Raw genomic sequence first — 44,001 nt, 5'->3', positions numbered from 1 at the left:
GAGATAAATCGCCGTCAAACAAGGAAAATAGCGCAGATAATATCGAGATATTAGTCAGCTATTTGACACCGTTTGGCCAGATTTAGCCATTTTTAACCCATTTAGATGGCTATCGGTTGAATTGAGGACACGCCCTAGTATGCTGACCTCATAAAATGACGACTAACACTGGCTGTACTTTACACTGACGCCATGAGTGGCCGTCGGTATACGATTGTCAGCATACACTGCCAGCCCCCCACGTGAGGTTTCTTTATACTTATCGAGCATGTCAGCGCCAGTCACTTTCATGGTTTCAATCACCTTATCTAGTGAGACGAAATGTTGGCCATTACCGCGGCAGGCCAGACGCGCCGCATTGATCGCTTTGACTGCGCCCATGGCGTTGCGCTCGATACAAGGCACCTGTACCAGCCCGCCGATAGGATCGCAGGTTAAGCCTAAGTTGTGCTCGATGCCGATTTCGGCCGCATTTAAGCATTTGGCTGGCGAGCCACCCATAATCTCGGCTAGAGCAGAGCCTGCCATCGCACAAGCGGAGCCAACCTCGCCTTGACAGCCAACTTCAGCGCCAGAAATGGAGGCGTTTTGTTTGATTAAGCTGCCGATAGCGGTGGCGTTTAATAAAAACTTACGCACGCCGTCTTGGCTATAGTTGGGCAAAAAATCACGGTAATAATGTAGCACCGCTGGAATAATGCCCGCTGCACCGTTGGTCGGCGCAGTGACCACTTTGCCACCATTGGCGTTTTCTTCATTGACTGCCAGAGCGTACAGATCGACCCAGTCCATGGCAGCGAGTTTGTCGGTTTTGGCGATCGGCTGGTCTTTTTCAGCGTCTAGCTGTTGGTGCAAGTCTTTAGCGCGGCGTTTGACATCTAGGCCACCCGGCAAGATGCCACCATTGTCACAGCCTTGTGTGACGCAGTCTTGCATCACCGCCCAAATCTGATCCAAATATTCAAAGACCGCTGTTTTATCACGAAAGTGGCATTCGTTGGCCAGCACCAGCTCGCTGATACTAAGCTCATGCTGACGACATTGCTCTAGTAGCTCTGCGGCACTATTGAAGGGGTACGGCACACTAGCTATCGTAGGGCTGGCATGGTCTTCGTCTGGGTTGGTGGCGTCCTCTTCATTGATGACAAAACCGCCGCCAACTGAGTAGTAAGTCTGCTGATAGCTGCTATCATCTGCTAGCGTCGCGCGCAGGGTCAAGGCGTTTGGGTGATAAGGCAACACCGTCTCATCATACCAGTGAATATCGTGCTCTGTATCAAAGTCAATCGTATGCATGCCTGAGAGGGCCAACTGTTTGGCTGAAAAAATAGGCGCTAGATAATCACTGGTCAAACGCGTATCAATCGTACTGGGTGTATGTCCGAGTAAGCCAAGTAGTATGGCCGTGTCGGTGGCATGGCCTTTGCCAGTGGCTGCCAACGAGCCATAAAGCTCAATCTCGATACGCTGGATGGTCGTTAACTCAGCCTGCTTTATCAGTGAGGTCAAAAAAAGATTGGCCGCGACCATCGGGCCGACGGTATGCGAGCTTGATGGCCCGATACCAATTTTAAATAAATCAAAAACACTAATCATAATAAATTACCAAAAAGTCATCAGTGACTGGGCAGACAAGATAGCCTGCTTTACGCACTTTGAGTCAATATATAATAGCCAGCCACTACCGATAATCACCCATATACGATGCATATGGCGCAGTGGTGGTGGATGTATGGAAATCGAAGAACAAAAATAGCCGCTGAATAATAACTTTTATTTAATAAGAAACTCCGTTATTATGCTTCCAGCCAACGGTTGTGTAACATCCTGTAAGTCAGTAATTGATAGGCAGATGGACAGTAAGACAGCGCCAACTTAGATCTTTAGTATAGTGAGTTCTGTATAAAAACGATACAGTAGGACTGGGATGAGTTTTATGTAGCATCGAACAGCGCAGGCGCAGCACGCCCGTAAAATTTATACCAGTTCCACGTTGGCATATAATGTATCTGTTTTATTTCGAATTAACTATTGAACATATCGGCAACATATCGACCCTGCCACATCCGGTAAAACACAGCCATCATAACAAATAATACTTTTGGTTTGCTAGCAAGAAATATAAAAGAATAAGTCTAAATTGCAAAAAAGCAAAAGAGTCGATTTGTGTTATAAATCATGATGTTATAAATCACAATATTGCTGCATAGTATCATTCTATTAAAGTGTTTTTATTTTTAGGCTAAGTAAGTAGCTATTGACTAAAATTGAGACACGCCCTTGTTTTTCCTCACCACTCCAGCTCACATAGGACGCGCGCATGTCATCGCCAACAGAACATCCTTCATCTTCCCAAAAAAGCGCTCAAGATAAGCCGGCACAAAACGCTTTAGAGGCAGCGGGTATCGACCCAGCAGCCATGGGTCAGCCGTTTCATTCAGATTTTGACAATGGCCGCTGGTTTCCGACATGGCGACCTTATAAAGGCGACTTAGACCGCGATCCTGTCGGTATCAATGAATATCTACCGCCTTCAAAAAGCGTCTTGTTAGGGGTGCAGCATACCTTTGCCATGTTTGGGGCGACGGTGTTGGCACCGCTTTTGATGGGGTTTGACCCCAATCTGGCTATCTTGATGTCGGGTATCTGTACTGTGATGTTTTTTATGATCACAGGCGGGCGTATGCCAAGTTATCTGGGCTCAAGCTTTGCGTTCATCGGACCTGTCATTGCAGTGACCGCTTATGCAGGGGCAGGGTTCAATGATAATTTGAGTGTCGCTTTAGGCGGTATCATGGCATGTGGTATCGTCTATGCGCTGATTGGGCTACTGGTGATGAAGACGGGCACTGGCTGGATTGAACGCTTGATGCCGCCCATTGTCACAGGGGCTATTGTGATGATTATCGGTCTAAACCTAGCGCCAGTGACCATCCAAGGGGTGTCGGCCAATCAGTTTGATGCTTGGATGGCGACGCTGACGGTATTACTCATCAGTGGGGTGGCGGTATTTACCCGTGGTATGCTGCGCCGTTTGCTGTTGCTGGTGGGCTTGATCTTGTCTTATGTGGCCTATTTTGTGATGACCAATGTTTTGGGCTTCGGCACGGCGATTGATTTTAGTGGTGTCGCCGCCGCATCGTGGTTTGGGTTACCAACAATTCATACCCCAAGCTTTGAGATGAGCGCCATTATTCTTATCGCGCCGGTGGCATTTATCCTAGTCGCCGAAAATTTAGGACACTTTAAGGCCGTTGAGGGTATGACAAAAGCGCGCGTGACGCCTTATATGGGCCGCGCGTTTTTTGCAGATGGGCTGGCCACGACGTTCTCGGCAGGGTTTGGTGGCACTGGTGTCACTACCTATGCCGAAAACATCGGTGTCATGGCCGTAACCAAGGTCTATAGCACGACGATATTTGTCGTGGCAGGGTTGGTGGCTATTTTGCTGGGCTTATCGCCAAAGTTTGGTGCCATTATTCAGACGATACCAGCGGCCTTACTAGGCGGTGCTTCTATCGTAGTATTTGGTCTGATTGCGATTGCAGGGGCAAAGATTTGGATCGATAATCACATCGATTTTAGCAAAAACAGCAATCTGATTATCGCGGCTATTACCGTTATCATGGGGACAGGTAACTTTAGCTTGCACTTAGGCGGGTTTGATTTGGGCGGCATCGGCACGGCAACTTTGGCTGCTATCGTGTTAAATGCGTTGTTTAATAAAGGCTCTGACAAAACCGCTGACACTAGTGCAGCGGCCAAATAGGCCGTATCCGGCCACAAAAGCGCCCATACTATTATAGTATGGGCGTTTTTTTGTAGTGCGTTTAAAGGAGCGATAGAAGGTGATAAGTAGCAGACAGGGATTATTTATAGTCACGTTTATAAAACCGTGAAAAAAAACGATAACGGCGTAGGGCGCGTGGCTTTGGTTTGAGTGAACCCAAATAAATAGCAAACATGGTGAGTAGCGCACCAGCCCACTGCAAAGTATTGATGGGTTTGTCCAGCCAGCTATAATCAATCACCAAAGCAGCGATGGGCTCAGAGAGCAATAGTAACCCCGTCAAGGCCAATGACAGCTTGGGAATAGAGTAAGCAATGAGTCCCCATGCCAAGCACTGCATCACCGTACCATAGACCAATATCCAGCCGATCTCCGCCCAAGTATTGGGCAAGATACTCCCTTGATCAAACACCCACATTGGCACAACCATCGCCAGCACCCCGCCGATACTGATCAGCTGCATGAGCATAAATATCGGCGTTGGCTCAGTATCGTGCGTCTTACGGATAAAGGTCATCGATGCCGCTAGCATAGCGCCCGAGACGATACCAGTGACAAACCCCCACGTCGCTGCACTGTTATGGGCAAACTCAGGGCTACCAATCATCGCCACACCGAGCATCGCCAAAAACAAACTAATCAGCTGTACGATAGATTGACGCTCATTGAAATACAAAAACCCAATCGCTGCCAAGAAAAAAATCTGTAAGCTATTGAGTAGGGTAGAGATACCAGGGCCGACCGCATAAATACTCTCATGCCAAAGCGCCAAATCCAATCCCAAAAACGCCCCTGATAACAACGCATAAAAAATTGCGCGTCCTGAGCGCGGCAAGCGTTGCCCCATGATTTTGGCCAATACGGCAAAAACAATACCAGAGATGGCTAAGCGCCAAAACGACATCGCCCAACCACCGATATCGACATGAGCGACGATCAGGCTACCTAAACCAAAAATAATACAGCCTATGACTAAACCGATAGGGGCAGAGCGGGATGCGGCGATGGCCATAGTGTCTCCTTATATGAATGGGATGATGATAAAAAGCATTTTACAGCGATTAGGCTATTGTCGAGGTTTTGCTTCCAAAATGAAATGGCTCAGCGACAATTATTCTATGAGATAGCAGACAAAGCTATCTAAACGAGGACCCCTGTGTATATAATTATGCCAATGAATGACATTTGCTTAGGTTTATTATGTTTCGATGTTCTTTATCAAAACCGCGCCCTGCAGTATCTAACCTTTGGACAATGATGTTGCGGTGTACGGCTGGCGTTGGCATTAGCACTGTCAGTGCGTTACTGGTGATACCGCAAGCACAAGCTGCCAGCTGTAAAATCCCCAAAAGCTACTACAAAAACGTCTCTTGTACCGCCAGCAGTGGCTTGTTTTTGGCTATCAAAGATTTTGGCGCGCCTGTGGCCTTGATTGACAACAAAGGCAAGCGCATCGTCGATCTATCACGCTATCAAAAGGTCGATGCCGATAACCTCTCAGAGGGGTTGCTGCCCGTACTGCGTAATGGTCACGTCGGATATCTCAATATGAAAGGGCGAGAAGTGGTGCCTGCTATGTACGATATGCTAAAAGAGCGTCAAGGCTGGGCGCGGCCGGTATCAGAAGGGCGTATCGTCGTAAAAAAAGACGGTAACTACGGCGTCATCAATACCGCCAACAGAACCGTCGTGCCATTTTCGTCATCGTTTAGTGAGGTAGCTGATTATCGCGGCGGCATCACCCGTGTGCGTAAAAACAGCGACATCAGTTGGCTGGATAAAAGCGGCAATGTGGCAAAAGACCCTGCTGACAATAACCACAAGCCGCCGCAAGCGCGCCAGTCGCCATCCGCGCCGCCCATCAGTCCATTTACTACACTACAGCCGCGTCAGCAAGAGGGTAAATGGGGCTTTGTCGATGACCAAAATGTCACCATGATTACCTACTCATTTGATGAGGTGCGTCCCTTTTCTGAAGGCATGGCGGGCGTACGTATCAATGAAGATTGGGGTTTTGTCAATCTTGGTGGTGAGCTGTTGATTCCGTTTCGGTTTGCAGATAGTGGCGTGTCGGCAAGTGATACTTATCAAGGCAAGCCCTCGTTTGTGTTTGTCGATGGCAAAGCATGGATCGGTAATCTAAAAAATGGCAATAAAATGTGCATTGATAAAACAGGCAGCAGCGTTGGCTGTGATTGAGCCGTTTTTTTTATACCATGACGATACGTCAGTGGGCATAAAAAATTAAGCAAACATAAACAACTTAAGCAGGCATAAAAAAGCGCGCAAGCTTGTCTTTGACAGTCAAACTTACACGCTTGTTCAGACGTACGCGCTTTTTAAATAGCCTTTAAGAGTGATGCGCCAACAGATGACTGCTGATCAGATCCACCATATAAGGCTGATAATACTCAGGAATATCGTGTGCCATTCCCTCGATCAGATAAAACTTGGCATTGGGGATGGTCTTTGCCACCACGCGCCCTTGCGATGCTGGCAGGAGGCCATCGGCGCTACCATGTAACACAATGGTTGGGGCTTTGACTTGTTTGCTATAGCGGCTAATAGAGCCAGATGCCAAAATAGCATTTAGCTGCTGCACGGTCCCGAGCGGATGAAAGCTGCGCTGATAGCGAATCTTGGCAATCTCACGCACCATGCGCACATTGACATGCCCTGGCGTGCCAACCGTCTTCATAAACCAGACGCTGTGACGCACGATATCACGCTCAGAGTGACTCTCAGGGCGGTTGATAAGGGTGTATAGCTGCCGAGGTTTGGGCGGTCTTAAAAATGCACGGTTGGTGGTGGTAAACATCAGCGCCATTCGCTGTACCAAGCTTGGGTAGCGAGCGGCCACGATTTGGGCAATCATCCCGCCCATAGATGCGCCAAGCAGATGGGTTTTACCCAGCTGCAACGCCTTGATCAGACGGGCGGTGTCTTCGGCCATGTCGGTCAAATTATAGGCCACTTGCGCGCTCTTGTTAGAGAGCCCTGTTTGCAGACGCATCATCATCTTTAGCTGACTGATACGCGGTAGGCCGTCAATTTGCACTTTAGACGATAGGCCAATATCACGATTGTCAAAACGAATCACAAAAAAACCGGCATCAATGAGGCGCTTTATAAAGTTTTCTGGCCAAAATATCATTTGTGAGCCAAGCCCCATGACCATGAGCAAGGGTGGATGGTTTGGGTTACCGCCTGCCTCCACACAAAGCTCGATACCGTCACCGATATCGATCATCGCTTGATGCAACTGGTCACTCAGATCAGAGTCATGCCACTGATGCGCGCCAAACTTTTGCCACTCAGGCGTAGGATAGTGGCCCACATTCTCATCTAGGCTTGGATCTGGGCTTGCTTGGGATCTGGCACTATTGATGTTATTTGGTTGTGTCATGAAGTGTCCTAATCAGAGGTCGTCTACTACAGCTCAAGCATCTCAAAATCGAGTTTGCCCACACCGCACTCAGGACATGTCCAGTCATCAGGGATGTCTTCCCATTTGGTACCAGGGGCGATGCCTTCTTCTGGGCAGCCAAGTGCTTCGTCGTATATCCAGCCGCAGACAATACATTCATAACGTTTCATAAAAAGTCCTATCGATTATTTCTAGTGTAACCGTTTTTTAGCGCGCCAGTCATGGCGAGGGCTAATGACTGGGCGTCACGACAGTGTGCAAGTGTCCACATAACGGTCAGCGCTTAGACAGCAAAAACGCACGTAGTTTAGCATATAACCGTTATTTTCATAGTTAAGTTTACACTTGTATATTGAGATTGTGAGATTTTTATCAAGTCAAGCGTCGCGGTTTTATGCATATCAAGGCTGATAATAGCCGATGCTTTAGCGTATTAATTGGGTCAATTATGCTACAATAACGACCGAAAAATTCACACCAGTTATTATCAAAGTCATACACGCTAAGGGTCCTCATGAGCATCAATGCCGCCACTTCTACCACTACCGAAAACCAGCCATCAGCCGTGCTCAATACTGATCATCCTTTTTGGCAGATCATTCGCACCGTACCAGACTTTCCAAAAGTCGGCATTGATTTTTATGACATAACCCCGTTACTGCGCAGTCACGTTGATGCAGTCATCGATGCGCTGCTGGCCGCCTTACCAGAAGGCTGTTTGGATGAGGTTGATTGTTTGGGGGCGGTCGAGGCGCGTGGATTTGTCTTTGCCAGCTTGTTGGCAGGGCGCTTGGGTAAGGGTATGATATTGCTGCGTAAGCCTGGTAAGTTGCCGCCACCTGTGGCCAATAAGGCCTATGCGCTCGAGTATGGTAAAGACACCCTTGAGATGCAAAACAATCTACCGCCTGAGCGGGTATTGCTGGTCGATGATATTTTGGCAACGGGTGGCACCTTGAACACCGCTTACGAGCTTTGTCGCTCGGCAGGTCATACTGTGGTCGGGGCGCTGGTATTACTCGATTTGGCGGCGCTGCATGGAGCGTTTCCAGTACCCGTTTATACGGTACTAAAAGCCTAAAATCAAAAAGCGCGCTGATGCTGATATAATCAGCGCGCTTTTTTTCAACATAGCTATTTAAGATACATGGCATTTAAGATATATAGCATTTAAGATATATAGCATTTAAGATATATAGCATTTAAGATACATGGCATAAAGCCCATGCTAAATTAAGCCGTTTTTTGTTGTTCGTGGTTTTGGCAGCTGTATTCTACGAGGGCGCGTCCGATCGTCTTAGGGCTGGTGATTTTGAAATCTTTTGTGGTCAAAATGGGTTTGTCTGACTGCCAAGACTTTATGACTTTGTCATTGGCCGCGTAATTGACATAAGCACGCCGATAGTAACTGGCGTCTTTACAAGAGATCAGTAGCTGCTGATCACTATGATGGATGGGTTTTTCTTTAAAGAGCGCTGTTTCTGCATTTTCTTCTTTTGCAGCTTCTTTGTCTTTTGCTATATTTTTTTTGGCTTGCGTTGGGTAGGTTCGACGGATTGAGACGGTGATATTTTCGACACGCTTTTCATCTATGATGCTAATATCAGAGCGCTCGATAGAATCTAAGTCCACACTAAAAACCGAGCCAGAATGACTCTCGGACACCTCTGACCAGTTCACTGCTTGTGCGCTGAGTGCCAAAGCACTGCCTGCCAATAACACTGATAGCCGTTTCATACTTAAGCCTTGCTTCTGGTTGTTTGAAGTAGGCCATAATAGCCAAGTTGTTATCGGCAGGCAAATATCTTTTATGACAGGTCACGGCCTGACAAGTTACTCACGGATGGCCGCTAGTGTCTTGGCCAGCTCATCACGAGCAGTGATAAAGCCATCAATGCCCTTTGGTAGCAGGTCTTGTGTCACGGTGTCTTGTTGGTAGGCGGCGCTGAATTCTTCGTGAGTTAGACTGACGCGGGTCATCTCGTCTAGCGCCATAGACATGCTGGGCGATAGCTGACGCTCTACTTGTGTGTCCATGGCGGCAAGCTCGTCGATAAGGTTTGGCGCGATGGTCAATAAATCACAGCCTGCCAACGCCAGTATTTGCTCAGTAGAGCGGAAGCTTGCGCCCATGACTTGAGTGCCATAGCCGTGCTGCTTGTAGTATTGATAAATCAGCTTGACCGATTGTACGCCCATATCATCGGAGGCGGGCACGTTTTGGCGGTTTTGCTGGCGTTTTTGCCAGTCTAAAATACGGCCTACAAAAGGCGAGATCAGCGTCACGCCAGCATCAGCACAGGCAATGGCTTGATGCTGACCGAATAAAAGCGTCAAGTTACAATGGATGCCTTGGGTTTCGAGGTAGCGCGCCGCCTCGATGCCCTGCCAAGTGGCGGCCATTTTGATCAAGACGCGCTTAGGATCGATTCCTGCCTTTTGATACGCCTCCATAAACTCCATGGCCTTATCGATCGTCGCTTTGGTGTCATAAGACAAGCGCGCGTCGACTTCGGTAGACACTCGTCCCTCGATCAGTGCCAAAATATCACAGCCGACTTGGACGGTCAGTGCGTCTATGACCGCATCGACATCGCCATTATGGCGACTCATGGTCTCTGCCAGCATGCCTTGGTTGTCAGGGTGGATGAGGGCTTTGGTGATCAAGCTTGGGTTGGTGGTAGCATCGATGGGTTTTAAGCGCGCAATGGCGGCCAGATCGCCAGTATCAGCGACAATGGTGGTCATGGTACGAAGCTGTTGTAATGCGCTCATTAGAGATCCTTTTTTTTAGTGACGTGATGTTATCAATCACAGGGTGGTTTTGTTTTTGTCGTAAGATGAGGGATTGGCATTAAACTGTAACATAGTTTTGAGCCTCTGTTGCTTCATAGTGTGATGGACGACAAGAGACAAGGGCACAACTGTGCTATAGTCAGGTCAATATTAGCTGAATTGACGACATCAGCCTTCTCACTTGCTGACGCTGTACCACAATTATTTTGAATCGACTATACTATGGACGAGATGATATGGGCGAGCTGATAAGAGTGGCGCGACATTACATGCGATTGCACACGATTACACGTGGGCACTGCGCGCCGTTTTTGTTATAGTAGAGCCGGCCAGCTGTTATGCGACAGTGGTATGAGCAGCTTGAGGTATTATTGATAAGTCAAAAAATGGCATGGCAAAATCGGATAAGAGCAAAAGCAGACGGTGTCTTGATAGACTATTGTTTTATCATGTCGCTATAGCAAGCTATTAACACCGATGATGTCAGACCCAATAGCTAAAAACTGGCCAAAAATTTCAACAGTAAAAAATCTAAAAAGGATGGGCGGTAATGAGTGAGCAGTCACCAGAACAACATATGAATAACTCCAATCAAACCACGACAGACACAAACGATGCCGCAACCGAAAAAGCGTTTTTGGATAATATTCGTCAAAGTATCGATGCAGTAGACTGCAAAATTCAAACGTTGATCAATGATCGTGCCAAATTGGCTCAGCAAGTGGCTGTCGTCAAAAAAGAACACCTCGCGAGTAATGTCGCCGCCACGACCGACAGCAACCCTATTTTTTATCGTCCAGAGCGAGAGGCACAAGTACTAAAAGCCGTCATGGAGCGCAATACTGGCCCTATCGCTGACGAAAAAATGGCCCGTCTGTTTCGTGAGATTATGTCTGTATGCTTGGATTTAGAAGCACCGCAGCGCATTGCGTTTTTAGGGCCTGTCGGTACCTTTACCCATGCAGCTGCGCTCAAACACTTTGGCAAAGCCGCGGATACCGTGCCGATGACCACCATCACCGATGTGTTTCGCGAAGTCGAAGCGGGCACAGCGATGTATGGCGTGGTACCTGTTGAAAACTCTTCAGAAGGGGTGGTCAATCACACGCTAGATGGCTTTTTGTCCTCTTCATTAAAAATCATCGGTGAAGTTGAGCTGCCTATTCACCAAAACTTCTTGGTCGCGGAGCACACCAAGGTCGATAGTCTCAGCCGTATTTATTCGCACCAGCAGTCACTGGCTCAGTGCCGTCATTGGCTTGATGTCAACTTTCCAAACGTCGAGCGTGTGGCGGTATCGAGCAACGGAGAGGCGGCGCGTCGCCTCAAAAACGAGTGGCATTCTGCTGCTATCGCGGGGGACGTTGCTGCAGCAGAGTATGATTTGCACAAGCTGTATACCAACATAGAAGACAATCCTAGCAACACCACACGTTTTCTGATCATCGGTCACGAGGCGATTGCGCCATCAGGTCAAGACAAAACCTCTATCGTGGTATCGGCACACGACAAAGCAGGGGCGCTGATCGAAATCCTAAAGCCACTGTCTTATCATGGTGTATCGATGACCAGTATCGAGACGCGTCCTGAGCGCCCGAATAAATGGGCTTATGTGTTCTTTATCGATATGAATGGTCACATTGATGCGCCAAATGTGAGCGCGGCGATTGCCGATATTCGTCCACTGGTAAAAGATTTGCGTATACTTGGCTCATACCCCAAAGCGGTATTGTAAGCTGATCATCGGCCGCAAATGGATCATACTAAGCAGTAGATGTGTCATCATCTCTAAGGATAAACCATGGCATCACCTCAAGCGACATCATCAAGTTTAGCTCCGCTCACCTCTGCGTATGACAGTATCTTAGCGCTGACGCCTTATCAGACTGGCAAGCCGGTCGAGGAGCTGACGCGCGAGTATGGGGTTTCTGATGTCGTAAAGCTGGCCAGCAATGAAAACCCACTGGGCTGCTCGCCGCATGTGACATTGGCGATTACCGAGCAGCTGGGTCAACTGGCACGCTATCCTGATGGCAATGGCTATTATCTCAAGCAAGCGCTGGCGGATTTCAATCGTGTGGATGTTGAGCAGATTACCCTAGGTAATGGCTCCAATGATCTATTGGATCTCTTGGCGCGTGGCTTTGTCAGTTGCGACGATACCATTGTGTATAGTCAGTATGCCTTTGTGGTGTATTCGATGCTGGCGAAGATACAAGGTGCTACTGGGATAGAGGTGCCCACGCCGCGGTTTGGTCATGACTTAACGGCCATGCGTCAAGCCGTCGCCGACCATCCAAATACCAAGGTTGTGTTTATTGCCAATCCCAATAACCCAACAGGCACTCAGCTTGGACAAAAAGAGCTACGTGAGTTTGTCACTAGCGTGCCAGCTTCGGTACTGGTGGTACTCGATGAGGCGTATATCGAGTATAGCCCTGAGAGTAATAATAGGGCGCTGCTTGATGAGTTTGACAATGTGGTTATCGTTCGTACGTTTTCTAAAGCTTATGGGCTGGCGGGTCTGCGCGTGGGCTACGCGATCAGCTCAGTGCCAGTCGCAGATTTATTAAACCGTATTCGTCAGCCATTTAACGTCAGCCGTGTGGCATTGGCCGCCGCCGCTGCTGCACTTGCCGATCAAGACTTTATCGAAGCCACTCGCTTGAGCAATGCTGAGCAAATGCGCTGGTTAGAAAAACAGTTTGACGCGCTAGGGCTGGGTTTTATTAAGTCGCATGCCAATTTTATCATGGTAAAGTTCGAAGTCGAGATGGAAGACATCAACGCTATATCTATCCATCAAGCATTGCTAGAGCAGGGGGTGATCGTACGTCCTTTGGCCGCATATGGACTCCCGAACTGGCTGCGTATCACGGTAGGTCTGGCTGAAGACAATCTGCGTTTGATAGATACGCTACGCTCGATTTTGACCGAGGACTGAGCGTTGGCAACTGATAAAGAGGGCGGACCAGCCCATCTGAATCCCGATAATGTCATGGCGCTCATGCAGGCGTGCCTTTGCGACTCACGGTAGTTTGTGAAATACAAACTACCGTGAGTCGCCATAAAAAAGATAAAAAATAAGAATCCTATGCAATCCTCTTTTGATAAAACCCCTTTATTGTTCAAACAAGTTTGCGTGATCGGTCTTGGGCTAATTGGCGCAAGTCTCGCCCAAGCCATCAAGGACAATGGGCTAAGCGAGCGCTTGGTTGCGGTCGATAGACATGTGCCAAGCGTGGATGAAGCCATAAAACATGGCTTGCTCGATGCTGGTAGCACGCGCTTGACTGACGTAGTGGCAGGCAGCGACTTACTTATCATCGCCGTACCGGTGCAAGCGGTGCAAGCCGTATTTACCGATATCAAAGCGGCAATGGACAACGGCCAGCTGGCTACAGATTGTATCATTACGGATGTCTGTAGTACCAAGGTCAATATCATTGAGGCAGCAAAATCGGTATTTGCTGCACTGCCAACGGGGTTTGTACCCGCGCATCCGATTGCTGGGGCGGAGAATTCAGGGTATCATGCCAGACGCGCCAATTTGTTTGTCAACCACAGCGTGATAATCTGTGAGCTCGCCACCACCAGCTCTTCTGCAATTGCAAAGCTGCAGCAGTTATGGGAGGCAGTGGGTGCGACTGTCATGCCGATGGCCGCCGATCATCACGATGCGATATTGGCACATACCAGTCATTTGCCGCACCTACTGGCGTTTAATCTGGTCGAGCAATTGGCGAGTCATGATGACAATTTGGATATGTTTCGCTATGCCGCTGGTGGATTCCGCGACTTTACCCGTATCGCTGCCAGCGATCCTAAGATGTGGCATGATATATTTTTTGCCAACGAGCGCGCGATTATCAGCGCCCTTGATGAGTACGGCGTCTATCTACAGACCATGCGTCAGCTTATCATTGATAAAGATTCAACCGCCCTGATGGGGCTTTTGGGCCGCGCGCAAGCCGCACGGCGACATTTTGGCCATATGTTAGCCAGCACCCCTTATACGGATACCTCTGCTATGTCAGCTTCTTATAATATCACCCCTAGCAACACCGTCTCTGGCACTATTACCATTCCTGGAGACAAATCTATCTCGCATCGCAGCATCATGCTTGGCAGTTTGGCCACAGGTGTGACCAACGTCACTGGATTTTTGGAAGGGGAGGATGCGCTGGCTACCTTGCAAGCATTCCGTGACATGGGTGTAAGCATCGAAGGCCCTGATAAAGGCAGATTGACCATTCATGGCGTCGGTATGAATGGTCTAAAACCCAGCAAAACACCACTGTATATGGGCAACTCAGGCACCAGTATGCGCCTGCTAGCCGGTATCTTAGCCGCCCAGTCGTTTGATAGTGTGTTGACAGGCGATACCAGTCTGAATAAGCGTCCGATGGAGCGGGTGGCAGCACCGTTACGTGACATGGGTGCGGTGATCCAAAGCACGGGTCATGATGGTACCGCGCCGCTAAGCATCACTGGCCGTGATACGGTTGGCCAGCCGCTGCAAGGGGTAGAGTATGACATGCCAGTTGCTTCTGCTCAGGTGAAGTCTTGCTTGCTATTGGCGGGACTGTGGGCAAACGGCACCACGACGGTCATCCAACCTGAGGTTAGCCGTGATCATACCGAGCGTATGCTCTCAGCCTTTGGCTATCCTGTGACCGTCGATGGCAATCGTGTCAGTATCGAAGGCGGTGGTACGCTCACAGGTGGCGATATCGCCGTGCCTGCGGATATCTCTTCTGCCGCCTTCTTTATGGTCGCCGCGGCCATCAGTCAAGGTAGCGAATTGACCCTAACGCAAGTGGGTATTAACCCAACTCGTACCGGCATCATTGATATCTTAAAGCTGATGAATGCTGATATCAGCCTAAGTAATGAAACCCATGTGGGCGGCGAGCCAGTGGCTGATATCACGATACGCAGCTCAAACCTGCAAGGTATTGATATCCCAGAGTATCTAGTACCACTGGCAATTGATGAGTTCCCAGTACTGTTTATCGCTGCCAGTTGTGCGCAAGGTCGTACAGTGTTGACTGGTGCCAAAGAATTGCGCGTCAAAGAGTCCGATCGTATTGCTGTGATGGCAGATGGTCTACAAACCCTCGGTATTGATTGTACAGTGACTGAGGATGGTCTGATCATTGAAGGCAAAGGTATTGAAGGCAAGGGTAGTAATGCTGACAGCAATGAAGTAAATAACAGCCAACCTGTTTTTGGCGGCGGACATATTACCTCGCATCATGACCATCGTATCGCCATGAGCTTTGCGGTTGCTAGCTTGCGCGCATCCAAGCCGATCACCATCGAAGGCGTTGAGACGGTCAATACCAGCTTTCCAGGATTTGCCGAGCTTGCCAATCAAGTAGGCATGTCTATTGAGGTTCACGATAGCCGCGCCTAACAGCGTTAGGACTTTTACCAGGTATTAAACGCCATAAGGGTTCAAATACCGTTATCGTCAGCAATGCATTGATACTGTTATGAGTGTCAATGCATTGCTTTTTCACTTTTATTCTATCTGTAGTAACCCTGTGCTTTTGCCGCTCGCCTAAATACGCTCATCATCAGGCGCAGTCTGCAACAGTACGCTTTGCTCTAAATTAAGTTGTACTGACTTATGACCACTCAAAATGTCATCAAAAAACCCGTGACGCCTATCAAAACCACCAGACGTGGTATTGTCACCGCGCTTATGGCCTTTTTTATCTGGGGCGGGTTTCCTTTATATTTTAAACAGTTGGCCGCCTATGACGCCACTGAGATCATCGGACACCGTATCGTCTGGACCTTTGCTTGTCTGCTGCTTGTCTTAGTCGTCACCAAACGCTGGGGCTGGATAGACACTTTAAAGAAAAACCCTAGGTGGATTGTGTTTTCGCTGATATCGGGTCTGATCATTGCCACCAACTGGCTGACCTATGTTTGGGCGGTCAACCATGACCGCATACTTGAGGCCAGTTTGGGCTACTTTATCGGGCCACTGGTAGGGGTGGCGCTCTCGATGATTTTGTTCAAAGAGCGCTTGCGGACACTGCAATGGGTGGCGATTGGTTTTGCGCTATTGTCTGTGATTATTCAGGTGGTGATGATTGGGAGCTTACCTTGGATTTCGCTGATACTGGCGTTTAGCTTTAGCACATATGGTACCATTCAGCGGCAAACACCGCTGAGCGCCATCGATGCGATGTTTGTGGAGACGACGATGCTGGTACCGATGTGCCTGTGGTGGTTTTGGCAGGCCGATGTGGTGAGTAGTCAGATCAGTTTTTGGTTGTCATCAAACATTTGGCTATTGATGCTGGCAGGCCCCATCACTTTGATACCGCTATTGTTATTTAATAAATCAACCAAGCTGGTGGCTTATAGTATTTTAAGTTTTATGAACTATTTGACACCGACCTTTATTTTCTTTTTGGCAGTATTTTACTATAAAGAGCCATTTGACTTACACCGTTTGGCCGTCTTTGGCTTGATTTGGGTTGGTCTATTGTTGTTTAGCATTGACTTGTGGCGTCATCGCCCAAGTAAGATGCTAAAGGCTGCGCGTTTGCGCCAAAAAGCATGATCATCTGTCTGCTTCAAACTCCCTAAAAAACCAGTAAACAAGGATAAAAGCATGTTGCATACTCAGTCTGACGTGGTATTTGTCAAAGGCTTGACGGTAGATGCCGTCATCGGTGTCTATGAATGGGAGCGCGCTATCACTCAGCCGCTGCAGATCGATATCGCACTTGAGACGGATATCAGTGCTGCTGCCGCCTCAGATGATGTACAGGATGCACTAAATTATAAGGCAGTTTGTGATGATGTCAGCGAGTGGTGCCAAGCCATTCAAGCAAAGCTACTTGAGCATCTGGCTGAGCAAATCGTAGATAAACTGCTTGCCAAATACGCTTGTCATAAAATCACGCTGAGCATGGCTAAGCCGACGGCAATCAAACACGCAGACGCCGTTGGGGTACAAATCACCCGATCTGCAAAAGCCAGTCATAGCGAGCAGCCTGCTAGTCAAAGTCATGATGCATAAGACGCCTAAAATGTTTACGACGTATGAGAAGCATAAAGGTCTGGCTGGTGTGAATCTTGCGGGTCTAGAGATACATACGCCTGAACAGCTGCAAACGCACGCGGTGACAGCAGTGGTACTGGCTTTGGGCAGCAACTATCACGCTGACTACTATTTGCCTGATGCGCGTGGAAAACTGGCCACATTTGGCCGTATGCAGCTCTCTACGTCTTTTCAAAACCCTGACTTTACTGCCACTCAAGAGCAGCCAAAGCCTGACTATACCAATCAGTGTGCGTATTTATCTTTGGATACGGCGATGAGTTTGCAGGAGCTACAGCAGGCTTTTAAACTCATTGAAAGTGATTGCCATCGGCAGCGTTTAACAGAGGGGCAAACCTCTATAAAAAAAGTCACCATGGATATTGACATTTTACTTATACAAACTGGTCTTAACAAAAATAGCCTAAGCAATAAATCAATATCTGCAAAAATAGTAGAGTATTCAGAACAATGGATAATAATGGCGGATCGTTATCCATTCAAAGCACACGAGACAGCAGGGGTTGAGGAGCTGATTTCAAAGAGCGGTCTTATCGGTTAAAAGGCTTTAAAACTTTTCCAAACACCAAAAAAAGCTGGGCAAAATACCCAGCTTTTATGGACATTACGCTTACTACTGCGCTGTCAAACCACCATCAATAACAAACTCAGCGCCCGTCGAGTAGCTTGAGTCATCTGATGCTAAAAATAGCACCATGTTGCTTACTTCCTCTGGCTGCGCCACCCGCCGCATCGGAATGGTCTTGGCAAAGGCCTCAACCGCATCTTTGGTATCGCCTTGCATAATCATCGGGGTAGCAATGACGCCGGGATGAATGGAGTTGACGCGAATACCGTGCGGGGCGCACTCTAGCGCTGCCGCCTTTGTCATACCGCGCACCGCAAATTTAGAATCGGTATAGCCGATAGCACCGCCAACCAAGCCATTAATCGATGAGATGTTGATGATCGAGCCTTGTTTGGCGGCTTGCATCACTGGAATGACGGCCTTCATACCTAAAAAGACGGATACTTGGTTAATCTCTAGAATCTTGCGGTAGTCTGCGACCGAGGTGTCTAGGATAGATTTGTGTGTGGTGATGCCAGCATTATTGACCAATACATCGATTTGACCAAATTTTTCTTGGGTTGCGTTCGCGACTTTTGACCAATCCTCTTCATCGGTGACGTCATGCTTGACAAATAAGGCGTTATCACCAAGCTCCTTGGCCAGCGCCTCACCTTTTTCAGCGTTGATATCGGTCAATACGACTTTTGCGCCTTCTGCCAAACACAAGCGAGCATGAGTCTCGCCCATACCCTGAGCTGCGCCTGTAATGATGATAACTTTGTCTTGTAGACGTGCCATGGTATCTCCTAGTGTTATTTTATTTATAAGTATAGTGCATCTGGTTTAAAATAAGTTCGTCCTACGAGCATTCATTTTTCTTGTGTGCTGTGCCAACGCTGCTCGATGCTGCGCAAAATGCATACCAGTAGCACGTGATATCAATTGTGCCAATTTTATGTGCGATTGACTATATTAAAAGAGTATCAGAGGCTACGGTAGGTCATTAGGACTTGTTTTTTTCGTCAGTCAGCTCTTCCATGTCAGAGAGGCCGATCACATCTAAATCTTCTAAACAAAGCTTGTCATACTTCTTTTTGCAAAAATCAGGATCAATCTCGCACATGGCGGTTTGCAGCTGATCTAGGCGATTTTCTGACTGCTGAATATGCTCAAGCATTTTTGCAAACGCTTCGGCCACTGGGTCTTGAGAAGAGGGGTCGATACCATAAGCTTGAAAAGTAGTGCGGCGCTTGGCTTTGGCCGATGTGCTTTGCGCTTGGTCTTTGCCGGTGTCGCCTTCGCCTGCTTGGGCTACTTTCTCTTGTTGTTTGGCGTCTTGGACTTTAGTGGCGATGGGGTTGCCTTTTTCATCGTGATGATCGGATATCATGCGCGCTGCGCTGCCGACCATGGTAGCGCCGGCTGGCACAGGTTTGACCACCACCGCATTTGAGCCGATTTTGGCATTTTTACCGACAGTAAATGGCCCCAAAACTTTTGCGCCAGCGCCTACGGTCACGCCGTCTTCTAACGTTGGATGGCGTTTGCCGTTATTCCATGAGACGCCGCCGAGAGTGACGCCGTGGTATAAGGTGACATCGTTGCCAATCTCTGCAGTTTCACCGATGACCACGCCGACACCGTGGTCGATAAAAAACCGCTTACCGATTTTGGCTGCAGGGTGAATCTCGATACCAGTGACGATACGCGAGCCGTAAGAGATCACACGGGCGGCCAGTTTTTGTTCGTGATTCCAGAGATAATGAGCGCCGCGATGCAAGATAAGCGCATGAATACCAGGATAGGTAAGAATGACCTCCAGACTATTGCGTGCGGCAGGATCACGGTTGAATACCGCATCGACATCTTCTTTTAGGTCTTTTTTGATGCTGGCAAGCGATTTGAACAATTTGGCTGGCAATGACATAAAGTGTCCTATCTGTTGGTCCGTTTATTGGTCGGTAAAGTATGGCGGTGTGGTCAGTGTTGGGTGCTAATCCTGATGCTTATTCTATATACTTATTTCTATGTACTTATTTCTATGTACTTACAATCTGAGCCATCCAATATAACACGCCCTAATAATAGCAGGCTATCGCTGGCCGACCAAACCCAAAAAATCTGTACTGGTGGCTTTTATTATGATGATTGGGGTCTATCTTTTAAAAGCTTGGCGATAAGTGCGCTTAACAGCTGATACTCTTTTTGATCCAGCTGTAAGCGCGAGCCGAGCCGCGATAGCCGCGCTGGTAATGATTTTAGATTTGTGCTGTCTGCCAGCCCCTGCTGCACCATCAGCGCTGTCATGCGCTCGGTCAACTGTTGCTGCTGCTGCTGAGTGATGGCCGGCTCATCCCACTGTTGGCGTAACTTCATATCAATCATCGAGCGTACTGCGGCTTTGTCAGAGTCAGCATCAGCCTTTGGGCTCGTCGCTGTCTGAGTGTGGGTTTGCGCATAAGCAAAGATGAAACTGGCAATCACTTGTACCGCTGAGGCGACATTAAGTACCGGATAGGCAGGGTTGGCATCGATTTGGATATGGTAATCGGCATAGGCCAGCTCTTCATTGGTCAAACCACGGTCTTCGCGGCCAAACAATATCGCGATATTTGGTTTGTGGGTGCCAGCAGTATTATCCTGTGCGGTCTCGGCCGTGGTCTGAGGCTGATAGGTGGATTGACTATCGATAAAATCAAAAATGATTTTGGCCGCTTGTGTGGGCGTGACGACAGGGCGCGGCATATGACGACTGCGACTGCTAGCTGCAAACACCAGCTGACAATCAGCGATCGCCGACTCTAGCGTTGGGGCAATCACAGCCGCTGACAGCAGTTCATGGCCACCTGCAGCGTGGGATACACTGGTCTCATCGATAGGCCGCTTGGGGTCGACGACTGTCAAGCGTGACAATCCCATCGTATGCATGGCCCGTGCCGCTGAGCCGATATTGGCAGGCAAGGTGGTATTGACCATGACGACCTGAATACAAGATAAGTAGTCGTCTACGCTTGTTGCTGGATGGTTGATTGGCATGGATGGCGTCGTTGTCACTGATAAAGGGCTTTGGCTCATTTATTGCTCCATGCGCTGTTTGATGGTTTGCTCAGCGCGTTGCAGCGCCGCTGCGATATCCTCGATCAGCGCCGCCTGCTCACTGATACGCTGCTCACGGCACCGCTCTTGGAGTTGACTACTAAGGCGCATCAGCTGGGTCGTCCCCAGATTAGCGCTGGCGCCTTTTAGAGCATGGGCAATCTCAAAGCCATTGGTATTATCGTTTTGTTGTTGCGCGATGCGTAGGCTGTGGATGCGCTGCTGGCTGTCAGTGAGATACACTTGAATCAAATCGGCAAAGTCCTCTTCGAGTAAATCACGCATGTCTTCAAATTGCTCATCATTGAGGATCTCTACAGTTTGGTCGGCGGTATTATTATGTGGGTTTTCATCCATGGTATTAGGTCCAATATTGTCAGTTAAATCAGTTAAATCAGTTAAATCAGTTAAATCAGTTAAATCAGTTAAATCAGTTAAATCAGTTAAATCAGTTAAATCAGTTAAATCAGTTAAATTACAAGCAATAAAACGGCTATCGTCAAGGGATAGAGTAGGCATCGCTATAGGAGGCCACGGCTAAAAGCCCAGCGTCAGCTATAATGAAAATGTAAGTTGTCCTCATTCACCATGCTTTTTAGTTGTTGCAAATTGTCATCATTTGGATAGATACGCCAATGCTCAGAGAGTCCTACATTGGCGATGCCATACGTTTCATAAATGCTCAGGCCAAGCGGCAGACAGTTATCATGAAAGGAGGCGTCAGTGTTACTCAGCGCATTATTGCTATAAGGGCTGCCATTTTGCAGCGCGTCTTGTTGCATGTCATGCTCTAGCGCCAATAAGTCATTGCCATCCTCATCATATAAGCTCCCACCCATCGCAGGATCGTAGTTGCCATTGAAGGTCGCATCGTCTGGCTCATCTTGCTGAGTCAAGCTAGGCGCGGGGATGATATCAGCTTGGGCGGACTTGAGTAGCGGCTGTAGGCGTGAAAGTAGGCGCGTGTCACTGCCGTGGATTTTGATACTGATTTTTTTGAGCCAACGCAGGCGTGCATCTACCATACTCATGGCATTATCTAGACGGGCAAATAGGCGTCCATCACGCTCCCGGATGCTGCCTTTGATAATGACCACTTCATCCACCTTCAGCTGGTCTTTGACGCGATTGAAACGCTCAGCATAGCAGCTGACCTCTAATCGTGAGGTGCCATCATCTAAAGTAATGACATTTCGATTGCCAAAGTTGGCAATATCGATAATAAGGCCTGCAAAGTAGCAGCTGCCGTTATAGCCTGTGTCTGTGAGCTTATCAAGGCGGGCGCCAGAGGTGTAGCGCTTTAGCTCATCCAAGTACTCATTGATCGGGTGCCCAGTTAGGTATAGCCCTAATGTGTTTTTTTCTGCTTTGAGGCGGTGCTTGTCACCCCAGATCAGCTCTGGCGTCATTTTGAGCGGTGGGGCGGCGACCACACCGTCCATCTCGCCAAACAAGTCCATCATGCCAAGCTCATTGTTTTGGCGGTCTTGCTCAGCGGCCTGTACTGCGCTTGGCAGCTGACTCATGAGTGCGCCGCGAATCTCGTAGGCGGCGTCACTTGGTAAGTCTGGTCGCAGCGTCGCGGCAAAGTCATCAAAACAGCCAGCACTAACCAGTGCCTCAAGCGTACGTTTATTGACTTTTTTGATATCGACACGGCGGCAGAAGTCATATAAGTCTTTAAACGGCCCACCGCGGCGGCGCGCATCGACGATAGACTCCACCGCACCTTCACCCACGCCTTTAATTGCGCCAAGTCCGTAAATAATATTGGTCGGCGTATCAGCGACAAAGTGCCACTCACTGCGGTTTACCGATGGATTGTCTACAGTCAAGCCAAAGTTTTCACGGCAGTCATTGATAAAGAACACCACGTTGTCGGTGTTGTTCATATCGGATGTCAGTACCGCAGCCATAAATTCGGCAGGGTAGTACTGTTTGAGATAAGCGGTCTGATAAGCAAGGACGCCATACGCGGCAGAGTGCGAGCGGTTAAAGCCATAACCGGCAAATTTTTCCATCAAGTCAAAGACGCCGCCTGACGTTGCTTCATCGATGCCTTGTGCGGTGGCACCGGTGACAAAAATATCACGCTGTTTGGCCATCTCTTCAGGTTTTTTCTTACCCATGGCGCGGCGTAGCATATCCGCGCCACCCAAACTGTAGCCGGCCATGACCTGCGAGATTTGCATGACTTGTTCTTGATAGACAATAACGCCGTTGGTGTTTTGCAAAATTGGCTCAAGGTTGGGGTGGTCATAAATGACCTCTTCGCGGCCGTGCTTACGGTCGATATACATCTCTACCATACCGGCATCGAGTGGCCCTGGGCGATAGAGGGCGCACATGGCGATGACGTCTTCGATATTAGTTGGTTGCAGTTTGGCCAAGTATTTTTTCATACCCATACTCTCTAGCTGAAAGACAGCCGTGGTCTTTGCTTCTTGCAAGAGTTTGTAGGTCTTTTTGTCATCTAACGGTAAATCTTCTAGTACCAGCGCGTCTTTGCCTTCGCGTGCGCGGCGTTGGTTGATGTTTTCGACCGCAGCATTAATGACGGTTAAGTTACGCAAGCCCAAAAAGTCAAATTTTACTAGACCGACATCTTCGACATCGTCTTTATCAAACTGGCTGACACGGTGACCCTCATCGTCACAGTAAATGGCGCTAAAATCGGTGATTTTATGCGGGGCTATGAGGACACCACCGGCGTGCTTACCGACGTTACGGCACACGCCCTCTAATTTGACCGCCATCTCCCAAATCTCAATGGCATCTTCATAATCCATATTGTCAGGATTGGAGATTAAGTCTTTGAGCTGTGGTTCTTGCTCGAGTGCTTGAGACAAGGTGATGCCAGGCGTCTTCGGAATCAATTTAGAGATTTTATTGGCCAAAAAGTATGACTTGCTTTGTACCCGCGCCACATCACGCACCACCGCTTTTGCCGCCATGGTACCAAAGGTGATGATTTGTGAGACCGCTTCACGGCCGTAAGTTTGCGCCACATAATCGATGACACGGTCGCGACCTTCGATACAAAAGTCAATATCGAAATCGGGCATAGAGACACGTTCAGGGTTTAAGAAGCGCTCGAATAATAGGTCGTAATGAATGGGGTCGAGATCGGTAATGTTGAGCGCATACGCAACCAAAGAGCCGGCACCAGAGCCGCGACCTGGCCCCACAGGGACGCCATTGGCCTTGGCCCAGCGGATAAAGTCCATAACGATTAAGAAGTAACCGGGGAATCCCATAGATAAGATAATATCGAGCTCATACTCTAGGCGCTCATCGTACTGCTGACGAAAGTCGCTCCAGCTCTCGTCACGTTCTTCCACAGGAAAGAGCTTGTCCAATCGGTGATCAAGACCGCGCTGTGACTCTGCCCGAAAAAAAGACTCGATGGTCTCGCCCTCTGGCACAGGAAAGTCAGGCAACACGTTGATGCCTAGCGTTAGTGTCACATTACAGCGGGTGGCTAGGCGGATGGTATTGTCGACCACCTGCGGAATATCGGCAAACAATTGCGCCATTTGGTCTTGGGTTTTTAGATACTGCTCATCTGAATACAAGCGCGGACGGTTAGGGTCAGCCAGTACGTACGAGCCTGCAATACAAACGCGGGCTTCGTGAGCATCGAAGTCCTCCTGCTCCAAAAACCGCACGTCATTGTGGGCGATAATGGGCAGTTGATGTTTGGCACCAGCGTGGATAGCCGCTTTAATAAAAGCGTCTTCGCCTGAGCGGTTGGTGCGCTTGATCGCAAAGTACAAGCGATCAGCAAAATGCGCCTGCCACTCTGTGATCAGCACATCGGCATTTTCTGGCATAGAGCTGACTAGCGCATGTCCGACGTCTGATTTTTCGCCAAACAACACAATAACGCCCGCTGCGTGCTCTAAGATATGACGGCGCTTGATGACAGGGGTGCCGTGGTTGTCAGGGTCGGCGCGGCCTTCGGTAAAGCCAAGCGAGACAATACGGGTGATGTTTTGATAGCCTTCGTTGTCCATGGCCAGCAGCGTCAGTCTAGTGTCTTCATCATCCATGATAACTTCGCTGCCGATGATGGGCTTGATGCCAGCGCCAAGACAAGTGCGATAAAACTTCACCGTCGCGTACAGATTGGAGAGGTCGGTCAACGCCAGCGCACGCTGATTGTCAGCTGCCGCCGCTTTAATAAGCGGCTTGATGCGCACGATAGAATCAGTGATGGAGTATTCGCTGTGAATGCCAAGGTGTACAAATGCCATAGAGGACTCTTATTGGTGCGGTCAATAACAATAGGTTTTATTAGCGGGTTTTGCGTGGTTTATATGGGAAGTTTAGGCCGTAAAAGCCTTTGTCGCAAATGCTTAATTGAGCTGGACATCATAGCATTATTTGCTGTTGACAGCTACAGCTTCGGTGGGTGCCATAAGAAATAGCCTGTCTTTGCTGGCAGGTGCTGATATGAAAAAAGCCTTCTATACTATGCTGATATAAAAGGCTTTGAGAGGAAGTAAAACGAGGTTTTTTATCAATACGTAACGCTTATCAGATAAAGACTATAAGTAATATTCAGGTTGGATCTGATATGAATATTTGTTTAATACCCAACCACCGCTGCATCGACAATACGCGGATCAGAGGAGCCGTAAACACCATTTGGCGTTATCATAATCGATTGCGTTGAGCCCATAGTGGCTTTTGGACTGACCGTGTGTCCCATGGATTCTAGCTTTGTGATCGTATCGATATTCAGTGCTTTTTCTACTCGTATCTCATCAGGTAGCCACTGGTCATGGATACGCGGCGCGTGCGTGGCTTCAGCGATATTCATATCATGATCGATGACGTTGGAGATGATTTGAGTGACGGTGGTGATGATGCGGCTACCGCCTGGGCTACCAGTTACAATATACGGCTTATCGTCTTTAAATACCAGCGTCGGACTCATCGAGGATAGCGGCCGCTTATTGGCTTCTACGCTATTTGCCTCACCGCCTAGTAGCCCATAGCCATTTGGCGTGCCAGGCTTGGCAGAAAAATCATCCATCTCATTGTTTAGTAATATGCCTGTGCCGTCTGCAACCAGACCGGTGCCATAAGAGAAGTTCAGCGTATAGGTATTGGCGATTGCATTGCCGTCTTTATCCACGATAGAGAAATGCGTGGTTTGGTCGCTCTCGTAAGGCAGTGGGTTGTTGGCTTTAATCGTACTCGCTGGCGTGGCCTTGTCTGGATCAATCAAGGTGCGCAGCTGATCGGCATAGGCTTGAGAAGTAAGGCCGCTCGCTGGCACATCGATAAAGTCTGAGTCGCCCAAATACTCTGCACGGTCAGCATAAGCCAGTTGCATTGCCTCCGCCATCAAGTGAATGGTTTGCGCGCTATTGTGACTATAGTCTTGTAGTGGATAGCCTTCTAAAATGTTTAAAATCTGCACGATGTGAATACCACCAGAGGAGGGCGGCGGCATAGAGACGATCTTATAGCCACGGTAGTCGCCTGTCACAGGCGTACGAGCGATGGCTTCATAATTGGCCAAATCCTGCAAGCTCATGCGACCGCCAGCCTCATTAACGGCTTTGACAATACTGCGCGCGGTCTCACCTTTATAAAACCCATCAGCGCCTTGAGTGGCAATGAGCTTTAGCGAGCGGGCAAGCTCTGGTTGATACAAGCGCTCACCAGGTTGATACGCACTGCCATCAGGTTTAAAAAACACTTTTTTGGTGCTGGGCCATTTTTGCAGGCGATCGCTTAAGGCTTCTAGTGACTCCGACAAGCCAGCGGTGACTTCTATGCCATCTTCAGCCAGTGCGATCGCGGGCGACATCACTTGCTCGCGGCTCATGGTGCCATGGTCTTCTAGTGCTTTGAGCAGCCCTGCGACGGTCCCTGGTACGCCGACAGCTAAGCCATGAAAGCGAGACAAATCACTGACCGCATTGCCGTCCTTATCGAGATACATATCACGCGAGGCACTGCTTGGGGCTTTTTCGCGGTAATCGAGCGCCACCGTTTCGCCTTGCTTGGCATCATAAATCATCATAAAGCCACCGCCGCCGATGTTGCCCGCTCGGGGTAAGGTCACGGCCAAGGCAAAACCCACCGCAACGCCAGCATCGACAGCATTACCACCGTCTTTTAGAATCTGTGAGCCAATATCGGAGGCCAGTGCTTCTTGAGAGGCGACCATGCCGTTTTTGGCCCAGACGGGATGATGAATGGCGTCCTCGGAGTAAATGGCTGGGTCGGTTTTTGTTTTATTGGTTGTGGATGTCAGCGTATTGATTTTCGCTGGTGTGATGCGCTTGGTTTCAGACAAGACTGTCGGATTGTCGCTCATGATCGCCAGATTGATCGCACTGGTGTTGGTTGAGGTGTTATTTATCACATTGGCATCAGTTGGTGTTACTGGTTCAAGTGCGTGCGCTGATACAGATAGCAATAATGTACTGCTAGCAATGAGCATCGCAGATTTTAATGTGGTGATGATGGGTGATTGAGAGTGGCCAGACAGATTTGGCATGGCAAAGTCCTTTTTATGTGAGTGGTAAAGTGGCTAACGCTTGGGTATTTCATAAGTCTGAGTAAGAGGTTTTTATATATAAAAATACAAAATATGAGAGGGCAGGTTCTAATAGATAAAAACAATACAGACTTTTGCCTAGAGACGCACGCTAATATTACTAAATTGTAACGCTTTGTGTTATAAATATCATACGCGTTTATCCTTATTTGACCCATTAAATAAAGGCACCTTTATGTCATCTACTCATAGCAACCATCGCAGTCGACAGTCTGGCTGTAGGTCTCAGCTGCATGAGGCAACTGCGCCAGCGGCGATTTATCATAAAAACAAACATCGATATTTATCACGTACACTGACGGCGACCGGTTGTGCGCTGCTGCTTGGTGGTACGTCATTGGTATTGATGGGCTGTCAGACAAGCGCTGGCGTCTCCTCAGGCGCGGTATCAGATGCGCTCATCGACTTTGAGGTTGCAGACAGGGCGGTAAACCAAGCACAGAGCCGCGTCTTTACTGACCATTTACAAGCCAACTCTGCGCGCTATGAGCAACTGTTTGACCAGCAGAGCTATCCCAATACGGAGACTCAGGCAAAGACACGTTTGCTTGCTGCCATTCGTCAGCATCTCGCTAGTGAGCACGTGGCCGTCGCGCAGGCCAATTATCATATGGCACCCTTTATCGATCCAGACAGTATCGATGCTGGCGCGAGCAGTCTGCTAAAAACCATCATCGAAACTTATGCGTATCAAACAGAGCAAGCGATAGACGACGAGGCGGGTGATTACAATAGTGAGTTTGCTGACAGGAGTTTTGCTGACGATGCAGATGAAGCGTTTGCTGATGATGAGTATAGCGCCAATACTAAAGACGATGGGTTGATGCCGGGCGTGCCAGACGTCAAACCCAAGGCATTATTAAAGAGCTATGAAGCCATGCAAGCCGCCAAGCAGCAGCCAGTGGCGAGCGATGACAAACCGATGCCAACTACCGGCGTCATCGGTCAGATGCTTGCTATGTTGCATCGCACACCTGAACAAATCGCTGCGACCAACGCTTACCAATATCAGCATTTGACATTTAATAGCGTCAGCCAATTCAGGCCCAAACAGCGCCAGCTACACAGCGTCTATAGTTATGACTATGTCAGCCCAACGCTTAGCTCGTCCATACAGATACCGCTCGCACTGGATTTTCATGACAGTCGTATCACGGTAGACCCATCGGCCATCATGCCGATTGTGGCGCTGGCCAGTCCTGAAAATACCCCGCTGCCTCAGGAGATGGCCTCTCGTACGGTCAGTTTTGGTCTGCCTAAGGGCATCACCGAGCAGCTGCCGCCTACGGTAGTATACGATGCTGCGCTTGCTGCGATACATAAGAGTATGGCGGAGCTGGCGCCAGAGTATTTCAGCGCCGTTGATATACGTGATGACGCATTTGCCAAAGAAGTGGGAGCCAGCCATGCCGTCAAGCTATATATCGGCAGTAAACAAGGCGGTGAGTTGGTCGGCAAAATCCTAAAATATATGACCCAGTCACTACAAGCGCATGTCGATGTCAATCCGTCACAGTATCCTGGTGGAGCGATGCTAAAAGCTGCACTCGCTAAGGCGCAGCTATACCATAAAGGCTATCAAAGCGCGGATGTCGGCGCACTGCTACAGCTGATTGAAGCGATCGGTCCCATCTCCTTTAATCAAACAAACTACTACTATTTGGATCGCGCAAATCAGCTACTGGCCAAGCAGCAACGGCTAAATGTCGGTAGCGATTTGATGGGTGCGACCACCAGCGTACTCAACCAAGTGCGTTATGATAAAGCCAGCTTTAACGACCATGCGCTCACACCTTTATTGGCCGAGTCTTTTGGGGCAAATGCCAAGCCTGCCATCGACGGCAACGCGTGGCTTGCGAAGATACGCCAACAAAAAGACAGACTGCAAAGCGCTCGTTATGCACGCTATGACTATGAGTATAATGATGAAGATCGTTATGATGCTGATAATACTGATGAAGAGGGTGGCGTTTATCACAGTGGTAATAGTGAGGACTGGAACGACAGCGATGAGGCATTGTATGACGATGCGGCCAAGTATGGCATCGATAACAAGCTAGCGGATCAGTAGGTCTGTCTTGTTAACTCTCCCTATTAAGGATAAAAAATGAAAAAACCCCAGCAAACCCATACCAGCCGCCTGCCACTTGCATCTACTATCAATGGTCATGCGGTATTTGCCAGTGCGCTTGTCGCAGGCGCGGCGTTATTGACAGGGTGTCAATCGACCAGCCTTGGACAGTCTAATGCCATGACGACTAACCAAACCTCAGCATCTGCCAAAACCGCCGTCGCAAGCGCGCTACAAGCGCAGCGTCGCCAGTCCTTCCGTTATCATAGCAACCTTGAGATTAGTAATAAGCAGCAGTTTGACGGTATAACGGCTCAAAGCACTACCAACAATGGTGCTAAAAACCCAGTCACCACTGATGATATCTATCAATACTGCGAGGATACGCATGACGAGGCCTATGCGGCATTATTGGCGCAGGCAAAAGGGCAAAAGCAAGATATATCGGCGACAAAATATGACGCTCAGCGTGCGACCATCAAACAATCCTATCTAGCCTGTACGGATGCCTATCAAGCATGGCAAGACAGCCAATACGACAGTGAGGTAAGAGTGCCTGCTGATTACCAAAAGTTGTTTGATAATTATGACGCGCAGCCAACCGCGCAGGGTATGAAAAAAGCAAAGCTACTCGATGCCTATCTACTAAAACCGTTGTCTATCAACGCCCAAGGCGTGTATCAGCCGATGGCGGGCAAAGCGACCATGCTTGCCAGTGTCCAATACCAAGCGCGTAATCATCAAAGCAGCCTCAATCAACCAGTCTATATCGATTTTAAAAACGGTGATATTTATCTATGGGCGGACAATTTTGCGATGATTAACTCAAAGTTATTGGACGACAAACTTGGCACGATATGGCAAAACAAATGGCTCAAAATCACGCTGGACGATGGCACGTTGCCCAAAGGCTTTGGCAAAGCAGTGATCACCCATCATTTTGCCGCGTTAGATGCCGCATTTGCCGCAGCGCCAGCAAGTCAGTTTGAGTACGTTGCGCCCACATCTTTGACCACGCTATCTCCTAAGCTGCCAGCGCACCAGCTACCCGCAATGCTGGCAAGTGAGCAAGTGATCCGCCGTACTCAAAGCGTGGCCAGTCATGAGCAGTCATATCAAGATTATATGCGTGATTTTTATGAGCGGATAAGCCAGCAGTATCCAGAGCTTGTCAATGACAGTGCTAATGGTGCTGACAGTGCTTCTGATATAGCGCCTGACGTTTTTACCAGTAAGGCCTTGGTACAGCAAGTATTGACAATAATCAAAAGCAGTATAGACGCCGCTGATGATGATACGGTCGCCAGCCGTGCAGTAGATACCGGCTCAGAGACGACAAACGTGCAAACGCTATACGGCGTTGATAAACGTGGCCGTCTCATCTGGCAGCATCTGCGGCGTGAGTTTCCTAGCGAGAATAATAAGTATAAAGGCGTCGTGATGGATGTCATGCAGCGGTATTCTGCTATTCGCCCAAAAGACACTGCATTTCCCAACTTACCAAGCGATGTGCAAGTACCAAATTCGCGCAATAGTGTTGATGCGCGCGAGTATGGTCGTGAGCTGATGCAGTACTATCGCGATGGTAATGGCACGGCGATAGGCAAGATGATATTTAAGGCGCTACCGCTGGCGCAAGAGCGTTTGGGCGGTATTGATTAAAAAGTATTGAGCTATCATCAGGATCATAAAAAAAAGCGCACCGTTATCACGATGCGCTTTTTTTGAGGGGTGTAGCGGGCAATAATAACTACTACATGCCTTGATGCTGATGCGGTTGGCCATGTATCTCACCGCGCGCAGAGCCATGCTGACCTTTTGTCATTTTTGCCATTCTCTCGTTTTGCAGTTTGGCAAGTTTGGCGCGTTGTTCTGGCGTCAGCACTTGCGCGATGGCGTGCTGGGTCTGAGCATGCTCAATAAAACGCTGTTTGACTTTAGCCGCTTGCTGATCCGCTAGGCGGTTAAGCGCGGCCGTGTTCAACGTGTTGGCAGTGGTCAATGCCTGCATTTGTTGATGCATTTGTGCCCGTTCTGCTTTGTGTTGCTCGCGCTCAGCTTTACGGTCGCCGTGTTTGGCCTCCATGATGGCTTTGATTTGTGCTTGCTGCGTGGCACTCAAATCTAGCTGTGACAGTGGGCCTCGCATGCCGCCTTTCATATCGCCTTTATGCATGCCGCCTTTGTGCATACCTTCTTTCATACCGTCTTGATGATGCTTTTGCATCTTGCTGGTGGCAGGTACGGTGTCAGTCGTTGCATTGACACTGGTGCAGGCGGTGACAGCAAATACGCTAGAGGCGGCCAATACTGTGCCCATGAGTAGTTTTTTCATCATACGATCCTTTTATAATTTGAGTAAATAAACAATAAATACCTTATCTTGCCAGTGTGGCGATAAGTGCGACAAGTTATTGATAGGTGCTATCTTACGACAGTTAAAGGTTGCGATACTTTATGAAGTATTAAGAAAGGTAACGTTTATGGCGTTATGATAAGCCCATGCCTGATAATACAGGCAACAAAGCGATCTTAGGCTTAAGGAGACAGCAGTGCCAAACATACTACTCGGCGATGATGACGAAGAGTTGACCCAGTTATTACAAGAATACTTGCAAAATCATGGTATCGATTGTGACTGCGTGCACGATGGTGAAGCGGTCGTGCAAAGGCTCAAAAACACCAGCCCTGCCAGCACTTATGATTTGCTAGTACTCGATATCATGATGCCCAAAATCGATGGGCTCAGTGTGCTGCGGCAACTGCCGACCATCAGTGATATTCCGGTCATTATGCTGACGGCAAAAGGCGAGGAGATTGATCGTATCATTGGGCTTGAGCTTGGCGCGGATGACTATATTACCAAACCTTGCAATCCGCGTGAGCTGTTGGCACGTATCAATGCGGTGATAAAACGCACCCGTCTTAGTGCTTCTGATAGTACGTTAGAGCACATGCCGCTACCTGAGAGCCGCTTACATTTGGATCAAAACCAGCGACTCTGTCAAATAGACGGGACAGAGCTACAAGTGACAGGCACCGAGTTTGACTTGTTGCTCGCCTTGCTCAAGCAAAAAGGCGAGGTGGTGAGTAAAGCATGGCTATCAGAGCATGTGTTGCAGCGTGAGCTACAGCCCTTCGACCGCAGCCTTGATGTGCATGTCTCGCGTCTGCGCAAAAAACTCCAGCCTTTTCATGATGAGCCGATCAAAGCGATTCGTGGGAAAGGCTATCAGCTGGTACTGTAATGACATATTCCGCAAATACTTCTACCTTTCGACCCAGAATCACGCTGTTTTGGCGGCTGTTTTTGAGTCTATTATTGACGATCTTACTCACCTCTATTTTGTCCATCGTGGTAGAACGGATACTGGTCGAAAAAGCGCTGACCGTGCGTATGGAGGCGCAGATTGAGCAGTTGTTGATTAAACGTCAGGAAATGGCTACTGCGTTGCAAGCGGGCGATTTTGCATCAGTCAGGCAGATGTACCGTGAGGATCGGCGGCTGATGAGTCAAATCAGAGTCTATAACGAGCAAGGCGCTATTATCTTTCCGCGTTATCGAGACCAAGCGGATCGTCAAGACGGCAGGCAAGTCATGCCGCGTGCGCCCATGCACCAATCCATGCATCAGTCTATACATCCGATGTCGTCCATGCCATCAATGCCTGCCATGCCAAATGTAGCCGCCGCACCCGCCCTAGATCATCACCGCTCTGACGATACTGCCAGTATGTCAAACAACACTCGCAATCCTTATTGGCAATCGATGATGGCTCAGCGCACGATAGCAGACCCCGAGATGCGCCCTGAGCTGGCGGACAAGACCATCGCGCTGTCAGATGGTCAATCTGTCATTATACAGCTGCGTCCGCACCTGCGTTTTGCCGATGTCGTCGCGCTACAGCGGAATAATTTTTCGGTACGTTTGCTGCTAATTCTCTTCTTTAGTGTCTTGGTCTGTGTTTGGCTTAGCCGGACATTGACCCAGCGTATGCGCCGCGTCCAACATGCGGTGCATCGCATGATTGCTGGTGATTATCAGGCGGATACTCAGCTGGCAAAAATGGGCGATGATGAACTGGGTCTATTGGCAAAAGACGTGGCAAAGCTATCAAGGCGGCTGGCTGAGAGTGAGCTGGCGCGCAAGCAGATGCTTAGTGATATCTCGCATGAGCTGCGCTCGCCCTTAGCGCGTCTTGATGTGGCGACCGAGCTGACGCGGGATTTTGCCCCCAATGCCAATCGCTACCTCGACCGTATCGACAAAGAGTCTGCGCGAATGAATGAGCTGATCGAACAAATCATTCATATCCAGTCGCTACAGATGCAGCAATACACCATTGATAACGTAGAAAATGACTGGGTTGATGTTTCTGAGATTATCAGTGAGATTGGACAAGATGTTTGTTTTGAATTTCAGCACAAAAACGTCCATTGGCACTGGCAGCCACCAACCCTAAAGTCGACGGTAAAGGGCAACCAAGAACAGTTACATAGTGCGCTTGAAAACGTCATTCGTAATGCTTTTATGCACACAGCAGCTGATTCAACGGTTATGGCTGAGATTAAATCAGCAGAGATAGATGGCAAAAGACCTGCCATTCAAATCCGCATCATAGACGAGGGCGGCGGTGTTGCAGAGCAAGACTTGCAGCGTATTTTTCAGCCCTTTGTACGGCTAGACTCGGCGCGTCACCGAGACACTGGCGGCTATGGGCTAGGGCTGGCAATCGTTCATGCCGTGGTGCTGGCACATAAAGGCCAAATTGACGTTTATAATCGTCTTGATGGTGTCCAAGGGCTGATAGTGCAGATTGTGTTACCTATTGAAATATAAAGTGTCTCATTAATGATCTACATGGTTGCCGCACCTTTTTAATAAGTAACGAATACCTGCGAAAAGGTGTGCTTGGTATCAGAACAACGAACGAAAATTTGTGAAAAATGGAGGTAATTTAATATAAATAAGAGATAATGAAAAGAATATATTCATTTATATGAATATATTCCGATAAGCGGTAGTAAATAGCCGAAGAGTGACATGTACACTCTCTATATATTCGATATTATGAATATATAGAGAGTGTACATAGTCTTACACGATGAAACTTTTAGGTTTTTAAACGCTAAGAATGGTTACATTTGCGCAAAAAGTCTCATTAAAGCTTACCGCCGTGTCATTTTGTCGTATTCGCTCTCTACATACCGACTATGAGTTGGCCTCTAATAATTATGTAAGGGAGTACGCATCATGAACCGCATCTATAAAGTCATATGGAATGAAGCTTTAAATTGTTTTGTCGCCGTTGGTGAATATGCCAAAGCACGTGGCAAGTCCTCTAAATCTAGCGTCAGTGCCAATGCTCGTATTAATACCACCGCTACCACTTCTGTCAAAAAATGGCATGTGAGCGCTATAGGGCTCGGGCTGCTGGCTGCTGGTTTTGCGATGCCAGCCAGTGCGCTTGGTCTTTACTTTGCAGGTGACGATCCTACGCCTAAAATTTACACCAATGAATGGCTCCATCATACAGTGACAATCAAAGGGGGTGAGACGGTAGCTGGCGATCCAAGTAGCAAAAACATCAATGTAACTGCCAATAAAAACAGCAAAACACTGACCGTAAAGCTGGATAAAACGGTCAACCTAGGCGTAGATGGTAGCCTAAAAATGGGTGACACCTTGGTGGATAGCTCAGGGATGACCATCAAAGCAATCAATCCTATCAACAATGTCACCTTAAGCAATAGTGGACTAAATAATGGTGGTAATCAGATCACCAATGTAGCAAGCGGTGTCGGTGACGATAACAACGCTGCCAACATCGGCGATTTAAACCATGCAATTGCAGCCAACAAAACCAAATACTACAGCGTCAACTCCACAGGTGGTAGTAATGATGACAATCTAGGGGCTACTGGCGAAAACGCTATGGCCATGGGTCGAAACGCCAGTGCGGCTGGTAGTCAAAGTATCGCTATCGGTAGTGTGGCTAATGGCAAGCCTACCAGCGCTGGTGGTGAGCAGTCTATCGCCATTGGCGCAAACGTGGTGACCACAGGAGGCTCTGCTATCGCCATCGGTGGCGATGATCTAAACGCCGCCTCTGAAACCAACTTGGATGGCAGCTCAAATATTGGTGCCAACACTGGCAGTGTGAATACGGTATTTAAGACTTACACTGGCCGCGACCTTGTAGAGCCTGCGTATTATGCTAGAAACACTGAGGCCAGTGGCGCTGCTTCCATCGCCATTGGGTCAAAAGCGCTGTCTAAAGGTCACTTATCTACTGCTGTTGGTGTACAGTCCTCCTCAGATGGTGTTGCCTCTTCAGCCTTTGGTATGGGGTCATCAGCAAGTAAAGATGGTTCGGTTGCTTTAGGTGCAGGATCCACCACGCTTAATGATGCCACTTACCAAGAGAAACTTACTATTGGTAATAAAGATTATTTTTATGCTGGTGCGACCAATGATAAAGGAGCACAGGTCTCTGTTGGCTCAGAAGAGCGTGAGCGTCAAATCAAGCATGTCGCTAGCGGGGAGGTGAGTGCAACCAGTACAGATGGTATTAATGGTAGTCAGTTGCATGCCACCAATGAATCTGTTAAAGACTTAACTACTACAGTTGCAGCCAACAAGACACATTTCTATAGTGTCAGTAGTACAGATTCAACTCGTGGCAATTACAATAATGACGGTGCGACTGGTGCTGATGCAATGGCAGCTGGAATTGATGCGTCAGCGACAGGTGAAAATGCGACAGCGTTGGGAACAAAGTCTAATGCTGAGGGTACGCGGAGCACTGCGATTGGTTACCAAGCACAAGCTAAAGATAGAAACGCAATTGCTTTAGGTTATCAAGCTAATGCACATCAAAAACATTCCACCGCGATAGGATATGCTGCTAACGCGGGTTATGCTGCGATTGCAATAGGAGATGCGGCAGCAGCAACCAAAAAAGGGTCAACAGCGATAGGAAGTCAGTCTGTCTCGACTGATGTGTATAGTACAGCTTTAGGACGCGAGGCTAAAGCACTTGAAAAGAATACTGTAGCCGTGGGGTATAGTACTACTGCCAGTGGTGAGTCTAGTGTGGCTATCGGTAATAAGTCTCTAGCAACCAAGGAAAGTAACATCGCACTAGGGGATAATGCACAGGCAACCGGAAACCAATCAATCGCACAAGGCAGAAATGCTAAAGCGACTGGAAGTCAGTCCATTGCGCAAGGTACTCACGCTGAAGCGACAGGTAACTACAGCTCGGCGCAGGGCTATTTTTCTGAGGCAACTAAGTCCGGTGCGATCGCACAGGGTCGAGATTCAAAAGCGTTCGGCGAAAACTCAATCGCACAGGGTATGAAAGCCAAAGCTGAGGGTAAGTCTAGTGTGGCTATCGGTGATGGAGCAAAAGCGAGCGGTGTCAATAGTATCGCAATCGGTACAGGTAACATCGTCAATGGCGACAACTCAGGTGCCTTTGGTGACCCTAATAATATTAGCGGTACAGGTAGTTATGCGGTGGGTAATAACAATACTATCGATGCCGACAATTCCTTCGTATTAGGTAATAACGTCACAATCAACGCCAGTGACAAGTATTCAATCGCTCTGGGTGAAGGTGCTGTAATTAACGGCGAGGACAGTATTGCAATTGGTCGCGGTGCCACTGCTGCGGCTAGTACCAGAAATGGTTTAGCAATTGGTGTGAGATCAAGTTCTGGTAACCACGCTGCGTCTTTAGGTGACGACGCTACGTCTGGTAACTACGCAGTAGCGCTTGGCTCTAAGTCCACTGCTCAGATTGGCGGTACGGCTATTGGTCAGGCCTCGAGTGCAGTCAGCAATGCCACAGCCTTAGGTCGTGCTGCTATCGCAGGGCAGCCAGGTAACGTCGCTTTGGGGCATCAATCCGTTACTGCAGCACAGCATACCGGCGCTTTTGCCATAAACAATCAACCAGTTGCAGGTTTAACTAGTGGCGCTAGAACGGTATCGGTTGGCTCTGTGGGTGCTGAACGTCAAATCCAAAACGTCGCCCCAGGTGTCGTGGATGCTACTAGCACTGATGCTATTAACGGTAGTCAGTTATTTGCCACTAACGAAGCAATTGATGATTTGAGTGGTACAGTTATCGCCAATAAAACCAAATACTACAGTGTCAATTCGACAGGTGGTAGCAATGACGACAATCTAGGCGCCACGGGCCAAAACGCCATGGCTATGGGTCGAAACGCCAGTGCAACCGGTAGTCAAACCATTGCTATTGGTAGCGGGGCGAGTGGTCAACACACCACGGCAAGTGGCGAGCAATCTATTGCTATTGGGGCAAACGTTGTCTCAAGTGGTAATTCTTCTATCGCCATTGGTGGTGATGATTTAGATGCTGCCTCAGTAGATGCTGGAGCTATGTTTACAGCCTATACAGGTAGTAGCCTTGTTGAGACACCGCCTTATATGGTAAACACAGAATCGGATGGTGCCGCCTCCATAGCCATTGGTGCAAAAGCACTGTCTGAGGGTGACTTATCTACCGCTGTCGGTGTACGTTCCAGCTCAGCCGGTGATGCCTCTTCTGCCTTTGGTATGGGGTCTTCAGCCGTCGCTGAAGGTTCAGTAGCACTTGGGGCAGGGTCAGTGGCCAATGTAGCAGGTGGTGCTATGGGCTATGATCCAACCGGTAGTAGCGATGCCGCTATCAAAGCTACCCAAAGTGGTGCAAGATATGGTGCTGTCTCAGTAGGAAATGGAGCTGAGGGCGGCAATCGTCAGATCGTCAATGTAGCTGCAGGTACCAATGATAGCGACGCGGTAAACGTGGCGCAATTAAAAGGTCTGTCTGGAGTAGTGAATCAAGGGCTTAAGTTTGATGGTGATACTGGCACCCCCGTCACCCGCCAAATGGGCGATACGCTCACAGTAAAAGGCGGGGCGACCAATTTGTCAGATAACAATATCGGCGTGGTTGCCAATGGTAGCGATACCCTCAGCATTAAGCTGGCAAAAAACATTGATTTGGGCAAAACAGGTAGCGTCACGATGGGTTCAAGCTCTCCACTTGGGTTAGGGCCTGTGACAACCGTTGACCGCTTGGGTGTTAGAACTGGAAGTATTGTAGGTAGTACCGCTGTCACGGGTTTGGGCGTGCTGGTAAATGGTCCATTAGGTATTCCTAGTACGGCACTGAGTATGGATGGTTTAACGATTATCGGTGGCCCAAGCGTTACCAGAAGCGGCGGTGTTAATGCTGGTAATAGAAAAATTGTCAACGTCGATGACGGTAGTAATGATAAAGATGCAGTGAACTTTGGTCAACTTGCAGGCTTCTCTGCTGCTGCCAGAACCAAAGTCATCAAAGGTACCAATGTCGACAGTGTTGACTTCTCAATCGACAGCGATACCGGACAGGATGTCTACACTGTCAATGCCAATGGTAGCAGTGTCTCTAGTGGAGATGACACTGCATTGACAGTTACCGCTGGTGATAAAGGTGATGACAATATCACCGACTATAAAGTCGATCTAAGCGATGATAGCAAAGCAAGCTTAATAAAAGCTGACAGTGCCATGCAAACCGTCATAACACAGATCGACGGCAAAGATGTCAAAACCCTAGACCAAAATGACAACACAGCCAACTTTGTCACAGGAAGCAACATTGAGCTGTTAGAAGACAATGGTGGTATCAAAATCGCTACGGCAGATAAAGTTTCTTTCGTTAGCGTCACCACAGGCGACACTTTGCTAGACAATGGTGGCGTCACCTTAACCGGTGGTAGTAACCAAACCGTCACACTCAGCAACAGCGGCCTAAACAACGGCGGCAATAGAGTCACCAACGTGGATGATGGTGAAGAAGATATGGATGCGGTCAATGTGAGACAGTTAAATGCCACCAACAGCACCGTCAATCTGGGGCTTGACTTCACAGGAGACGATACCAACGTCATTGTCAATCGTAAGTTAGGTGAGACGTTGACCATTCGTGGCGGCGCGACAGACCTCACGGACAACAACATCGGTGTGGTCGCTGATGAAGATGGCAATCTAAACGTCAAACTGAATAAGGATGTGAGACTTGGTAAAGCTGGCAGCGTGCGTATGGAGAGCACAGTGCTTAACAATGCAGGTGTCACCATCACCGATGGACCGAATCAGACCATCACGTTAAGTAATGAAGGCCTTGATAATGGCAATAATAGAATCATCAAGGTGGCTGAAGGTATTGCCCCGAGCGATGCTGTCAATTTCGCGCAGCTCACCATGACGAATGATGAGATCGCCAAAGGCATCAAAATCGGTGATGGTAATGTTGCCAACGACCAGCAGTTTGCCTTAGGGGAGACCATCAATGTCACGGGTGATGGTAATGTCACCACACTGGCATCTGCCGCAGGCGTTCAGGTTCGGCTAAACAATCAGCTAAACTTGGGTGATGAAGGCAGTATGCAAGTGGGTAGTAGCCTCATGACAAACAATAGCTTTACCTTTGTGTCCGATAATGCGCCGAATAGAACCGTTAGATTGACTAATAATGGTTTGGATAACGGCTTTAATCGAATCACAAATGTCGCCGCTGGTATCGACTTTACAGACGCTGCTACGGTTGGACAGTTAGAAGCAGCCACCTTTGCACTGGATCAAGGCTGGGGCTTAAGTGCTCAAGGCGATAGCGCTACCATGGTCAAACAAGGCAGTGCTGTTGATATAAACAGTAGAGATGGCAATATCACGATCTCAAGAACGATTGCAGGCAACGGTATATCACCTCTAGCAAGTCGAGCAGCAGACGTCAATGACATCAGCTTTGATCTAAATCGGGATATCGCCATCGATAGCGTACAAGCAGGCGATAGTACGCTGAGCAATGACGGCTTGACCATCGTCGGCGGACCAAGTATGACCAAAGCGGGTATCAATGCCGCTGACACCAAAGTCACAAACGTCATGAGCGGTGAAGTCTCAGCCAGTAGCTCAGATGCTATCAATGGTAGCCAGCTCTATGCACAAGGCGCAGGTATCAGCACCCTAATAGGTGGGGATACCGTCTACAACCCTGAAGATGGCACCTTCATCAATGCCAATATCGGCGGTACTGGTCAAAGCAGTATTGATGGTGCGATTGCCTCGATCAAGCAAGGCGAGACCATTATCAATGAAAGTATAGCCACCAATACCACCAATATTGAGGCCAATACGGCTGATATCGCCACCAACACCACCAATATCGGCACCAATACGACCAATATTCAAGGCAATACGGATAGATTGGATACCGGTCTCAACTTTGGCGCTGATAGTGGAGATAACATCAACAAACCTATCGGTGATGAGAGTGTCCTGAGCTTTACCGGTGGTAATAACATCACCACCACCGCGCAGGGCAGTAGCATCTTGTTTGACCTCAATGGCAATATCAGCGTAGATAGTGTCAGTACAGGTAATACGACCATCAATAGTGGCGGTGTCACTATCACAGACGGCCCAAGTATGACGGCAGATGGCCTGTATGCAGGTGGCAAGAGTATTACAGGTGTCGCCGATGGTGTCGAAGCGACAGATGCTGTCAACCTTGGTCAGCTAAGTGCACTCGATAGCAGGCTAAACAACAGCATGAGCGATCTAGGCTACAAAATCGGCGAAGTCGAAGACGATGCAAACGCAGGTATCTCAGCGGCCATGGCGATGTCTTCTCTACCGCAAGCTTATATCTCTGGTAAGTCTTTGATCAGCGGCGGTGTCGGTACTTATAACGGCGAGAGTGCAGTGGCCATCGGCTTCTCTAAGCTCTCCAATGACGGTCGTTGGGTCATGAAGATAAGTGGTACTGCAGATACGCAAGGCAATGCAGGCGGCTCGATTGGTGCAGGTTTCCACTTTGACTAATAAGCCGTGACCGTTTTTATAAAATACTGTTTTTATAAAGTATAAAAAAGAAGCAAGGCACCTGATGCCTTGCTTCTTTTATCATGTCAGTCGATTTTAAATAAAACAGAGATATTATATATCAACGTGGAGCTGGTATAAATTTTCCTTGCGTGCTGTGCCTGCGCCGACAGGTACTGCGTAAAATTTATCCCAGTCTCACTGTATCGTTTTTATATTGAACTCACTATATGTGACTTATTTAGAGTCAACTAGGGCGTATCTTCAATTCACTCGATAGTTATCTAAATGGGCTAAAAATGGCCAAATTTTGCCAACCATCGTCAAATAGCTGGTCAATATCTCGATATTAACGGCGCTATTTTCCTTGTTTGACCGCAATTTATCTCATTTTTATCACCATTTTTGAAATAAAGACACGCCCTATACAAAGCGATAATATTCCGCTTTGTTTTGGCCACATAAACAGCCCAAAAACGCTGACAGACTGCCGTCAAATTCGGAACATGGGTGCTGTCGGCGTCAGGCCAACATAAGCCATGCCTGCTTGATTCATCCAGTGCGGCTGCACGATACCGTGTTGTAAAATCGCATAGATATCGCGATGCGCTCTTTCAATTCTATGGGTCTTATATAGCGAGACAGTACCAGCCACCGCGTAAATCTCAGACAGCATATCTCTAGATGCTCTTGCCGCCTCACACGCCGCTGCCCAAACATCGGCAAGTTGTGTGTCGGTAAAAGTATTGTTTTTCACAGCTTCATTCCATAATGTCTCAACGCTACTGTGTAGCTGTAGGCGTCTGGCAGCCAGCAGAGTCTTACTTTTGGCGATGGCCGCTTGTACCGTGGCGCGATCACGTAGATCTGGGCTTTTACCAGCGGTGACTCTCTCAAGACACAGACCAACCAGCTCATCGGTGGCAGCTTTTAGCACGCCTAGCGCCATCGCCGCACAGCCAGCAGCATTGATACACCCTATAGGTAGGCGGTTGTATCTATTGTCGGTATCGACAGGACTATCAAAATCGATTGCATATTCAGGCTTTACAAAGGCTTCTGTGACCACAATATCATGGCTGCCTGTACCTCTTAGTCCACCGACATGCCAAGTATCAATCACATCGACGTCAGCTTTTGGGATAAAAAACAGCTTTAGATTGGCCCCAGAGCTGAGTGGGGTTTGCGCCTCATCAGAGGTGACTCGGCATCGTAGGACAAACCAATCGGCCAGCTCGCAGCCAGATACCAGCGTCCAGCGACCTGATACGGTGTAGCCCTCTGCGTGCTGGACGGCGACGCCTTCAGGACGTGCCGAATTGGCATAGACATGTTCAGGATTATTAAAGACCTCTTGCCTGGCCGAGCTATCCAAAAACCGTCCAAAGGTGCACGCCAGATGATTGTTCCAAACGATCCAAGACACTGACGCTTCTGCGCTTGCCAAGGTTTCGTACACTGTTAAGGTTTCGGTTGGGTTGTCTTCCCAGCCTCCTAGTGACTTTGGTAAACCCATCCTAAATAAATGGCGGGCTGAGAGCTGCTCGATCACAGCGGGCGCAATTTTTCTAAAGTTTTCTGTCTCCTCACGGTAGGCTAGTGCCAAATGATATGTCTCATCTGCTGCGCTAGCAGGCCTGATCGGTGTGCTGTATGGGAAAGATATCTGGCTCATATTTTTCGACCCTTATCATTAGTAAAACGAAGTTGTCTTTTAAAACCGATAAGTTGTAATTTATTCTAGAATTTGCATATAACGTTCTATATTCAAAGAATAACCAACTGTCGACTACTATACAACCGGTAATTTGAATATAATGAATATTTAGTGAAGGTAATCACGGTAATAAGCGTAGGATAAGTTAGAGCAGTAAACGAACGTTACTGGACTCGCCTGTATAGACAAGATAAAATTGAGCAACCATTCAATTTTTGAGAGCGACCATGATGGCTTGATACCATGGTCGTTACTAAGATGGAAAAACTATGTCACGTACCGCACTTTATAACCGTCAAGAAGCCTTAGAGCGAGCATTGAGACTTTTTTGGCAAAAAGGCTTTCATGCCACTTCTTTAAAAGACATCGAAAAAGCCCTCGATATGCGTCCAGGTAGTATTTACGCTGCGTTTGGTAGTAAAGATGGTCTGTTTCAAGAAGCCTTAGACTATTATGCTCGACTGGGTTTGGCCGAGCTTGAGCGTATATTAAACCATCATGAGTCGCCGCTATTGGGGCTGGCCGCTTATGTGCGTCAGCTTGGCTGCGTACGTGACAAAGCATTGCCAAGTCAGGCATGTATGTTGGTCAAAAGCTTGCTTGAGCTTGGTGCTCGTGAGCAAGCAGCACTACAAAAAGTAGAGATGCTGCTGGCTAATATGGAGTCACGCTTTATAGAGTACTTTCGGGCCGCACAGCGGTTAGGAGAGCTGGACAGTGATTTGGATGCAACCAGACTGGGACGACGGCTACAAGCTGAGATAATGGGGCTGCGTGCCTTTGCTCAGCGCGATGTGGATTGCGCCGCTGTCCATGCCTTGGCCGAAGATATTGCTGTATCTATTGAGGTGTTGCGCCTTAATCACCCTGCAAGAGCCTGATGCTTGGTGCGTGATATTTTTATATAGGGCGTGTTGAACATTCAAATGTGGCACTGGCGGCGGCTATTTTTCAGACAATACGCAGTGAAATTTTCGAAGCCTAGTCATTCTAGGATAGA

The 44,001-nt window shown here is 48.5% G+C and carries 29 protein-coding genes; 15 read left to right on the top strand and 14 right to left on the bottom strand.

Going from position 1 to position 44,001, the window contains the following annotated elements; all coding sequences use genetic code 11:
- Positions 1-162: 162 nt before the first annotated feature.
- Positions 163-1,599 (bottom strand): L-serine ammonia-lyase, encoded by a 1,437-nt coding sequence (locus J3491_RS09600; RefSeq protein WP_274539909.1) that lies wholly within the window; start codon positions 1,597-1,599, stop codon positions 163-165.
- A gap of 820 nt (positions 1,600-2,419) precedes the next feature.
- Between J3491_RS09600 and J3491_RS09595 the strand changes: the two genes are divergently transcribed.
- Positions 2,420-3,769 carry a solute carrier family 23 protein gene (locus J3491_RS09595; protein ID WP_372046638.1) on the top strand — a complete coding sequence of 450 codons (1,350 nt, stop codon included), beginning with the start codon at positions 2,420-2,422 and terminating at the stop codon, positions 3,767-3,769.
- A gap of 100 nt (positions 3,770-3,869) precedes the next feature.
- Here J3491_RS09595 and J3491_RS09590 read toward each other — a convergent pair whose 3' ends face one another.
- On the bottom strand, positions 3,870-4,802 hold the full coding sequence (locus J3491_RS09590; RefSeq protein WP_075102345.1) for a DMT family transporter: 933 nt from the start codon (positions 4,800-4,802) through the stop codon (positions 3,870-3,872).
- Positions 4,803-4,990: 188 nt separating this feature from the next.
- Between J3491_RS09590 and J3491_RS09585 the strand changes: the two genes are divergently transcribed.
- Positions 4,991-5,989, top strand: coding sequence for a WG repeat-containing protein (locus J3491_RS09585; RefSeq protein ID WP_207970053.1), 999 nt, complete (start codon positions 4,991-4,993; stop codon positions 5,987-5,989).
- A gap of 151 nt (positions 5,990-6,140) precedes the next feature.
- On the opposite strand, the gene J3491_RS09580 is transcribed toward J3491_RS09585, so the two are convergent.
- Positions 6,141-7,196 carry an alpha/beta fold hydrolase gene (locus J3491_RS09580; RefSeq protein ID WP_207970052.1) on the bottom strand — a complete coding sequence of 352 codons (1,056 nt, stop codon included), beginning with the start codon at positions 7,194-7,196 and terminating at the stop codon, positions 6,141-6,143.
- A gap of 26 nt (positions 7,197-7,222) precedes the next feature.
- The gene (locus tag J3491_RS09575) at positions 7,223-7,387 is read right to left on the bottom strand and encodes a rubredoxin (RefSeq protein ID WP_057759803.1); all 165 of its coding nucleotides are present in this window, start codon (positions 7,385-7,387) and stop codon (positions 7,223-7,225) included.
- 344 nt (positions 7,388-7,731) lie between these two features.
- Between J3491_RS09575 and J3491_RS09570 the strand changes: the two genes are divergently transcribed.
- On the top strand, positions 7,732-8,298 hold the full coding sequence (locus J3491_RS09570; protein WP_207970051.1) for an adenine phosphoribosyltransferase: 567 nt from the start codon (positions 7,732-7,734) through the stop codon (positions 8,296-8,298).
- Positions 8,299-8,450: 152 nt separating this feature from the next.
- Here the strand turns inward: J3491_RS09570 and J3491_RS09565 are convergent, their stop codons facing one another.
- Both J3491_RS09565 and J3491_RS09560 read right to left on the bottom strand, forming a co-directional pair.
- Positions 8,451-8,954 (bottom strand): hypothetical protein, encoded by a 504-nt coding sequence (locus J3491_RS09565; protein ID WP_207970050.1) that lies wholly within the window; start codon positions 8,952-8,954, stop codon positions 8,451-8,453.
- Positions 8,955-9,050: 96 nt separating this feature from the next.
- Positions 9,051-9,992 (bottom strand): transaldolase, encoded by a 942-nt coding sequence (locus J3491_RS09560; protein ID WP_207970049.1) that lies wholly within the window; start codon positions 9,990-9,992, stop codon positions 9,051-9,053.
- Between the two features lie 571 nt (positions 9,993-10,563).
- Between J3491_RS09560 and pheA the strand changes: the two genes are divergently transcribed.
- The 6 genes from pheA to J3491_RS09530 all read left to right on the top strand — a co-directional run bounded on the left by pheA (position 10,564) and on the right by J3491_RS09530 (position 17,641).
- A complete protein-coding gene (pheA, locus tag J3491_RS09555; protein WP_075102351.1) occupies positions 10,564-11,748 on the top strand; it encodes a prephenate dehydratase in 1,185 nt (394 codons plus the stop codon).
- 66 nt (positions 11,749-11,814) lie between these two features.
- Positions 11,815-12,957, top strand: a complete 1,143-nt coding sequence (hisC, locus tag J3491_RS09550) for a histidinol-phosphate transaminase (protein ID WP_207970048.1) — start codon at positions 11,815-11,817, stop codon at positions 12,955-12,957.
- A gap of 150 nt (positions 12,958-13,107) precedes the next feature.
- Positions 13,108-15,432 carry a bifunctional prephenate dehydrogenase/3-phosphoshikimate 1-carboxyvinyltransferase gene (locus J3491_RS09545; protein ID WP_207970047.1) on the top strand — a complete coding sequence of 775 codons (2,325 nt, stop codon included), beginning with the start codon at positions 13,108-13,110 and terminating at the stop codon, positions 15,430-15,432.
- Positions 15,433-15,648: 216 nt separating this feature from the next.
- Positions 15,649-16,596, top strand: coding sequence for an EamA family transporter RarD (rarD, locus tag J3491_RS09540; protein ID WP_075102354.1), 948 nt, complete (start codon positions 15,649-15,651; stop codon positions 16,594-16,596).
- A gap of 51 nt (positions 16,597-16,647) precedes the next feature.
- Positions 16,648-17,058, top strand: coding sequence for a dihydroneopterin aldolase (gene folB / locus J3491_RS09535; protein WP_207970046.1), 411 nt, complete (start codon positions 16,648-16,650; stop codon positions 17,056-17,058).
- Between the two features lie 10 nt (positions 17,059-17,068).
- Positions 17,069-17,641: a 2-amino-4-hydroxy-6-hydroxymethyldihydropteridine diphosphokinase gene (locus J3491_RS09530; RefSeq protein ID WP_207970045.1), complete on the top strand. Its 573-nt coding sequence runs from the start codon at positions 17,069-17,071 to the stop codon at positions 17,639-17,641.
- Between the two features lie 72 nt (positions 17,642-17,713).
- On the opposite strand, the gene J3491_RS09525 is transcribed toward J3491_RS09530, so the two are convergent.
- The 6 genes from J3491_RS09525 to ggt form a co-directional block, all read right to left on the bottom strand.
- Positions 17,714-18,448, bottom strand: a complete 735-nt coding sequence (locus J3491_RS09525; RefSeq protein WP_075102356.1) for a glucose 1-dehydrogenase — start codon at positions 18,446-18,448, stop codon at positions 17,714-17,716.
- A 205-nt stretch (positions 18,449-18,653) separates the two neighbouring features.
- Complete coding sequence (gene cysE / locus J3491_RS09520; protein ID WP_075102357.1) at positions 18,654-19,577, bottom strand: serine O-acetyltransferase; 924 nt, start codon at positions 19,575-19,577, stop codon at positions 18,654-18,656.
- A gap of 212 nt (positions 19,578-19,789) precedes the next feature.
- Positions 19,790-20,686: an RNA methyltransferase gene (locus J3491_RS09515; protein WP_243456305.1), complete on the bottom strand. Its 897-nt coding sequence runs from the start codon at positions 20,684-20,686 to the stop codon at positions 19,790-19,792.
- Positions 20,687-20,725: 39 nt separating this feature from the next.
- Entirely contained in the window at positions 20,726-21,103 is a 378-nt protein-coding gene (locus tag J3491_RS09510; protein ID WP_207970043.1) for an Hpt domain-containing protein, read from the bottom strand.
- 194 nt (positions 21,104-21,297) lie between these two features.
- On the bottom strand, positions 21,298-25,002 hold the full coding sequence (gene dnaE, locus J3491_RS09505) for a DNA polymerase III subunit alpha (protein ID WP_207970042.1): 3,705 nt from the start codon (positions 25,000-25,002) through the stop codon (positions 21,298-21,300).
- 335 nt (positions 25,003-25,337) lie between these two features.
- The gene (gene ggt, locus J3491_RS09500; RefSeq protein WP_207970041.1) at positions 25,338-27,266 is read right to left on the bottom strand and encodes a gamma-glutamyltransferase; all 1,929 of its coding nucleotides are present in this window, start codon (positions 27,264-27,266) and stop codon (positions 25,338-25,340) included.
- A gap of 235 nt (positions 27,267-27,501) precedes the next feature.
- Here ggt and J3491_RS09495 point away from each other — a divergent pair, with 235 nt between their 5' ends.
- Positions 27,502-29,397 carry a hypothetical protein gene (locus J3491_RS09495; protein ID WP_207970040.1) on the top strand — a complete coding sequence of 632 codons (1,896 nt, stop codon included), beginning with the start codon at positions 27,502-27,504 and terminating at the stop codon, positions 29,395-29,397.
- 36 nt (positions 29,398-29,433) lie between these two features.
- A complete protein-coding gene (locus J3491_RS09490) occupies positions 29,434-31,059 on the top strand; it encodes a hypothetical protein (RefSeq protein WP_207970039.1) in 1,626 nt (541 codons plus the stop codon).
- 91 nt (positions 31,060-31,150) lie between these two features.
- Here the strand turns inward: J3491_RS09490 and J3491_RS09485 are convergent, their stop codons facing one another.
- Complete coding sequence (locus J3491_RS09485) at positions 31,151-31,732, bottom strand: Spy/CpxP family protein refolding chaperone (protein ID WP_207970038.1); 582 nt, start codon at positions 31,730-31,732, stop codon at positions 31,151-31,153.
- A gap of 217 nt (positions 31,733-31,949) precedes the next feature.
- Here J3491_RS09485 and J3491_RS12080 point away from each other — a divergent pair, with 217 nt between their 5' ends.
- From J3491_RS12080 to J3491_RS09470, 3 genes are all read left to right on the top strand, one after another.
- Positions 31,950-32,645 carry a response regulator gene (locus J3491_RS12080; RefSeq protein ID WP_207970037.1) on the top strand — a complete coding sequence of 232 codons (696 nt, stop codon included), beginning with the start codon at positions 31,950-31,952 and terminating at the stop codon, positions 32,643-32,645.
- The gene (locus J3491_RS09475; RefSeq protein WP_207970036.1) at positions 32,645-34,237 is read left to right on the top strand and encodes a sensor histidine kinase; all 1,593 of its coding nucleotides are present in this window, start codon (positions 32,645-32,647) and stop codon (positions 34,235-34,237) included. Before J3491_RS12080 ends, J3491_RS09475 begins: the two co-directional genes overlap by 1 nt.
- Before the next feature lie 414 nt (positions 34,238-34,651).
- Positions 34,652-41,284 carry a YadA-like family protein gene (locus J3491_RS09470; protein ID WP_207970035.1) on the top strand — a complete coding sequence of 2,211 codons (6,633 nt, stop codon included), beginning with the start codon at positions 34,652-34,654 and terminating at the stop codon, positions 41,282-41,284.
- A 493-nt stretch (positions 41,285-41,777) separates the two neighbouring features.
- Here J3491_RS09470 and J3491_RS09465 read toward each other — a convergent pair whose 3' ends face one another.
- Positions 41,778-42,959 (bottom strand): acyl-CoA dehydrogenase family protein, encoded by a 1,182-nt coding sequence (locus J3491_RS09465; RefSeq protein ID WP_207970034.1) that lies wholly within the window; start codon positions 42,957-42,959, stop codon positions 41,778-41,780.
- A 311-nt stretch (positions 42,960-43,270) separates the two neighbouring features.
- On the opposite strand from J3491_RS09465, the gene J3491_RS09460 reads away from it, so the two are divergent.
- Positions 43,271-43,882, top strand: a complete 612-nt coding sequence (locus J3491_RS09460; protein ID WP_207970033.1) for a TetR/AcrR family transcriptional regulator — start codon at positions 43,271-43,273, stop codon at positions 43,880-43,882.
- Positions 43,883-44,001: the final 119 nt, after the last annotated feature.

Source organism: Psychrobacter halodurans, from assembly GCF_017498075.1.
Taxonomy (GTDB): domain Bacteria; phylum Pseudomonadota; class Gammaproteobacteria; order Pseudomonadales; family Moraxellaceae; genus Psychrobacter; species Psychrobacter celer.
The sequence above is the reverse complement of the archived record's forward strand: the minus strand, read 5'-3'. Positions and strand labels throughout refer to the sequence as shown.

Bases quoted from the DNA above. Each gene is read 5' to 3' on its own strand.
- J3491_RS09510 (WP_207970043.1), bottom strand. From the start codon at position 21,103: ATGGATGAAAACCCACATAATAATACCGCCGACCAAACTGTAGAGATC.
- J3491_RS09545 (WP_207970047.1), top strand. From the start codon at position 13,108: ATGCAATCCTCTTTTGATAAAACCCCTTTATTGTTCAAACAAGTTTGC.
- hisC (WP_207970048.1), top strand. From the start codon at position 11,815: ATGGCATCACCTCAAGCGACATCATCAAGTTTAGCTCCGCTCACCTCT.
- folB (WP_207970046.1), top strand. From the start codon at position 16,648: ATGTTGCATACTCAGTCTGACGTGGTATTTGTCAAAGGCTTGACGGTA.
- J3491_RS09490 (WP_207970039.1), top strand. From the start codon at position 29,434: ATGAAAAAACCCCAGCAAACCCATACCAGCCGCCTGCCACTTGCATCT.
- J3491_RS09485 (WP_207970038.1), bottom strand. From the start codon at position 31,732: ATGAAAAAACTACTCATGGGCACAGTATTGGCCGCCTCTAGCGTATTT.
- J3491_RS09595 (WP_372046638.1), top strand. From the start codon at position 2,420: ATGGGTCAGCCGTTTCATTCAGATTTTGACAATGGCCGCTGGTTTCCG.
- J3491_RS09495 (WP_207970040.1), top strand. From the start codon at position 27,502: ATGTCATCTACTCATAGCAACCATCGCAGTCGACAGTCTGGCTGTAGG.
- J3491_RS09530 (WP_207970045.1), top strand. From the start codon at position 17,069: ATGTTTACGACGTATGAGAAGCATAAAGGTCTGGCTGGTGTGAATCTT.
- J3491_RS09580 (WP_207970052.1), bottom strand. From the start codon at position 7,196: ATGACACAACCAAATAACATCAATAGTGCCAGATCCCAAGCAAGCCCA.
- J3491_RS09585 (WP_207970053.1), top strand. From the start codon at position 4,991: ATGTTTCGATGTTCTTTATCAAAACCGCGCCCTGCAGTATCTAACCTT.
- pheA (WP_075102351.1), top strand. From the start codon at position 10,564: ATGAGTGAGCAGTCACCAGAACAACATATGAATAACTCCAATCAAACC.
- dnaE (WP_207970042.1), bottom strand. From the start codon at position 25,002: ATGGCATTTGTACACCTTGGCATTCACAGCGAATACTCCATCACTGAT.
- J3491_RS09470 (WP_207970035.1), top strand. From the start codon at position 34,652: ATGAACCGCATCTATAAAGTCATATGGAATGAAGCTTTAAATTGTTTT.
- J3491_RS09525 (WP_075102356.1), bottom strand. From the start codon at position 18,448: ATGGCACGTCTACAAGACAAAGTTATCATCATTACAGGCGCAGCTCAG.
- J3491_RS09475 (WP_207970036.1), top strand. From the start codon at position 32,645: ATGACATATTCCGCAAATACTTCTACCTTTCGACCCAGAATCACGCTG.
- J3491_RS09590 (WP_075102345.1), bottom strand. From the start codon at position 4,802: ATGGCCATCGCCGCATCCCGCTCTGCCCCTATCGGTTTAGTCATAGGC.
- J3491_RS09515 (WP_243456305.1), bottom strand. From the start codon at position 20,686: ATGCCAATCAACCATCCAGCAACAAGCGTAGACGACTACTTATCTTGT.
- cysE (WP_075102357.1), bottom strand. From the start codon at position 19,577: ATGTCATTGCCAGCCAAATTGTTCAAATCGCTTGCCAGCATCAAAAAA.
- rarD (WP_075102354.1), top strand. From the start codon at position 15,649: ATGACCACTCAAAATGTCATCAAAAAACCCGTGACGCCTATCAAAACC.
- J3491_RS09460 (WP_207970033.1), top strand. From the start codon at position 43,271: ATGTCACGTACCGCACTTTATAACCGTCAAGAAGCCTTAGAGCGAGCA.
- J3491_RS09575 (WP_057759803.1), bottom strand. From the start codon at position 7,387: ATGAAACGTTATGAATGTATTGTCTGCGGCTGGATATACGACGAAGCA.
- J3491_RS09560 (WP_207970049.1), bottom strand. From the start codon at position 9,992: ATGAGCGCATTACAACAGCTTCGTACCATGACCACCATTGTCGCTGAT.
- ggt (WP_207970041.1), bottom strand. From the start codon at position 27,266: ATGCCAAATCTGTCTGGCCACTCTCAATCACCCATCATCACCACATTA.
- J3491_RS09465 (WP_207970034.1), bottom strand. From the start codon at position 42,959: ATGAGCCAGATATCTTTCCCATACAGCACACCGATCAGGCCTGCTAGC.
- J3491_RS09565 (WP_207970050.1), bottom strand. From the start codon at position 8,954: ATGAAACGGCTATCAGTGTTATTGGCAGGCAGTGCTTTGGCACTCAGC.
- J3491_RS09570 (WP_207970051.1), top strand. From the start codon at position 7,732: ATGAGCATCAATGCCGCCACTTCTACCACTACCGAAAACCAGCCATCA.